52 protein-coding genes (1 of these 52 cut by a window edge) are annotated in these 57,671 nt (G+C 34.6%); 39 read left to right on the top strand and 13 right to left on the bottom strand.

The annotated features are described in order from the left end of the window. The 3 genes in view from ACNFIH_RS01895 to ACNFIH_RS01905 are tightly spaced (at most 23 nt apart) and all read left to right on the top strand, a layout consistent with a single transcriptional unit that may run on beyond the window. A protein-coding gene (locus ACNFIH_RS01895; protein ID WP_426485236.1) for an FAD-dependent oxidoreductase crosses the window boundary here: on the top strand, nucleotides 1-1,017 show its 3' portion. 564 nt of this gene lie to the left of the window's left edge; only the last 1,017 of its 1,581 coding nucleotides appear in the window; its start codon lies off the left edge, out of view; the stop codon is at nucleotides 1,015-1,017. A gap of 6 nt (nucleotides 1,018-1,023) precedes the next feature. After that, nucleotides 1,024-1,602 (top strand): flavodoxin family protein, encoded by a 579-nt coding sequence (locus ACNFIH_RS01900; RefSeq protein ID WP_426485237.1) that lies wholly within the window; start codon nucleotides 1,024-1,026, stop codon nucleotides 1,600-1,602. Nucleotides 1,603-1,625: 23 nt separating this feature from the next. Next, the gene (locus ACNFIH_RS01905; RefSeq protein WP_426485238.1) at nucleotides 1,626-2,384 is read left to right on the top strand and encodes an SDR family oxidoreductase; all 759 of its coding nucleotides are present in this window, start codon (nucleotides 1,626-1,628) and stop codon (nucleotides 2,382-2,384) included. Nucleotides 2,385-2,696: 312 nt separating this feature from the next. On the opposite strand, the gene ACNFIH_RS01910 is transcribed toward ACNFIH_RS01905, so the two are convergent. Continuing rightward, on the bottom strand, nucleotides 2,697-2,954 hold the full coding sequence (locus tag ACNFIH_RS01910) for a hypothetical protein (RefSeq protein ID WP_426485239.1): 258 nt from the start codon (nucleotides 2,952-2,954) through the stop codon (nucleotides 2,697-2,699). Between the two features lie 135 nt (nucleotides 2,955-3,089). Here ACNFIH_RS01910 and ACNFIH_RS01915 point away from each other — a divergent pair, with 135 nt between their 5' ends. The 9 genes from ACNFIH_RS01915 (at nucleotide 3,090) to ACNFIH_RS01955 (ending at nucleotide 14,569) form a co-directional block, all read left to right on the top strand. Next, nucleotides 3,090-6,332, top strand: a complete 3,243-nt coding sequence (locus tag ACNFIH_RS01915; protein ID WP_426485240.1) for a CheR family methyltransferase — start codon at nucleotides 3,090-3,092, stop codon at nucleotides 6,330-6,332. Between the two features lie 212 nt (nucleotides 6,333-6,544). After that, entirely contained in the window at nucleotides 6,545-8,689 is a 2,145-nt protein-coding gene (locus ACNFIH_RS01920) for a catalase (protein WP_426485241.1), read from the top strand. A 17-nt stretch (nucleotides 8,690-8,706) separates the two neighbouring features. Beyond that, nucleotides 8,707-9,306 carry a ferritin-like domain-containing protein gene (locus ACNFIH_RS01925; protein ID WP_426485242.1) on the top strand — a complete coding sequence of 200 codons (600 nt, stop codon included), beginning with the start codon at nucleotides 8,707-8,709 and terminating at the stop codon, nucleotides 9,304-9,306. A gap of 277 nt (nucleotides 9,307-9,583) precedes the next feature. Beyond that, the gene (locus ACNFIH_RS01930) at nucleotides 9,584-10,717 is read left to right on the top strand and encodes a glycosyltransferase (RefSeq protein ID WP_426485243.1); all 1,134 of its coding nucleotides are present in this window, start codon (nucleotides 9,584-9,586) and stop codon (nucleotides 10,715-10,717) included. Next, nucleotides 10,714-11,850 (top strand): UDP-galactopyranose mutase, encoded by a 1,137-nt coding sequence (gene glf, locus ACNFIH_RS01935; protein WP_426485244.1) that lies wholly within the window; start codon nucleotides 10,714-10,716, stop codon nucleotides 11,848-11,850. The genes ACNFIH_RS01930 and glf overlap by 4 nt, the downstream gene beginning before the upstream one ends. Beyond that, a complete protein-coding gene (locus tag ACNFIH_RS01940) occupies nucleotides 11,850-12,986 on the top strand; it encodes a hypothetical protein (RefSeq protein ID WP_426485245.1) in 1,137 nt (378 codons plus the stop codon). The genes glf and ACNFIH_RS01940 overlap by 1 nt, the downstream gene beginning before the upstream one ends. A gap of 23 nt (nucleotides 12,987-13,009) precedes the next feature. Next, complete coding sequence (locus ACNFIH_RS01945) at nucleotides 13,010-13,450, top strand: adenylyltransferase/cytidyltransferase family protein (RefSeq protein ID WP_426485246.1); 441 nt, start codon at nucleotides 13,010-13,012, stop codon at nucleotides 13,448-13,450. A gap of 2 nt (nucleotides 13,451-13,452) precedes the next feature. Next, complete coding sequence (locus ACNFIH_RS01950; protein ID WP_426485247.1) at nucleotides 13,453-14,070, top strand: SET domain-containing protein; 618 nt, start codon at nucleotides 13,453-13,455, stop codon at nucleotides 14,068-14,070. 16 nt (nucleotides 14,071-14,086) lie between these two features. Next, nucleotides 14,087-14,569, top strand: coding sequence for a CinA family protein (locus ACNFIH_RS01955; protein WP_426485248.1), 483 nt, complete (start codon nucleotides 14,087-14,089; stop codon nucleotides 14,567-14,569). A 58-nt stretch (nucleotides 14,570-14,627) separates the two neighbouring features. Here the strand turns inward: ACNFIH_RS01955 and ACNFIH_RS01960 are convergent, their stop codons facing one another. Next, nucleotides 14,628-15,227: a ferritin-like domain-containing protein gene (locus ACNFIH_RS01960; RefSeq protein ID WP_426485249.1), complete on the bottom strand. Its 600-nt coding sequence runs from the start codon at nucleotides 15,225-15,227 to the stop codon at nucleotides 14,628-14,630. 204 nt (nucleotides 15,228-15,431) lie between these two features. On the opposite strand from ACNFIH_RS01960, the gene ACNFIH_RS01965 reads away from it, so the two are divergent. The 14 genes from ACNFIH_RS01965 (at nucleotide 15,432) to ACNFIH_RS02030 (ending at nucleotide 29,510) form a co-directional block, all read left to right on the top strand. Further along, complete coding sequence (locus ACNFIH_RS01965; protein ID WP_426485250.1) at nucleotides 15,432-15,812, top strand: STAS/SEC14 domain-containing protein; 381 nt, start codon at nucleotides 15,432-15,434, stop codon at nucleotides 15,810-15,812. Between the two features lie 22 nt (nucleotides 15,813-15,834). Further along, nucleotides 15,835-16,554, top strand: coding sequence for a YqjF family protein (locus ACNFIH_RS01970; RefSeq protein ID WP_426485251.1), 720 nt, complete (start codon nucleotides 15,835-15,837; stop codon nucleotides 16,552-16,554). Nucleotides 16,555-16,660: 106 nt separating this feature from the next. Further along, entirely contained in the window at nucleotides 16,661-16,801 is a 141-nt protein-coding gene (locus ACNFIH_RS01975; protein WP_426485252.1) for a hypothetical protein, read from the top strand. 19 nt (nucleotides 16,802-16,820) lie between these two features. After that, complete coding sequence (locus ACNFIH_RS01980) at nucleotides 16,821-17,174, top strand: hypothetical protein (protein ID WP_426485253.1); 354 nt, start codon at nucleotides 16,821-16,823, stop codon at nucleotides 17,172-17,174. A gap of 511 nt (nucleotides 17,175-17,685) precedes the next feature. Continuing rightward, nucleotides 17,686-17,889, top strand: coding sequence for a hypothetical protein (locus ACNFIH_RS01985; protein ID WP_426485254.1), 204 nt, complete (start codon nucleotides 17,686-17,688; stop codon nucleotides 17,887-17,889). An 87-nt stretch (nucleotides 17,890-17,976) separates the two neighbouring features. After that, nucleotides 17,977-18,432: a hypothetical protein gene (locus ACNFIH_RS01990; protein WP_426485255.1), complete on the top strand. Its 456-nt coding sequence runs from the start codon at nucleotides 17,977-17,979 to the stop codon at nucleotides 18,430-18,432. 514 nt (nucleotides 18,433-18,946) lie between these two features. Then, nucleotides 18,947-19,708: a LytR/AlgR family response regulator transcription factor gene (locus ACNFIH_RS01995; RefSeq protein ID WP_426485256.1), complete on the top strand. Its 762-nt coding sequence runs from the start codon at nucleotides 18,947-18,949 to the stop codon at nucleotides 19,706-19,708. Between the two features lie 34 nt (nucleotides 19,709-19,742). Beyond that, complete coding sequence (locus ACNFIH_RS02000; RefSeq protein ID WP_426485257.1) at nucleotides 19,743-22,046, top strand: PAS domain-containing sensor histidine kinase; 2,304 nt, start codon at nucleotides 19,743-19,745, stop codon at nucleotides 22,044-22,046. Then, nucleotides 22,040-22,444 carry a response regulator gene (locus ACNFIH_RS02005; protein ID WP_426485258.1) on the top strand — a complete coding sequence of 135 codons (405 nt, stop codon included), beginning with the start codon at nucleotides 22,040-22,042 and terminating at the stop codon, nucleotides 22,442-22,444. The genes ACNFIH_RS02000 and ACNFIH_RS02005 overlap by 7 nt, the downstream gene beginning before the upstream one ends. A gap of 676 nt (nucleotides 22,445-23,120) precedes the next feature. Beyond that, entirely contained in the window at nucleotides 23,121-24,947 is a 1,827-nt protein-coding gene (locus ACNFIH_RS02010) for a T9SS type A sorting domain-containing protein (RefSeq protein WP_426485259.1), read from the top strand. 53 nt (nucleotides 24,948-25,000) lie between these two features. Next, nucleotides 25,001-26,491, top strand: a complete 1,491-nt coding sequence (locus tag ACNFIH_RS02015; RefSeq protein ID WP_426485260.1) for a hypothetical protein — start codon at nucleotides 25,001-25,003, stop codon at nucleotides 26,489-26,491. Nucleotides 26,492-26,848: 357 nt separating this feature from the next. Beyond that, entirely contained in the window at nucleotides 26,849-27,526 is a 678-nt protein-coding gene (locus ACNFIH_RS02020) for a YgaP-like transmembrane domain (RefSeq protein WP_426485261.1), read from the top strand. 76 nt (nucleotides 27,527-27,602) lie between these two features. Beyond that, a complete protein-coding gene (locus ACNFIH_RS02025) occupies nucleotides 27,603-28,412 on the top strand; it encodes a mechanosensitive ion channel family protein (RefSeq protein ID WP_426485262.1) in 810 nt (269 codons plus the stop codon). Nucleotides 28,413-29,330: 918 nt separating this feature from the next. Next, complete coding sequence (locus ACNFIH_RS02030) at nucleotides 29,331-29,510, top strand: hypothetical protein (RefSeq protein WP_035644081.1); 180 nt, start codon at nucleotides 29,331-29,333, stop codon at nucleotides 29,508-29,510. A gap of 580 nt (nucleotides 29,511-30,090) precedes the next feature. Here ACNFIH_RS02030 and ACNFIH_RS02035 read toward each other — a convergent pair. Continuing rightward, the gene (locus ACNFIH_RS02035; protein ID WP_133524039.1) at nucleotides 30,091-30,672 is read right to left on the bottom strand and encodes a Crp/Fnr family transcriptional regulator; all 582 of its coding nucleotides are present in this window, start codon (nucleotides 30,670-30,672) and stop codon (nucleotides 30,091-30,093) included. A 215-nt stretch (nucleotides 30,673-30,887) separates the two neighbouring features. Between ACNFIH_RS02035 and ACNFIH_RS02040 the strand changes: the two genes are divergently transcribed. After that, a complete protein-coding gene (locus ACNFIH_RS02040) occupies nucleotides 30,888-31,622 on the top strand; it encodes an SDR family oxidoreductase (protein WP_035644083.1) in 735 nt (244 codons plus the stop codon). Between the two features lie 40 nt (nucleotides 31,623-31,662). On the opposite strand, the gene ACNFIH_RS02045 is transcribed toward ACNFIH_RS02040, so the two are convergent. The 10 genes from ACNFIH_RS02045 to rpiA form a co-directional block, all read right to left on the bottom strand. Further along, a complete protein-coding gene (locus ACNFIH_RS02045; protein ID WP_371199613.1) occupies nucleotides 31,663-31,836 on the bottom strand; it encodes a DUF2867 domain-containing protein in 174 nt (57 codons plus the stop codon). 268 nt (nucleotides 31,837-32,104) lie between these two features. Then, nucleotides 32,105-33,010, bottom strand: coding sequence for a carbohydrate kinase family protein (locus ACNFIH_RS02050; RefSeq protein WP_426485263.1), 906 nt, complete (start codon nucleotides 33,008-33,010; stop codon nucleotides 32,105-32,107). A gap of 25 nt (nucleotides 33,011-33,035) precedes the next feature. After that, a complete protein-coding gene (locus ACNFIH_RS02055) occupies nucleotides 33,036-34,592 on the bottom strand; it encodes a glycoside hydrolase domain-containing protein (RefSeq protein ID WP_426485264.1) in 1,557 nt (518 codons plus the stop codon). Nucleotides 34,593-34,613: 21 nt separating this feature from the next. Then, nucleotides 34,614-36,011, bottom strand: a complete 1,398-nt coding sequence (locus ACNFIH_RS02060; RefSeq protein WP_426485265.1) for a DUF4960 domain-containing protein — start codon at nucleotides 36,009-36,011, stop codon at nucleotides 34,614-34,616. A gap of 19 nt (nucleotides 36,012-36,030) precedes the next feature. Continuing rightward, nucleotides 36,031-37,722 (bottom strand): RagB/SusD family nutrient uptake outer membrane protein, encoded by a 1,692-nt coding sequence (locus ACNFIH_RS02065; protein WP_426485266.1) that lies wholly within the window; start codon nucleotides 37,720-37,722, stop codon nucleotides 36,031-36,033. A gap of 99 nt (nucleotides 37,723-37,821) precedes the next feature. Further along, the gene (locus tag ACNFIH_RS02070; protein ID WP_426485267.1) at nucleotides 37,822-40,926 is read right to left on the bottom strand and encodes a SusC/RagA family TonB-linked outer membrane protein; all 3,105 of its coding nucleotides are present in this window, start codon (nucleotides 40,924-40,926) and stop codon (nucleotides 37,822-37,824) included. 18 nt (nucleotides 40,927-40,944) lie between these two features. Further along, nucleotides 40,945-42,552, bottom strand: coding sequence for a glycoside hydrolase family 32 protein (locus ACNFIH_RS02075; protein WP_426485268.1), 1,608 nt, complete (start codon nucleotides 42,550-42,552; stop codon nucleotides 40,945-40,947). After that, on the bottom strand, nucleotides 42,515-43,873 hold the full coding sequence (locus tag ACNFIH_RS02080) for a sugar porter family MFS transporter (RefSeq protein WP_035644095.1): 1,359 nt from the start codon (nucleotides 43,871-43,873) through the stop codon (nucleotides 42,515-42,517). Before ACNFIH_RS02080 ends, ACNFIH_RS02075 begins: the two co-directional genes overlap by 38 nt. A 230-nt stretch (nucleotides 43,874-44,103) precedes the next feature. Further along, nucleotides 44,104-46,842 (bottom strand): substrate-binding domain-containing protein, encoded by a 2,739-nt coding sequence (locus ACNFIH_RS02085; RefSeq protein ID WP_426485269.1) that lies wholly within the window; start codon nucleotides 46,840-46,842, stop codon nucleotides 44,104-44,106. Between the two features lie 337 nt (nucleotides 46,843-47,179). Beyond that, nucleotides 47,180-47,851 (bottom strand): ribose-5-phosphate isomerase RpiA, encoded by a 672-nt coding sequence (gene rpiA / locus ACNFIH_RS02090; protein WP_035644100.1) that lies wholly within the window; start codon nucleotides 47,849-47,851, stop codon nucleotides 47,180-47,182. Between the two features lie 293 nt (nucleotides 47,852-48,144). On the opposite strand from rpiA, the gene ACNFIH_RS02095 reads away from it, so the two are divergent. From ACNFIH_RS02095 to ACNFIH_RS02150, 12 genes are all read left to right on the top strand, one after another. Then, nucleotides 48,145-48,618, top strand: coding sequence for a Dps family protein (locus ACNFIH_RS02095; protein WP_426485270.1), 474 nt, complete (start codon nucleotides 48,145-48,147; stop codon nucleotides 48,616-48,618). Nucleotides 48,619-48,664: 46 nt separating this feature from the next. Continuing rightward, on the top strand, nucleotides 48,665-49,360 hold the full coding sequence (locus tag ACNFIH_RS02100; protein ID WP_133524048.1) for a LytR/AlgR family response regulator transcription factor: 696 nt from the start codon (nucleotides 48,665-48,667) through the stop codon (nucleotides 49,358-49,360). A gap of 83 nt (nucleotides 49,361-49,443) precedes the next feature. Further along, nucleotides 49,444-51,651: an ATP-binding protein gene (locus ACNFIH_RS02105; protein WP_426485271.1), complete on the top strand. Its 2,208-nt coding sequence runs from the start codon at nucleotides 49,444-49,446 to the stop codon at nucleotides 51,649-51,651. A 386-nt stretch (nucleotides 51,652-52,037) separates the two neighbouring features. Further along, nucleotides 52,038-52,604, top strand: coding sequence for a hypothetical protein (locus ACNFIH_RS02110; protein ID WP_426485272.1), 567 nt, complete (start codon nucleotides 52,038-52,040; stop codon nucleotides 52,602-52,604). Nucleotides 52,605-52,654: 50 nt separating this feature from the next. Continuing rightward, complete coding sequence (locus tag ACNFIH_RS02115) at nucleotides 52,655-53,086, top strand: lipocalin-like domain-containing protein (protein ID WP_426485273.1); 432 nt, start codon at nucleotides 52,655-52,657, stop codon at nucleotides 53,084-53,086. Nucleotides 53,087-53,097: 11 nt separating this feature from the next. Next, entirely contained in the window at nucleotides 53,098-53,616 is a 519-nt protein-coding gene (locus ACNFIH_RS02120) for an alcohol dehydrogenase catalytic domain-containing protein (protein ID WP_426485274.1), read from the top strand. Beyond that, nucleotides 53,597-54,061, top strand: coding sequence for a zinc-binding dehydrogenase (locus ACNFIH_RS02125; RefSeq protein WP_426486708.1), 465 nt, complete (start codon nucleotides 53,597-53,599; stop codon nucleotides 54,059-54,061). Before ACNFIH_RS02120 ends, ACNFIH_RS02125 begins: the two co-directional genes overlap by 20 nt. A gap of 45 nt (nucleotides 54,062-54,106) precedes the next feature. Then, entirely contained in the window at nucleotides 54,107-54,658 is a 552-nt protein-coding gene (locus tag ACNFIH_RS02130; protein ID WP_111289313.1) for an antibiotic biosynthesis monooxygenase, read from the top strand. Between the two features lie 246 nt (nucleotides 54,659-54,904). Beyond that, nucleotides 54,905-55,945, top strand: coding sequence for a cupin domain-containing protein (locus ACNFIH_RS02135; RefSeq protein WP_426485275.1), 1,041 nt, complete (start codon nucleotides 54,905-54,907; stop codon nucleotides 55,943-55,945). An 11-nt stretch (nucleotides 55,946-55,956) separates the two neighbouring features. Beyond that, the gene (locus ACNFIH_RS02140) at nucleotides 55,957-56,676 is read left to right on the top strand and encodes a YoaK family protein (RefSeq protein ID WP_426485276.1); all 720 of its coding nucleotides are present in this window, start codon (nucleotides 55,957-55,959) and stop codon (nucleotides 56,674-56,676) included. Further along, nucleotides 56,660-57,112 carry a redoxin domain-containing protein gene (locus tag ACNFIH_RS02145; protein WP_426485277.1) on the top strand — a complete coding sequence of 151 codons (453 nt, stop codon included), beginning with the start codon at nucleotides 56,660-56,662 and terminating at the stop codon, nucleotides 57,110-57,112. The genes ACNFIH_RS02140 and ACNFIH_RS02145 overlap by 17 nt, the downstream gene beginning before the upstream one ends. A 12-nt stretch (nucleotides 57,113-57,124) precedes the next feature. Next, entirely contained in the window at nucleotides 57,125-57,640 is a 516-nt protein-coding gene (locus ACNFIH_RS02150; RefSeq protein ID WP_426485278.1) for a DsbA family protein, read from the top strand. Nucleotides 57,641-57,671: the final 31 nt, after the last annotated feature.

Consider the following 57,671-nt stretch of genomic DNA (forward strand, 5'->3'; position numbering starts at 1 on the left):
CAGTTTCACATCTTGCATTATTTAAAAGGACTTGCTGAAGCTGTTATTGCTCTCGGCGGAACAATTTATACTGAGGCACATGCCGAAAACATAACGAAAGAAGGAGCTTCAGTCAATGGTTTTACTTTTAATGCAAAACATATCGTGGTGGCAACCAATACGCCAATCAATGATGTTTTGACGATGCATACCAAACAACATGCTTATCGCACTTATGTAATTGGTGCTAAAATTCCGAAAGGTTCTTTACCGTTTGCGCTTTGGTGGGATACTGGAGATGCTAAATCTAAATGGGTTTCGCAACCCTATCATTATGTTCGTTTAGAAAGTTTTGACGACCGATATGACTTATTGATTTCTGGCGGAGAGGATCATAAAACGGGGCAAGCTGATGAAGAAGGAATTTCTGAAGCAGAACGTTATGAAAGACTTGCCGTGTGGACAAAACAATATTTCCCTATAATGGATGAAATCTCATACAAATGGTCAGGACAAGTTATGGAACCTTATGATTCTTTGGGTTTTATGGGAAGAAATCCGGGAGATAAAAATATTTATATTATTACAGGAGATTCCGGAAACGGTATGACGCACGCTACGATTGGCGCGATGATCATCACAGATCAAATTACAGGCGTTAAAAACAAATGGGAAGATCTATACAGTCCGTCTCGAATTACTTTTAAAGCTTTTGGAGATTTCATAAAAGAAGCAGGAAATATGGCTTCCCAATATCTCGATTGGATTACAGCTGCAGACTTAAATAATACAGCCGATTTAAAAGCAGGTGACGGCGGCATACTTTCTGTCGGACTAAAGAAAATTGCGGTTTATAGAGATTATGATAATACGCTTCAGGCTTTTTCTGCAGTTTGTCCACATTTAGGTTGTATTGTCAAATGGAATCCAGACGAAAAAACCTTCGATTGCCCGTGTCACGGTTCAAGATTCGCAACAGACGGAACAGTGACAAATGGACCAGCTGAAAACGATTTATACAAAATTCAAGTTAAATAAACCGATATGAAAGCAATTATACTTTTGGCAACCTTAAAGAGCAAAGGCCGATCTAATACGGAAGTTTTAGTCGATTTTTTCGGAGATTATCTTACTGAACAAAAGATCGATTATGAAGTAATTCGTCTGGCCAGTCATCATATTGTTCCAGGAACTTACACGCATATGAATGAAAAAGACGACTGGCCCGAAATTTATCAAAAAATATTAGACGCTAGAATCGTTTTATTCGCGACTCCAATTTGGTGGAACAATCACTCATCTGAATTACAGCGCTGTATTGAACGTTTGGATGAGGTTTATGATCTTATTCTTGCTGGCGAAGATTCTCCGCTTGACGGAAAAATTGGAGGCGTAATCGTAACAGGCGATTCAGACGACGTTGAACATATTACCGGAAATATTGCCAACTTTTTCTGCTCAGTCGGCGTAACGGTTCCACCCTACACCTCACTTGGCGTTATTTGGGAAGGACACGCAAAAGATTCAAAAAAAACAAAAATACAATTACAGAAATATTACAAAAGAATGTATCATAAAGATGCACAGGCAATGGCTGAATCCTTAAAAAAAGCAACTAAATAAACCCAAAAAATTAAAATACATTTATGGACAATTTATCAAACTACTTTGGACAAAATATCAATCAAAAAAGAATTGTAGTAACCGGCGGTACCACCGGAATTGGAAAAGCAATAGCCAAACTTTTGGTATCGCTGGGCGGCCGTGTTTTTGTCTTTGGCAGAGACGAAAACGATCTTAATGGCGCTTTAGAAGTCATTAAGGCAAAATCGTTTTCTGGAGAAATTCTTGGCATAAGCGCAGATATTACACAAAAAGATGATATTGATTTAATCTGGAATAAAGTGGATAATGCATTTGGCGGTATTGATATTTTGGTCAATAATGCAGCTCTGCCTGCAAGAGGCATTATTGAAGGCAATTACGAAGATTGGAAATACATTTTAGAAACCAATGTTTTAGGCTATATCGCTTTCGCAAAAGAAGCCGTAAACCGAATGAAAGTGCAAAAATCAGGTCATATAATAAACATAGGCTCAATGAGTGCTGAAGTAAAAGAAAAAACAGGTGTCATTTATGTATCAACAAAAACAGCTATAAGGGGTTTCAGTACAGCACTTCGAAAAGAAATAAATCCGCTTGGAATTAAAGTTTCACATATTGAACCTGGCGCTGTTACAAGTGATATGCAGGAAGACTCAAAAGAAGTACAAAAAGAAAAAATCGTAAGTATGGAAATGCTTGAAGCAGAAGATATTGCCATGAGTGTTCTATTTTGTCTGTCGCAGCCAAAACGATGTGACGTTGTAAGCATGCAGATAAGACCACATTTGCAGATTATTTAAAGTAGACTTATTTTAATCTTAGTAAAAAAGATTGTTTCAAATTGTAATAATGGAAATTATGAAAGATTATCTATGTAATTATAGAACTATAACTTAAAAAGTAGGTTTATATTTATAAAATAAAGATATGAGTAGTTTATTTGAGCTTTCATATAATATAAAATCCTGTAATCACCTGATAAATTAGTCCAGAGAGTGTATTTACAGCATCTACAACAGCAATTAATATAGAAGGACGGTAGTAGAATCAAGAAAATAAAGTCTACTTAAAAAAATAAATAGACTTTATCCAACAGAATAAATGCCACATAATTATGGTTTAGTTCCGTTAATTGAATCTTTACGTTGCGGAGTCGCATTTCCACCAGACTTCGTAGTTTTTCCCTTCTTTTCAGTACGACTGTTGATTGTATCTTTCGTTGTAGTAGTGTTTTTCTGCGTACTAGTCTTGTGTTTACTCATCTTACTGTGAACAGTATCTGTACTTTGTTTTGTCTTAACAGGAGTTTCCTGTGCAGATGCAAATCCGAAAAACAGGATCATACAAAAGCTTGCGATTAAATTTCTCATAATTTGATTTATTAATTAATAATTTGATTTTCAAAACAATACCTTATTGCTTCAATGCAAATTTTGTTGTTTTAGAAAGCTATTTTTTACACCCGAAAACATATAAATTATAAGATTGCCATAAACCCTCTAGAAATGAATACTAATGAAAAATTAAAAAAAAACATCAATAATCCTCAATTTCCAGTTGTTGCGATAGGAACTGCAGCTACTGAAATTGATTTATTGAAAAAGGTGCTTTCTAATCTCCCTGCAGATTCTGGAATGGCTTACCTTATTTTTGAAGATCTGTCTTTTACCCAGACTAATCACCTGGCAGAAACACTTTCCACTGACATCAAAATTCCTGTAATCGAAATTGTTCATGATGTTGATATAAAACCCGATCACATTTATACTATTCCGGAAAATAATTTTTTGATCCTTGAAGACGGAATATTAAAACTTAATCCTAAAACTAGAAGCAGCAAGCTAAACAACGGTTTAGACGATTTTTTTGACGCAGCGTCACAAGCTTTTCAAAGTTACACCATTGGCTTGATACTTACTTGGAATCCTTCTGATGGATCAACTGGTCTAAAAAGACTTAAAGAAACCGGCGGTTCTACTGTTGCAGTTCTTTCTAAAAAAGGATTTGTCCAAAATACATCAACCTCAGAATATATAGACTACTTTGTATCTTCTAATGATGTTACGGATAAATTGCTGCACATTCATGACAGTAAGCTGGTAACAGACTCTTATGAAGAAAAAGAGAATCCGCCCGAAGAACAGCATTTTTTTGATGAGATTATGGAAATCCTGCTTCAAAAAACCGGCACAGATTTTCAGCATTACAAACATACAACGCTGCGCAGAAGAATAGCCAAAAGAATGGTCGTTACCAGACAGGAGACTTTGGAAAGATACGTTAGGTTACTCAAAGAAAACAGCAGTGAACAGGATTTATTATTTAATGATATATTGATCCCTGTAACCTATTTTTTCAGGGATCAGCCCTCTTTTGACCATTTGTGCCAAAATACATTTCCTTCTCTTATAGAAAGTCTGGGAACAAATTCCCTGAGAATCTGGTGTGCAGGATGCTCTACTGGCGAAGAAGCTTATTCGATTGCAATCTGTATTCATGAAAATCTTCAGGCAATGAAGAGAGATGATATCAAAGTACAGATTATTGCTTCAGATTTATCTGAAAAATGCATTTCAAAAGCGCGTTCCGGAATCTATACCATCCAAGATGTGAAAGGCATACAAGATAAGAGACTCGAAAAGTATTTTACCAAAAGAGACAACAGTTATCACGTCAATAAAGTAATCCGCGATATGTGCGTTTTTGCAGTCCACGATTTAGCCCGGGATGCTCCTTTCGCTAAAATTGATTTTATCTCCTGCCGAAATGTGCTGATCTATTTTAATACCGACTTGCAAAACCAAGTATTGGCATCATTTCATTACGCACTTCGAGAGGATGGTTTTCTTTTCTTAGGAAAATCTGAATGGACTCAACACGCACCTAACTTATTTTCAGCAGTTGATAAAACGGATAAAATATACATCAAAAAAACAACTGAGGATCTTTATCCAAAAGTGGCATTCCATGCTTACAATAAAGCAAATGATAAAACAAAATTGATATATCCAATAATTTTTCAAGAGAAAGATTATAGAAAAATAGCATCCGACATCCTGCTGGAACAGTTCTCTCCCGCTGCCGTAATTATCAACGAAGATCTCGAAATTGTGCATTTTCATGGCGATACCAGTCCGTTTTTACAGCCCGCATCTGGCAAACCCAGCTTCAATATCTTAAATATGGTTGGGAATGAACTTGGTTTTGAGCTCCAAAACTACATCTTGAAGGCCCGTAATGAGAAAAAGAATTTTTCAGGAGAATTTATAGCCGTTAAAAAACAATCATTTTTGACTTCATTTGAAGTCATTTACCTTCCGTCACATACAGAGCTTCTGCTGATTATTTTCTGCAAAAAAAATAACGATCCTATCAAAGACAAACAAGCGGGCAGCTCAAACCTGCAGCTCGAAAAGGAGCTGCAACAGCTTCGCAGCGACTTTAAGAGAGTTACAGAAGAACAACAGATTTATTTTGAGGAATTGCAGACCTCTAATGAGGAGTTGCTGAGCAGCACAGAGGAATTACAGCTTATGAATTACCAGCTGGAAAATGCAGCAATTGAGCTGCGCTCCAACAATGAAGAACTATCCTGTATTAATGCCGAACTGAAAGACCGAAGGGAAGAACTCGCTACGATGCGTAATTTTTATGAATCAATTGTAAAAACAGTTAGAGAGCCTTTATTGATTCTGGACAAGAACTTTATCATTAAAAGTGCCAATCCAGCATTCTATAATTATTTCAAAATCACAGAAGAACAGAGCGAAGGGTTTCATATTTACGATATTGGAAACGGACATTGGAACATTGCTGAATTTAAAGAATCTGTCTTAAAAAGAGTGAGCCAGAACGAAATTGTTGAGAATTTCAGAATACAATTTAACTTTGATACTCAGGGCAAAAAAACTATGCTGGTTAATGCTGCTCCAATTGTGAATTCTAACCCAGCCGGCATGATATTAATAGCACTTGAAGATATCACTGATCTGGAGCAAAGCAATGAATCCTTAAAAATAAAAAATGAGGAACTTGAGGCTTATAACAAACAATTGGAATCTTTTACTGCTGCAGCCAGCGAAAGTCTGCTCGAGCCGATCCGCAAAATATCTATGTTTGCCAAAAAAGTTCTAGATATCGAAAAATCAATATCAGAATCCGGAAGGCATAATCTAAATCGCCTGCTAAATTCGTCAATAAACTTAAACCAACTCATTAGTGATGTGATTGATTATTCGAAAATTAACTTTGGTCAAAAAGAATTCAAAAAAATTGATCTCAATGTTTTGGTAAAAAAAACCTTAAATGACCTTAAAGGCAGCATTAGTGAAAATAAAACCATTATTCACATGGATTCACTGCCATCATTAAGGATAATTCCAGCGCAAATGCAACAGGTTTTTATGCATCTGATTTCGAACTCTATCAAATATGCAAAACAAAACACTATACCCGAAATTAAGATTACAATAAAAGATGTTTCTCCAGACGAAATAATTGATTTTGGTGCTGATCCTGATATAAATTATGTAAAAATAGCAATTAGCGATAACGGAATTGGGTTTGCCAAGAATTTTGAGAATCTCATTTTTAATCCTTTCTATAAACTGCACAGCAATAATTTTCAATACGGAAGTGGATTGGGTTTAACCCTAGTGCAAAAAATCATATACAATCATAACGGTTTTATAAAGGTCTCCAGCGAACCAGATAAAGGTACAACAGTATTTATTTACCTACCTTCTTAAACTCAATTTTAAACAAAAGTCCCCAAGTTTGGGGATTTTTTGGTTATAAAAATAGCTATGGTAATTGTAGAACATTGATTTTAAATTGTATAAAAAAATCATGTCTTCAAAATTTAAATTTGAAACACTTGATAATTTACTGTCAGTAACAATCTATAAATCTGAAGGATACGACTGTATTTTATTTAAAGTTTTAACTAATAAGAAACACCATGAAAAATTTTCAAGACGAAAAACAACGCGATTTATCCATCAGTACCTCCGATGGGACAAACAAATTTTTAACCACAGATCAGGGCGTGAAAATTAACGATGATAATAATTCACTCAAGGCCGGAGATCGAGGACCATCATTATTGGAAGATTTTATTTTAAGGGAAAAAATTACACATTTCGACCATGAAAGAATACCAGAAAGAATTGTTCACGCACGGGGTTCGGGTGCACATGGTTTTTTTGAAGTAACCAACCCAATACCGGAATTGACAAAAGCAGGTTTTTTGCAGGAAAAAGGACAAATAACGCCTGTTTTCGCTCGATTTTCTACCGTAGCAGGTTCAAGAGGTTCTACTGATCTGGCAAGAGATGCGAGAGGATTTGCCGTTAAATTTTATACGCAGGAAGGGATTTACGATTTAGTAGCCAATAACATTCCTGTATTTTTTATTCAGGATGCATCAAAGTTTCCCGATTTAGTTCATGCCGTAAAACCAGAACCGCATAACGAAATTCCGCAGGCGGCATCGGCACACGATACTTTTTGGGATTTTATTTCGCTAATGCCGGAATCTATGCATATGATTATGTGGGTAATGTCAGATCGCGCTATTCCGAGAAGCTATAGAATGATGGAAGGTTTTGGTGTTCATACCTTTAGATTGGTAAATGCTCAGGAAGAATCCGTATTTGTAAAATTCCACTTTAAGCCAAAATTAGGAACGCATGCCGTTGCCTGGGACGAAGCACAGAAAATTTCTGGAAAAAATCCTGATTTTCATAGACAGGATTTATGGGAAGCCATTGAAATGGGAAATTTCCCGGAATGGGAATTGGGCGTTCAGGTTATTCCGGCCGAAGATGAGCATAAATATGATTTCGATCTTCTAGACCCTACGAAAATTGTTCCCGAAGAATTAGTTCCTGTTACCATTGTTGGAAGAATGGTTTTGAACAAAAATCCTGAAAATTTCTTTGCCGAAACAGAACAGATTGCTTTTCATCCCGGACATGTAGTTCCTGGAATTGATTTTTCTAATGATCCGCTTTTGCAGGGAAGATTATTTTCTTACACCGATACGCAATTATCGAGATTAGGAAGTCCGAATTTTCATGAAATTCCAATCAATAGAAGTGTTGCTCCTGTACACAATAACCAGCGCGACGGACATATGCGTCAGGAAATCAATAAAGGACGTGTAAGTTATTCTCCCAACTCTCTTGGCGGAGGATGCCCTTATCAGGCAAAAATTGCCGAAGGCGGATTTGTCAGTTTCAACGAACGAGTTGATTCTCACAAAGTAAGAGCCCGAAGTGAAAGTTTCACAGATCATTTTGGTCAGGCCAAATTGTTTTTTAACAGCCAGACACCAGAAGAGAAAAGCCATATTGTAAAAGCGCTGCGTTTTGAACTTGGAAAAGTTGAAACTACAGCGATCAGAGTGAGAATGCTCGGTTTATTATCGCAGGTTGATCAGGAACTTGCAGAGAAAGTGGCATTAGGACTTGGCGCGACTGTACCGCCAATTTTAGAAACGCCAATAAACAAAGGCGTATCACCAGAAACAGAAGAAGCTGGAACTCAGGAACCGCAAACAGTAGATTCTTCTATTGAATCTTCCCAAGCTTTGAGCATGGTTAATAACCCGACCAATACGCCAACAATAGAATCCAGAAAAGTAGCCATTTTAGTATCTGACGGCGTTTCGGAAGCCGCTGTAATGAATATGAAAAACGCACTCAAAAAAGAAGGTGCCAAAGGCTGTGTGATAGCACCACATTTAGGTTCTGTATTAACGGATTCTGATGGAGCAATTGCCGCAGAATTCAGTTTCTTAACGGCTTCATCTGTATTGTTTGATGCTGTATATGTGCCACACGGATTGGGACTGAATGTATTGGCAGAAAATGAAGACGCGCTCGAATACTTAAACGATGCTTATAAACATTGTAAGGTAATTGGTGCCGATGGTGAAGCTTCAGAAATAATTAACGCTGCACCATTTGCTTCAAAAATTACAAATGACGATGAAGGCGTTATTGTAACCAGCGAAATTGCCAGCGAAGCATTTGCTCAGGAATTTATAAACGCAATGGCCAAACACCGTTTTTGGCAGCGTGAACCAAACTTATACAATTAATTCAAAAAAAATATAAAATGAAAAATTCAGAAAAACAAGGTCAGACTAACGCTTCACAACCAAAAGCGAGTCAGTCAAAAGATATAAAAAACAATGCAAAAGCCAATTTTGTAGAGCCTGCATCAGATGCAGCCACAGAATTGAAAGATTTATTTATTGACAGTTTGAAAGATATATACTGGGCAGAAAATGCCTTGGTGGGCGCTTTGCCAAAAATGGCTGCAAATGCATCATCTGCCGGACTTTCGGGAACTATTTTAGAACATCTTTCTGTCACTCAAAATCAAGTTTCCAGACTGGAACAGGTTTTTGATTTATTGGGAGAAAAGGCCGAAGGAAAAAAATGTGAGGCAATGGCAGGGTTGCTAAAAGAAGGAGACAGTATTCTTTTAGAAACGACTCCAGGGGCAGTCAGAGATGCTGGGATAATTGCTGCTTCACAAAAAATTGAACATTACGAAATCGCCACTTATGGAACTTTAGTGGCTTTTGCAAAAGCAATTGGCGAAAATGATGCTGCAAAATTATTAACGCAGACACTCGCAGAAGAAAAAGAAGCTGATTGCCTGCTTAACGATGTCGCTTTGAATTTGGTAAACATTGTAGCAGCAGAATAATTTCTAGCTAATACTATTTCTTGCTATTTTTTTATTTTACCTGGAAAACACCTGCAAAAACTGCAGGTGTTTTTTATTAGAATTAACTGAATATTTTCATTTTGGAAAATTTTGCAGGCTTTTTCTTTGTTTATAAGAATCTACTGTAAATTATATAAAAGGAGAAGTTTTACCTGTAAGAATTAACCTTTTGCTACTGATACATTTGTTTCAAATAAGCAAACATTTTAAATTTTTGCTTACCACTTCAAGTATTAAAAAATCAAACAAAATCATTATGCTAAACAATTTAAAAAAGACTAAAATAAACTCAGAAAAAGCAGTAACAACAGTACATGACCAAGGAGAATATTATGACATGATTGTGTTCTGCCATTTAAGATGGCAGTTTGTATATCAGCGCCCGCAGCACATCATTAGCCGTATGGCCACAACAATGAAAGTTTTGCTAATTGAAGAGCCTTGGCACAAACCAGAAAATCAAAACTTAGGCAGCTTAATGATTGTCAATGAAAATCTCCATGTCCTGCAGCCTAATGTTACGAGCATAGAGGCAATTGCTGGAATTATTCCTTCTTATGTAAAAAACAATAATATACCAGTTGGATGGTTCTACTCTGCATCATTTTGCCCGTTGCTGGAAACCCTTGAATTTGACACGATTGTTTATGACTGTATGGATGAGTTGTCTTTGTTTAAAGGCGCTCCTGCACATTTAATCGATCAGGAAAAATATTTAATGGCCAGCGCCGATATAATTTTTACAGGCGGAAAATCTTTGTATGAATCCAAAAAACAGTTTCACAGTGATGTGTATTGCTTTCCAAGTTCTGTAGATGAAGAACATTTTGCAAAAGCACGCAACGGCATTTCCATTCCGTCGGATATTGGAGATGTTAAAGCACCAATTGTAGGTTATTATGGCGTAATCGATGAACGAATTGATCTGAATTTGTTGCGCGAAACCGCTGAGAGTCTTCCAGAGGTTTCATTTGTTATGATTGGACCTTTGGCAAAAATAGAGGATCAAGATCTTCCTAAAGCTTCTAATATTCATTATTTGGGAATGAAAACTTATGATGAACTGCCCTCTTATCTTAAAGCTTTTGACATTGCGATGATGCCTTTTGCATTAAACGATGCTACAAAATTTATCAGCCCGACTAAAACTTTAGAATATATGGCGGCAGGAAAATCAATTATTTCAACCAAAATTGTCGATGTCGTGCGAGATTACAGCGACTGCGTCAGTCTTATAGAAACTACAAGCGATTTTACAGAGGCTATTACGTCTCTGCTGAATGAATCAAGCCAGCAGACAAATACTGAATATCAAGATATCCTCAAAAATACATGTTGGGACAGTACAGCAGAAAAAATGAAAGCAATTCTTAAAACTTTTACAAAATGAAACATATAGACATTTTAATTATAGGCGCGGGGATCTCAGGAGCTGTTTTGGCAGAACGGTATGCGTCAATTGGAAAACAGGTTTTAATTATCGAAAAACGAAATCACATTGCCGGAAACTGCTATGATTATATAGATGACAACGGGATTTTGGTATCAAAATACGGTGCACATTTATTTCATACCAATGAAGAATCGGTTTGGAAATACGTAAACAGATTTTCAGACTGGTATCCGTGGGAGCATAAAGTGGTGGCACGCGTTGATGACAAAACAGTTCCAATTCCGGTAAATATTACAACTGTAAACGAATTGTACGATATTAATATCACATCTGAAGAAGAAATGACCAACTGGCTAGAAGACCACCGAATGCCTTTTAAAAATCCGGCTAACGGAGAAGAAGCCGTTTTGAACCGCGTTGGTCCTGTTTTATACGAGAAAATGTTCAAGTATTACACTAAAAAACAATGGGACAAATATCCTATCGAACTTGACGCTTCTGTTCTGGAACGAATTCCAGTGAGAACCAATTACGACGATCGTTATTTTTCTGATAAATACCAGGCACTACCAAACGGAGGCTACACACAGCTGTTCAAAAATATCTTAAATCATCCTAATATTGAAGTACTTCTCGATACTGATTATTTTGATGTAAAAGACCGATACAAAGATTATGAAAAACTGTTTTATACAGGTCCAATCGACCAATTTTTCGAATTTAAGCACAGTCTTATTGAAAAGCTGGAATACCGTTCGATCAATTTTGTAAGCGAAACAATTGATGCCGAATTTTTTCAGGAAAATTCAGTAGTAAATTATCCAGGAATGGAAGTAGATTATACGAGAATCATTGAGTATAAACATTTTGGTAATCAAATATCAGAAAAAACAACTATCGTAAAAGAATTTACGGTCGACGAGGGAGAGCCTTATTACCCGGTTCCAAATCCAAGAAATCAGGAAATATATGCCAAGTATAAGAACGAAGCAGAAAATTTACTAGATGTCCATTTTGTAGGAAGGCTTGCGAATTACAAATATTTCAATATGGATCAGGCTTTTAAAAATGCACTCGACTTGTTTGAACAGCTGGAAGAAAATAATGAACCACTAAAAACTGCTGTTTAATGGAAATTTTCAACAGCTTTTTTATGGGAGGTTTTGAGTGTGCAGACCACATCAACCGATCTGGCAAAAGAATCAATCTTTTAAAGGAAACACAGCACGATATTCGATTTCATGAAGATTATGAAGCTTTGGTTTCCATTGGAATCAAAACAGTTCGCGAGGGCGTCTGCTGGAGCGAGGCGGAAAAACTGCCTGGAGTTTATGATTTTTCAGGAGTTTTAAATCGAATGCACGCGGCAGAAAAACTTGGCATTCAGGTAATTTGGGATCTGATACATTTTGGATATCCTGATGGTATCTATCCTACCCATCCTTTATTCTGCCAGCGCTTTGAACAATTTTGCGAAGCTTTTGTCCTTTTTTATAAAGCCAATTCAAAACAAGATTTGTTTGTAGTTCCTATAAATGAAATAAGTTTTTTGTCGTGGCATTCTGGCGACGTTCGTGGTACGGTTCCTTTTGCCGTAAATTCGGGTTGGGACATTAAATACCATCTCTGCAAAGCGGCGATTATTGGTATTAAAATACTTAAGAAATTAGATCCGGGCTGTAATATTGTTTTAGTCGAACCGCTCGTTAAAATACATCCGATTAATGAACAAAATGTCTCGCAGTTAAATGAATATCAGTTTCAGGCAATGGACGTTATTGCCGGACGAATCTGTCCTGAACTTGGAGGATCTGAAGATTTTCTAGAAATCCTCGGATTTAATTATTACTGGAACTGTCAGTGGAATATCGATGACGAAACACTCGACTGGCCGGATCCAGAAAACAAAAGAACTCTTTTTTCTGAATTGCTTCAATCTGCTTACAAACGATATAACAAACCTGTAATTATTTCTGAAACAGGGCATTTTGGAATTGGTCGTAAGCAATGGCTGGAAGAAATAACAGCGGAATGTCTTAAAGCAAAAGAGAATGGCACTGATTTAAGAGGAATCTGTATTTATCCCGTTACAGACAGACCAGATTGGGATGATCTTTCGAAATACTGTGACTGCGGGATTTGGGATTTAGACGAAAATAAGAACAGAATTCCGCATCAGGAATATATTGATATTGTATTGAAGTCTCAATTTTTTTTTGAGAAAAAAAATACTTTTTTGAATCAGATAATTAATCTTTTTAAATAAATGTTTAATGAAAATTTTAGAAAATGGAACTAAAGAAAACAATAACAGGAATTACATTCAGCGCTTTTGATCTGCTTCATGCAGGTCATGTTAAAATGCTTGAAGAAGCAAAATTATACTGTGATTATCTCATTGTAGGACTGCAGACTGACCCTACCTTGGACCGTCCAGAAAAAAATAAACCTACACAATCTGTTGTGGAACGTTATATTCAACTCACAGCCTGTAAATACGTCGATGAAATTATTCCGTATGCTACAGAACAGGATTTACAGGACATTCTGCAGACATTTCCTATTGATGTCCGAATATTGGGAGATGAATATAAAGACAAAAATTTTACAGGACGTGATTACTGTGAAAACGTAGGCATTAAATTGATATACAACAAACGAAATCATCGTTTCTCCAGTAGCGGACTAAGAAAAGAAGTTTATGAACGTGAATGTTTAAAAAAAGTATAAAAATGATACATCCAGATACAGAAGTTCGGTTTATAAGCCATGAAAAAGGATATGGTGTTGTAGCCACTAAGTTTATTCCGCGTGGCACAATTACATGGGTTCAGGATGATCTGGATCAAGCTTATACCAGAGAGGAGGCCGAAAAACTGCCTCCTTTTATTAAAAAATATCTTGACACCTACTCTTTTACCAATAAAAAAGGGGAATATATTTTATGCTGGGACAACGGAAAATTCGTCAATCATAGCTTTAATCCAAGCTGTTTCAGTACTGCTTATGATTTTGAAATTGCGATTCGCGATATTCATCCCGGCGAAGAGCTAACCGACGATTACGGTTATTTGAATGTAGAAAAGCCCTTTGAAGCAATCGACGAAGGTACACACCGCAAAACCGTATATCCTGACGATATCTTGCGGTTTCATGAACAATGGGATGCACTAATAAAAGAAAATGCACCTAAAGTATTTGAGGCAGATCAGGCTTTAATCGAACTGATTCCAAAAGAAATCTGGAATGAATTTGTGCACGCTGTCCATCATCCCGAACAGATGAAATCTATTTTAGAATGCCATTATCATCATACCTCAGCTTTAAACGGAAAAATACCCATACTATAAACTTAAAATTAAAGCAATGCCATCAGAAAATACAATCAAGTGCAGTAACGCTATCAAAGTAAAAAAAATGAATATTGCCTTTGCCGAAAGTGTTACGGCCGGCAGAATGGCCGCAGAATTCGCTATGACGCCACATTCGGGGAAAATTTTACGAGGCGGCATTGTTTGTTATGAAGTTTTTGTCAAAGAACAAATTCTGCATGTGCCCCACGCTGCGATTGAGAAATATACTCCGGAATCTGCCGAAGTAACCCAAATATTAGCCCAGCAGGCATCCAAAATGTTCAATTCAAAAATTACGGTCGCTGTTACCGGATTAGCGGCGCCTGGTGGCAGTGAAACGAAAGAAAAACCAGTAGGAACTATTTTCTTTCATATCATAACTCCTTCAGATCAGATTAAACATCGGGAAATATTTAAAGGTTCTCCGGAAGAAATTGTACTTCAAGCTGTTGACAAAGTCTCTGAACTTATATTAATCAATCTCCAGAGTTTATGATCAAAAAAAAAACTGTAATCAAAATAGATTACAGTTTTTTTTGGAAAGATTTATAATCTTATTCCTCCTGATCTTCTTCTGAAGCATCAAAATTAATGGTATTATAAGCCACTTCTGTTAAAATGGTATCTGCTTCTTTTTCTTCTTCCAAAGTCTGTTGCAATAAAGCTGCGGCTTCGTCTTCCTGCAAAGTCAAAGCAAAAGCAGCTAAGGTACCGTATGATGCGATTTCGTAATGCTCGATTTTTTGCGATGCGCTTATAATTCCAGCATCTCTCACAGGTCCTTCCTGGGTTTCTTCCATAATGCTTTCGCCTTCTTTGATAAGACCTTCCATTGCGTCGCATTTTTTTGCAGCTGCTTTTTCTCCTAAAAGTTCAAAAACCTGCTCCAATCGCTGCACTTGTCCTTCAGTCACAGTTAAGTGTGCATTGATTGCTGTAATCAAGTTTTCAGATGTCGCATTTTTAGCCATTTTTGGAAGCGCTTTTGTCAAAGCTTTTTCTGCCCAGTAAATATCTTTTAAACTGTCAATAAATAATTCTCTCAATCCTTCTGCAGCATTAGATTTTGCTTTAACTGCTCTTCCTCCTTTTGACTGAGTTGTTTTTGCGGGAGCTTTTTTAGTGTCCGTCTTTTTTGTTTCTGTCGTTTTCATAATTGTTTTTTTAATAATTAACTAAGCCAAATGTAAAGCTCAAACTAATGGTATGTTTACAGAATTTCGATCTGGTTTTATAAAATTAGCAGAACGCTAAAACACTGTAAACAAGGTAGATATTCTATAAAATGTATTATTTATTTTATAAAAACACAATCAGCTAAGTGATTAGATTTAAAGCAAACATTTAAATCAAATACTATGATACAAATTGTAGAAGCTCCATCAAATGTAGCTGCCTTTAGGGCTCTTGGAGAAGTCACAGCAGAAGATTATCGAACAATACTTGTTCCAGCAGTAACCAAATTGGCTGAAAGTATAAACGAAATCAATTTTTTATTTTTAATTGATACGGAACTAAAGAATTTTACCGCATCGGCCTGGATGGAAGATGCCTTATTAGGTTTAAAGCAACTGGGGAAATGGAACCGTGCCGCGATAGTAACCGATAATCAAAAAGCTATAACTTTTACTAATGGTTTCAGCTATTTTGTTCCTGGTGAATTCCGAGGTTTTAAAAAAGACCAGTTTTATGATGCTTTGCACTGGGTACACACAGGAGAAAAATCTGCCCCAAAATAATAATTCTTTTAAATATAGGAATATGTACAAAATTGAAGAAATACTATTAAATACCCGAAACAGAGAATATCCGCTTCCAGAAAAAAAATGGAAATATTATCAAGAATGGCATAAGACATTATTCTTTCATTGGGAATTGCCCGCTTATTTCTTGCAAGATTACATTCCGAAGGGAATTGAATTGGATACTTTTCACAATATGGCATGGGTTTCCCTTGTGATATTTGAAGTAAAAAATATGAGGCTGAGAAACCTGCCGCCTTTTCCTTTTATTTCTCATTTTCCTGAAATTAATCTCAGAACCTATGTGATCAAGGATGGAAAACCCGGAATCTATATGTTTTCGATCGAGACAAATAAACTGATAGAGGTTTTATTTACCAGAATGTTTATTGGACTTCCTTATCAAAAGTCCAAAATAAAAAGATCTCCCAATAGGCTGCGCTCCCAAAATAAAACTTTAAAGCAGCATCTTGATGTAAATATTGGAAAAATTAAGCCTTTGGCAGAGAAAACCCCGTTGGATTTTTGGCTTACTGAAAGACATTCCTTATATGAAAATTGCGACGAGGAGATCTGCCGATCTGATATCCACCATAAAGAGTGGGTCCTTAAGGAACTCGATGTTACTATAAATGACATTAATTATAATGCTGGAAAATATAGCGTAAATACATTTCCGGACAAAATCCAGTATTCAGAAAAAATCGATGTTCTTTTATGGGGTAAAGAAAAAGTATAACGCTTTAAAACCTGTAAATTATACAATTACAATCGGTCTTTAATGTAAAATAATGATTTAGAGTCCCTGTACATTTGGCTTATTAACGAATTTAAAAAAATATATTATGGCAACTTCAAACAACAAAAAAAGCACTGAGAGTGCTAAGGGATCAGACAAACAAACTGATAAAAAAGAAACGGCTTCAAAAAGCAGTTCAAAATCTGCTTCGGATACAAAAAAAGAATCAGGTTCGAATAAAAAATAACCTTTAAAAAAATTGTACTATGAATTTAGAAGAAAAAGAAAATTACAATCTGGAAGATCAGAATTTTCAAAATAGAGACCGATATGAAGATCCAGATATCGATGCACCGCCCGCTGATCATTCAATATCTAATAATGCTGAACCTGATTATGGAAATGATTTAGAAAACCAGGAATTTGGCACATCAGAATTTGATAATGAAGATCTTGGCAACGAAAAATCAGATATTGATGAATTTGCTACCGATGAACTTGACAATGATGAATTGGACGATGATTTTGACGACAATGAAATTGACAACGACGAGTTGGATGACGAAGATCTAGGGAATCTAGATGACGACGAAGGAACAAATCCTGATCGAAATCTTTAAAAATGTAAAAGCCGTCTAGTTTTAGACGGCTTTTATTATTACAGCTTTTCTTTTTTCACTTTAGTTAAAACTTTATTCTTTTTTTCTGATTTCCAATATTCCACAATTGTTATAAAGAAACGTATTAAAATTTAGTAAGTCATTTTTTAACTGCAACTCGCCAAAATTTGTACAAACAAATTGCATGATTCTATTATCAGCTTCAACAAACTTAATGGGAATAATATAAAAGATAAGACTGATTGTGTAAGCATAATATTGTGTGTAACTTAATTTTGGAAAATATGCTAATCAAAAAAATAAATCAAAGTTATAAGACTCCCAATTGCAGTTTTCATGTTGGTTTTAGTTTCAACCGCAAATTATAGTTTTTTAATAAGATGTGATGATGAAGATGACAAATCCGCTAAAAAGCAGCTTCTTTACAAAAGACATATACATTGGATTCAACAAAATTTAATTGATTTTATTGAATTTCAAGTTGCAATTTCTAACTCTAAAAAAGCAAACAATGAAAAATTTAAAAATACAACAAGGTAAAAGTTATTGTGAAAAATCTCATGCGATAATTTACACGGGATATAATAACGAATTAATATTCCGAAAAGTATATCAAGGTGACTGGGGTGATTGGGATGAGGAACCTGAAAATGATTCAAAATACAATAATCCTGAACTTCAAAGTGACTACAAATCCTTTAATGCAGATGTATAAATACTTTTATATGTTAATTATATAATCTAGTTTATATAATATACCATTCCCTAAGGGTCTTTATTTAGATAAATAAAATTTGTCATCATGATTTATACTCTCATACAACTTCTAATAATATCAATAGGGGCAACAACAGTTATGACATGGTTTAGTTATACTATGTCAAAAAGTTTCAAGGAATTATATAAAGAACCTGTTCTTCTGGCATATGCTACTGAAAAAATGAAAATAAGGCCGGCAGCGCATTTTCAAAAATCTCTAGGCTGGATGCTGCACTATTTAATAGGACTCTTTTTTGTTATAGGATATTACATTCTATGGACAAAAAATATCGTGCCCATCTCAATAATTGGAACTTTGTCCTTGGGTGTTATCAGCGGTTTAATTGGTGTCCTCAGCTGGATTATTATTTTTAGGATAACACACCATCAACCACAAATTGATTTTCGAGGCTATTACATTCAATTGTTTTTTGCCCATGTCATCTTTGCTGCTGTAGCATCAGTCCTCTTCTCTATTATATACTCCTTTAATGGTTAAATAAGCATATCTTTGTCTATTAAGAGATTTAAAACAGAAAAGTTAGACGAAAGTAAAAATTACAAATATTCTCTTCTGGAGGATTTTAATCAATTAATGATCAAATAAATTATACTTTATTACAAGCCGTATTTTTATGTGTCCCTATAATGTAAAAAGGCTTTTTAAACCTTCACATATTAAATTCTATTTTATAGAAATTCTTAATCATTTTTAAGCATACGAGTAACATTCTAAAATAATTGTTTTTCAGTGACTTTTGTTGAACTGAAATTTACTATAAAATCTCCAGCAATATCAAATAGGGACAATTTTGAACACTTATACTTTTATAGGTTCATTTATTACTTTTTAATGATTCAACGGCCAAATTGTAAAAGTATTACTAAATGTTTCTGTAAATTATGTTTTAAAATATAACATTTTCCTACATAATTAAACAATTAATAATCAACAGGTTCATACCTGAGCATCAGAACTAAATTTTTGAGTTGATAAACAAAAGTAACACAATATGACTCCTATTAATGCCATAATCATATCAGAAGAAAAAGAGACTTTTCAAATCTTAAAAAAATTTGAGGAGGAAAATTCGATGATTATGGAAATAATTGGCAACGCCGATAGTCTATTAGAAGGGATGATTTTAATAAAATCAAAAAAACCAGATCTTGTCCTCTTGGATATAGTTTTCAAAGATAATTTCTTTTTTGAAATACTCGAACAATTAGAATTTAGCATTCCCAAACTTGTATTTATATCATCAAATAAGGACTATGCTGTTAAAGCCTTTAAACACGACGCCGTTGATTTTTTACTAAAACCCATTGATTTCAATGCCATAATAATGGCTATTTATAAAGTAATTAAACGAAGGGAAATGGAGCGCTCCTATCAACATCAAAAAATTAATGATATAAAACTTTCAAACACTGTTAGTCAAAAAAACGACTATGTTGCCATTGCCTCTTTAGAAAAAATAGAACTTATACCGATGTCAGAAATTATTTTTTGCAAGGCAGATGGGAAATATACTGTTTTTATTCTGTCTAACGGAACCAGCATAATGTCAAGCAGAAATTTGGGTGAATACAGTTCCATTCTTGATAGCAACTATTTTTTTAGAATACATCATTCTTATATCATCAACCTTCGTCATATTGTTAAAATTTCGAAAAAGGACGGCTATTTCTGCGAACTTTCTAATGGAATAATTTTGCCAGTTGCCAAAAGGCGTCAAGATGATTTTAATAAATTTATAAAACTGAAAGATTAAAAAACAGTATTAGTTAACCTCAATTACTAACAAAATGAATAAACCTAATATTTCAGAAAGTAACCCGGCAAAAGGAAAAAATGATAGTACTGTTTATTATTTTGAAGAATCGTTGCATGAACTTGGAAAGATATTGGATTTTTCAATGGATCTCATTTGTTCATGTGATGAAGAGGGGAATTTTATCTGGATAAATAAAGCTTCAGAACGTATTTTAGGTTATAACCCCGAAGAGTTAATTGGTAGAAAATACACTAATTTAATAGTTCATGAGGATGCTGATAATCTGAAAACTGAAAATTTTGATTTTAGAAGCGCCACGCATGTACCCATATTTGAAAAAAAATTCATACATAAAAACGGCAATATTATTTATTTGCAATGGTCTGCTGTATGGGATGACATTAAAAAATTATGTTATTGCATAGGCAGAGATGTTACTGAGAAAAAAAATAAAGAAATAGCATTTGAAATTGAGAGACTGAGATTCTTTAATATATATTCACAGGCACCTTCCTATATGGGGATTTTAAGCGGTCCAGGTCATGTTTATGAATTGGCAAATGAACTTTATTTGCAATTAATTGGCAAGAGGGATATTATTGGAAAAACAGTAAAAGAAGTCTTGCCTGAACTTGAAGTGCAGGGAATTTTTGAAATTTTAGATCATGTATATAAAACAGGTGAAAGCTTTTCAGCTAATGAAATGCCCATAAAATTTGATCGTTATAGTAACGGAAAGCTAGAAGAGGTTTATTTAAATTTTATTTTTCATGCCCGTAGGGACGCTAACGGCAATATCGACGGAATATTTGTCTTTGGCAATGATGTAACTGAACAAGTTCTTTCGCGAAAAAAAATTGAAGAAAGCGAAAAAATGTATAAAGATCTAATCCATAAATTGCCGGTTGCCACCTACTCCTGCGATGCCGAAGGTCGAATAGTACTTTATAATAAGGCAGCAGCTGCTTTATGGGGAAGAGAAGCTGAACTAGGAAAGGATTTATGGCATAATTCATGGCGTATCAACAGTAATAAAAAAGAGCAAACTTCAGCTCTAAATTTATGTTCGTTGGCTACAGCACTAAAACAAGGCGATCCAATCCTAAATAAGGAAATAATTATAGAACGCCCGAATGGAGATAAGCGAAATGTAGTGCCATACCCCGTTCCGTTCTACAATACCGACGGAGAGATAACAGGAGCTGTTATTGTGCTTTCTGATATTACAGAAATGAAATTGGCACAAAAAGAGTTGAGAAAAAATGAAAAAAAATACAGGTATCTTTTTGATAACAATCCAATGCCAATGTGGATTATAGATTTAAAATCTTTTAAATTTCTGGATGTAAATAAAATGGCCATCCTGCAATACGGATATAGCCGTGAAGAATTCCTTTCTAAGACTGCTTTGGACATACGCCCAAATGATGATAAAATTCATTTCATAAAATCAAGTGATACCTCCCAGATTAATAAATCAAATTATAATAGGGGAATATGGAATCACATAAAGAAAGATGGAACTATTGTTCCTGTTGAAATCATCGCACATGATATTATGTACGAAGGAACTGCTGCAAGATTGATTCTTTCTAATGACATATCTGATCGTATAAAAGCAGAAACAAATCTAGAAAAAAGAAACAGGGAGCTCATCAAAACCAATTCGGAACTGGATCGATTTGTATACAGTGTATCACACGATCTACGTTCTCCCCTAACTTCAATTCTTGGTCTTATCTCTTTTATTGAGACAGAAAGCAAAGAAACTGATACTCTTAAACATGCCGAACTAATTCGGATCAGTATCAACCATTTGGACGACTTCATAAAAAATATATTAAGCTATTCACGAAACAACCGAACAGGGCTTGAAATAGAACAGATTTCATTAAATGAATTGATTTTTGACGTAGTCGATTCGCTTCAAAGAATGAAGGAAGCAAAAGGAATTCGTTATGAAATTGATATAAAGGAAGAAAAACCTTTTTACACAGACAGGCTGAGAATTACAACAATTCTAAAAAATCTAATTTCCAATTCCATAAAATATCATAAGAAAGACAAAACTGATAGGTTTGTAAAAATATTTGGTTATTCAGATGATGAAAATCTCCACTTTTCAATAGCAGATAACGGGATCGGAATTGATCCGGAGTATCATCAAAAAATATTTGAAATGTTTTTCCGCCTTTCGGGTAAAGATGGCTCAGGTATTGGCTTATACATTGTAAAAGATGCCGTTGAAATATTGCAGGGCTCTATAGAAGTACAGTCAGAAAAAGGGGCTGGAACCAATTTTAATATCACTCTAAAAAATTTGAAACCATGTTAAAAGAACTAGACCCAAAATTTGAAACAGTTATGATTATTGATGATAACCTAGTAGATTTATATATTATCTCGCGTATGATTACTAAGAATAATTTTGCAAAAAATGTGCTGCATTATACGGAGGCACAAGAAGCCATGAAATATCTGCAGGAGAATCAGGACAATATTTCAAAATTACCACAAATAATTTTTGTGGACATCTATATGCCTTTAATGTCTGGATTTGAATTTCTTGAAGTTTATGATACATTGTCAACTACTTTAAAAAATTATTGCAAAACATATATTATATCATCAACAATCGATAATAATGATATAGCACGATCAAGCGGAAATAAGAATGTCGTTTCTTTTCATGTTAAACCGATTACCAAAGAATTTCTTGACCGGATTGTTTAATAATCAACAAATATATTTTCAATAAAAACAAAATCGAATCGGTATTTTATCCCAACCATTAAGTTGGAAATCTTTTTATGATTTAAAAAATACTGAATTTATTTTTAATAATACTCCGCACCACCTGAGCTCTTACAAATTTTATCAAGAAATTTAGTATCAGAATTTTGAGGCTTCAGATCGCTATTTTACCTTCCGATAGTGAGACTACATACCCTTTTTAAATTTCGTTATAATCAACGTAAGTTATAGTATTGTTTTCTATCCGTTCATAATTTTATCATTATTAATTTCATGTAATGCACGGTTATACTATATAGCTGTCAGTTATTACTTCGTCCTTTTCATTTAAAAGGCATTCCTGTTAATTTGTGTACAAGCTGTTGAAAAAACAATGGTTTGTACAATCTAAAAAATCCCTTTCGATTAACTATTTGCTTACCCTAATAATGAAAAAAGTAGTTTTCCATTTAATTTTTCTTATTCCAATATTGGCCCGATCTACAAATCCTCCTCCTCCTGGTTTACCCGATGAACCAGTTGCGGCTCCTATTGATTCAATGCTTTTTTTACTATTTATAGTAGGCGTCGTATTTGGTAGCTATATCCTTTTTAAAAAGAGATAGGCTTTAAAATTAAAACATCCTGCACTTATTATTATTAAATCAAAAGAAATATGAAAAAAACTTTACTATTGCTAACTGTCTTATTTTCTCTTGAAGGTTTTTCTCAAATACATGTTGGTGCAAATACACCCTTTTATGTCAAAAGCCAAATACTATATGTAGGTCAGAATATAAATCTGGCTTCGAACTCCAATCTTTATTTAAGAAACAATTCCCAGTTGATTCAAGGAACAACCGGGACCTCTACAAATACAGGAACCGGGACTTTATCAATTTATCAGGAAGGAACGTCTGATAACTTTGATTATAATTATTGGTGTTCTCCGGTTGGCAGTCCCTCAACATCTACAGGCAATAACAGTTTCGGAATTACATTATTGCATCAGCCTACAACATCAACGGCTTCATCTAATCCTACAATTTTACCTATTGGAAGTTACGACGGGTTAGCCAATCCTTTAACAATAGCTTCACATTGGATTTATAAACTTACAAATGCAGACAATTACTCGCAGTGGATACAGGTGGGAAGTTCCACTGCAATTGCACCGGGCGAAGGATTTACGATGAAGGGAACTAAAGGTTCTGACAGTACAGACCCAGAAGAAACCGGAATCGTAAATAACCCGGGCACAGGTGCCCAGAGATATGACTTTAGAGGAAAACCAAACGATGGAAATATTACTGTTACAGTGGGCTCAAATAATGCTGCAACACTAACAGGAAACCCATACCCTTCCGCACTGCATTTAAATGCATTCCTTTTAGATCCAGCAAACACTGCAGCTACCGGAATCGCCTATTTTTGGCAACAGGATAAAAATGTGAATTCCCATTATCTCTCAGCTTACAGAGGAGGATATGCGGCATACTCACCTATCAGTTTAGGTTCTGCTGGCATATATACCGCCGCTACATTTAGATCTTATAACAGCGACGGAACCCCAAACAGCAATCCTCCAACTGGTACAAGTCCGGTTGTAGCAAGAAAATATGTTCCAGTCGGTCAAGGTTTTTTGATAAACGGTTCTACTAACGGAGTTGTTACATTTAAAAATTCACATCGTATCTTTTATGCGGAAGACAACAATTTGTCTCAATTCGAAAAGCCAGCTAAAAAACTAACTGGCAAAACAAATAATGTTGATAATGGAGACAATTATGATGGACCACCTCCACCGCCCCCTTTAATGCCTTATTTTAAGCTAAATACTATTATAAACAATGAGTTTACAAGACAGCTTGCACTAGTTTTTGTTTCAGAAGCTACAGATGGCGTCGACTGGGGTATTGATGCAAAAAATATGGATGGAGATCTTCCGCAGGACATTTCTTTCTGGATTGACAATGGAGACTATGTAATTCAGGGACTAAATTTCAACTTATCTAAAAAAATTCCGCTTTCTGTAAAAGCAGCAGTAAGTACAAAATTTAAATTTTATATCTCTGAAACTGTAGATTTTGACAAAGAACAACCAATTTATATCTATGATGCACTTGATATGTCTTACCATGATATTAGAAAATCCCCATACGAAGCTCTAGTTGAACCCGGAAAATATACAGAAAGATTTAAAATATGTTTTACGAATGGAAAACTAGGAACAAATGATAGCGTTAAAAGTATGTTTTTTATTAGTCAGGACAATAGAAACCACGTTTTAAATGCTACAAATCCAAATAATGAGATTATGAATTCATTTGCACTTTACGATATACTTAGTAGAGTTGTGATTACAAAAAATAATTTAGGCGCCGAACAAAATTTTAGCTTTTCAACTTCAGGGTTGAGTTCTGGAATATACATCGCAACATTCGTAACAGCAAATAATGCAAAAATAACACAGAAAGTCATTATTTCCAACTCTAGTAATTAAAGCCTTCTTTATCCATTTCTTAAATAAATTTTAAATATTCAATAACTGCAATTATGATAATAAAATCTACTCTACAAAAAAATAGAATTGCAATACTATTTTTCTTCTTTATAACATTTATAACAAATGCTCAAATCGGTATCGGAACTGTTACACCAAACGCAAGCTCTGTTTTAGATATTACTTCTGTAACTCAAGGTATGCTTGCTCCCCGTATGACTACTGCTCAGCGAAATGCAATCGCAAGTCCTGCCGAAGCATTACTGGTTTATGACACCGATTTGAAAGCATTTTACTATTATAGCGCAGCAGCATGGATTGCAATTAACACGGGGGTATCAAGGCTTAATTTTAAACGCATAAAATCGACTGATAATTTAGCCACTGTCCTTGCAACTGAATTAGCCGCTGGTGGCGGAGCTAAATACGTATTGAACACCAATACACTGTATGAAATTAACGGTACAGTAGTTTTTAATTTTCCTATTGATTTAAATAACGCATATATACAGGGTCTTGATGCCAATGAAGACATCATAACTAAAACATCTGGAACTCTTTTTGACGGAAGTACAGGTGGCAGTATCAAAGGTGTTACTATTTTGACACCCAATGCAACTGTATTTAATTTAAATGCTGCCTCATCAACCTCTACTTTCTTACTTAGAGACACTATAATTGCAAATGCAGCAAGTATTGGAACGATTGCAGGTTATGGATTAGTTTTCATGAGCGTCGTTAATTTTTCAGGAAATTTAAATGGAATAACATATACTAATATTGGTCAGTTACTATTGAGCAATCAGGCATGGTTTGTCAATAATAGTGGTACGTACGAAAAATTTACAGGAACATTTACATTAATTGAAAAACAAGGAGGCTTCTCGTTCGTTGGTCCTGGAGCATATGGTTTGGATGTGTCTACAGCTGGTCTGAACATTACTGGTGATGCTGTTATAGAATCTGTTGTTTACACTGGAGCAACACCGGCAAATTATGTAAAACCTTACGCACCCGTTTCAACATATAATGGATATAATTTTAGTAATGCCTGGACAGTAAGGGCTGCTGGAATTCCTAATGAAGCTGATACAAATGCAACAGGAGATTTTTCTATGGATGCTGAAACCGGAGGTGCTATACCACTTAACTTAAGCGCTGCTACTCCAAGTAATAGTTTAAGGATATATTCAGCAACAATACCAACTGTTTCCAGCAATTTATTTCGCTTTTCAGCGGATGGAACGTACAACCGATTAAAATATGTTGGCAAAAAGAAAAGAATCTTTCAGGTATCCGGAGCGGTCAACTTTCAAGTTCCATCAGCAGGAACCTATATTGTTCATTTATACAAAAATGGTCTACCTGTACCGCAATTTAAATTTTATGGTAGAGGAAATGCTGCAAATGATATTATAACACTTCCAATTAATGCATCAATTGAACTAAATGCAAATGATTACATCGATTTTTATTTGCAAAGATATAGTGGGAATGATGGAGCAGATGTGCTTGTTTCGAATATGACAATAATAATTAAATAAAACCATTATAACCAAAACGGAAAATTTTTTGATTCTGTTTTTTTAATTACACTCCAGATAATATATTTAAGCCTATATCAAATATGGGACATTGGTGGCAAATATGAGATAAAAAAATATCAAAGTAGTAGCTAAAGGTAATATCCGATAATGATTATACACTAAGCGATATCAATAAAAATTTTTAAAATTGGTAAAAAACCGTCTGAATTCAGACGGTTTTTTTATTCCTTGAACTTAAAAGAACCGAATTGTGTAATCAAAACAAAAAATGCTGTAAGCTAAAACTACTTTAACAACTTAATTTTAATCACTTGTAAAACACAACGATTAAATAATCAAAAATATAAAAGAAGTATGAGAACTATAACATCATCAGCCAAAAGTGGTTCAAAACCACTATTAAAAACTAATGTATCAACATTGGAAAGAATATTAATGGTAACAAGCGGAGCTTATTTAGTGTATAATGCATTATCCAATAAAAACAAAAGTATTACCAAAGCAGGTGCCGGCGGAGCAATGCTATTAAGAGGGATTTCAGGCTATTGCCCAATATATGATGCAGCCGGACATTTAATGAACGATAAATCCTCAAATATTAATATCAGATTTAATACTGTAATTAATAAACCTGTGGGTGAAGTATTTGATTTTTGGCGAAATCTGGAAAATCTGCCCAAGTTTATGAGTCATCTTGATTCTATTAAAACTATTGACGCAACCACTTCAGAATGGACAGCAAAAGGACCGGCCGGAATTGGGTCAATTTCTTGGAAAGCAAAAATAGTCAAAGACAGAAAAGATAGACTTTTAAGCTGGATCTCTCTCGAAGATTCAGCAATAAGGAATGCCGGAAAAGTAGTTTTTAAATCCCATGGAAATGCTACAGAACTTGATATCACAATTTCTTATCATGCTCCTCTTGGAATTGCCGGCGAAAGCGCTGCAAAACTTTTAAATCCGTATTTTGAAAAATTAGTAAAAAATGATGTAACAGGACTTAAAAATTATCTTGAATCAAATCACTCATGATTTACTGCATAAAATATTAAAATGTCTGCAACCAAATGCTGCAGACATTTTATTTTTCAAATTAATATAAAGTACAATGGAAGAATTCATAAACGACATCATAAACCATATTCAAGGATATTATCAGAGTCTTGTGGATATTACTCCTAAATTGCTCCTTGCAGTTTTGGTAGTTTTGATATCCTGGTTTATAGCATCAAGAGTCCGAGTGTTTGCTGATAAAAAGCTGAAGCGAAAAATGCATGATCCTTTGTTGGCCACTTTTATTGCGAACTTAATAAAAGCTGTACTAATTATAGTTGGATTTCTATTTATGTTTCGTGTTATCGGGCTTACAGGTGTTGCACAAAGTGTTCTAGCTGGCGCAGGAATTTCAGCATTCATTATTGGTTTTGCCTTAAAAGATATTGGAGAAAATTTTCTGGCAGGTATTTTACTGGCTTTTAAAAGACCATTTTCAGTAGGTGATATTATTGAAAGCAACGGAGTAAAAGGAAAAGTGGTGGCTCTTAATCTTCGAGATACCCAGATAAAAAGTGACAGCAAGAATATTTATATTCCAAATGCCTTATTAATAAAAAATACCTTGATTAATTTTAATAGTGAAGGCTATCTTCTACAGGATTTTACCATTGGTTTAGAATATGGATCAGATTATAAAAAAGCACTATCCTTGATCACTGAAGTCATGAAAGCCGATAATGAAATTGTTGACAAAGGTTATTCTAATTCTGCTGTGGTTTCCGGTATTACAGGGGGCACTATTCAGATTATTGTTAGGTACTGGGTAAAAACAGACATAAAAGTGACAGATGGCAAACATCGTTCTGAAATCGTTATCAAAGTTGCAGAAATACTAAATAACAATGGTTTCATCATTAAATAATGCTTCGATTTATTTTTAACGACAAAAAACAATCTCATAATTTCTACCAATCACTTTAGAAGTTGTTTAAAATTTGGTAGGTGATAAAGAATTCGAGTCATAGAATAGATTAATGTATTCTTAGAAAATATACTGTATAAATTGAATAATCATCTTCTTGAATCTTCAATTAAAAAAATGTTTGTTTTTGTTTCGCTTTATTTTGTTCAGATTCGTACGTTTCTTTTACCTCGAACTCTTTTAAGTGTAATAACAGTGGGCTGGTAATTTCTGTATCCGGCAAGAAATAAATATTTCTTTATTTTAACTTATAGTGTCGAAAGTAAAATTTAATTTAAAAGCATGAAATATATTTCAGCATTAGAATTTGGAAAAAGTAATTTAAAAAATCTTAACAAGAAATCATTGACCCTTTAAAATTAATTATATGATCAATAAATTTTGATCTTGAATTTCTCGATGTAAAAAATTAACTTTACTTAAAGCAAAACTTATTTTTAATAATACTTCATCTTCTTATTTAAATTTGATTTTTGGCTTTTTTTTAAAATAATAAATTTGATAAAGTTCAATGATTTTAAGATTTAACCCCTACGATACATACAAACCGCTTCTAAGTAAAAAGTTAAAATAATTATCTTACAAATCAACTTGAAAATAAGCTAATTTCTTTAAATCATTCATAAAATGGTTTGTAAATTGTTCAGTAGCCGTCACTCTTAAAGAAACGTTAAAACATTAGTTTTAGCGTTTCTTTTTATGCCTTGTTCACATAATTTAACCCACTTTAACTTATAAAAACAAACGGTTTGTAAATCCAGTTAAGTTAACTCTACAGTATACAAACCATCTTTAAAACTCTGTAAACATTGATATTATAAAAAATCATTACCTTCATCTTAACATTAATTTAAGTTTATGGAAATTGAAGAAGAAAAATATAGAGGAAAAATTACAGCTAATAAAGCTCAAAAAATGCTTAGTGATGAAGGAAAGAATGTTACTCTGGAAGAAGCAGAAGAGATTTTAGAATTTCTACAAAAAATCGCATATGTTCAAGTAAGAAAATTTCTAAACGAAAAAGATGAAGATACGTAATCCCAAAATTGACTTGATATCCAAAAAAAGACTAATAGAAGATAAAATATAAACAGAGTATTAATTTGAATTTGGTGCAGAATCGGTGCATTAGTTCAAAACACTGAATAAAAGCAATTTATAAGCTTTAGATTGAATCATTACTAAAAAAAATCCTATATATCTTCGTTCTAATTCACTACGTTCTTGCTTTACATACTCGAATATTACAAATTAAAAAACAGCCAATTCGACCAAAAGTTAATTTCACTCCCAGAAATTAACTTTTCGGTTATGAACAAAATAAAATACTTTGAGATACAATTAAGATACAAATTAATAGATCATTACCAAAGGCAGAAGCGATACTTTGAGTTTTATGGCAGAATCGTGGCGCATAACTCTTCACATGACACTTAATTCCTTAAAATCAAACTCTTCTCTACCTATATTCGAATAACAGAGCGTCCCTCTTCAAAATTAAAAACAATTAAATTATTCAAAAAAAATAGGTAGACTACTATTCTTATTGAGTATTTATAGATTTGTTGTTCTAATGATGCAAAAAAATGGTTTATTTCTCTTTTATGAGGTGACTATTTTACTTAATATTCCTTCGAATTCTGCTCAGAGATTGTGGTGTTATTTCAAGATATGAAGCAATGTCACTTAGCGATACACGAGATGCAATATCAGGCTGCTGCTCCTTAAATTTTCTATATTTAGTTGTCGAATCATGTCCCAGATAACTATTCCGGATCAGAATCTTGTCTAAAAGAGTTTGTTGAATAGTTTGTGCTATAATTGATTCAATAGCAGGAATCTTTAAATAAAGTACTTCCAGTTGTTTTTTTGAAATTCTAAAAACCCGGGTATCACAAGCTGCCTGGATGCTTTCTGTAGCAATTGTCCCATTCTTGAAATTGTTTAAAATCGTGCAAAATTGATTTTCTTTTAAAAAGAAGTGGGTCACATTATTACCTTTTTCATTATGGACTAAAATTCTGAGGATACCCGAACTGATAAAGAATAATTCATCTGGTACATGCCCAGAATGAAAAAGATAATCTCCTTCCTTATGGCTGCTTTCTATTAAATATTCTGAAATTAATTCTTTTTCATTTTCTTCAAATACATGATACTGCTGCAAAAAAGAAATGAGGCTATTAGTTATGACTGGCATGTTAATCCAAATTAGTTAGGCAATCAAAATTATAACTTAATTTTGAATAATACCTGACAAAAAACCCGATTCGTTTTTACCATTTGTTAAGTGTCGTAAGTTTTATTTTCAGGAGATTTGCAATCATAATTAAATAACGGGAATTAAAGAAATATCGATAATGCCAATTGCTCTTTTTAATTATTACTAATCTCCATTTATCTAAATTTAATTTTATGAATACAAATTTAAAAACCCTTTCAGGTAAGAAAATCATTTTATTGGGTGCCAGTTCCGGCATTGGATTAGCTACTGCTATCGCTGCTTCGCAAGAGGGAGCAAAAGTTATTATAGTATCTAGTAACCAGGATCGCATCAATGATGCTCTAAGTCAGCTACCTAAAAATTCAGAAGGCTTTGCTATAGATTTAAGCAAGGAGGATAATATTGAAAGCTTCTTTACGAAAATTGGAAATTTTGACCATTTGGTTTATACAGCTGGTGAGAATCTTCAATTAAAACTTATTAGTGAAACTGATATTGATACGACAAAATCTTTTTTTGACCTGCGTTTCTGGAGTTCGGTTGCGGCGGTAAAATATGCTACGCCTTTTATAAATCAGGGTGGTTCTATTTCCCTGACTAGTGGAACCGCCAATGCACGTCCGGGAGCAGGATGGTCAGTGGCTTCGGCCATATGCGGAGCCATGGAGGCTTTTGTAAGGGCTATGGCTGTTGAATTAGCACCTATTCGGGTTAATTGTGTAGTGCCGGGTGTTTTAAAAAGTAATTTGTGGGATGCAATGTCCGAAGCCGATCGCGAGGATATGTATAGGTATTATGCAGATACTCTCCTCCTGAGAAGAGTGGGAGAAACTGAAGATGTTGCCGAAGGATTTTTATATCTGATGAAACAACAGCACGGAACAGGACAAAGCCTGGTTATCGATGGCGGGACATTGTTAATATGAAACAAAAAGCGAATTAAAAGCCGGTAATTACCGGCTTTTGTTAATAATAGCATAAAATGAAGCTTCCCATAAATTCTAATTTCAAACCGTTAAACGGCAAGACAGAATACCAGTATATTTTACCTATAAGTCCCAGTGGTTTAAAAGTAGCATCCTGATATAAGGTATTGTTGATTATTTTAAATTGCAGCCACGCTTCGCCCGAAAGTTTTATTTATGCATACAAAATCAGTTTACCTTCCTTCTTATTGGCTTATATTACTTTCCCGAAATCCAGTGCATATCCTGCATGTATTTGCTTCCAAATTTTATAATATTACGATAAAAGCCTAATATCTAAAAGATATCAGGCTTTACTTCAAAAAACAAATACTTAAATTAAGTAATTAAAAACTTAAACAAAATTCGAAAAACTTACAGTATTTAATAAAATTCGAATTTTAAAAACACATAACTCATATTCCATTTAAATTTCATAAAAGTTAAATTTTAATTTTTAACATCATTTTTTCAATTCTGGAAAACGAAATTTCAGGATTAGCTCCAGGAGATTCAGCCACTAATGCACCAACTGCACAAGCAAAATCAATTGAATACTGAGGGGCTTTTCCACTTAATAATGAAGCTATCAAAGCCGCCAGAAATGAATCTCCGGCACCTACGGTGTCAGCAACTTCAACAGGATATCCCTCATTTTCATAAAGTTGGCCTTCCCACATCAGCAAAGCTCCGTGTTTTCCCCTCGTTACACACATTCCCTTTACTTCGCTTTTTTCAGCTATAAAATTCATATTGTCTTTCAGACTTGTAAACGGCGAGGACATAGCAGCAGTAATTTCTAATAATTCCTCATCATTAAACTTTATAAAATCAGCTGATTGCATGAGGCGTTCCAGCATTTCATACGAATAGTGCGGTTTTCTTAAATTCACATCAAAAACCTTATAGACTTTTTTTTGCAGCATTTCCTCTAATGCCTGTCTTGAAACGTCATCTCGGCAAACTAAACTGCCATAAATTAAAACATCCGCATTAGCAACTGAATTCCTCGCCAAATCATTCAATTCAATTTTATCCCATGCAGACGGGTAACTGATTTCATAACTTGCCGATCCGCGCTCATTTAAGGTTACGTTGACCAAACCAGTCGGAAAATCTTCTGAAACTACAATCGTATCGGTTTCAAGCCCCATTTTTTTTACCTGACTTTTTATCTCTTTTCCGTCTTCATCATTTCCAACACAGCTTATCATAGTCACTTCACAACCAAGCGATTTCATACGAAGTGCTACATTCAATGGTGCTCCTCCAATCTTTTTCTCATTAGCAAAAACATCCCAAAGCACTTCTCCGTATGCCACCACCTTAAGGTTTTTTCCGTTATTCATTCTAAAATTATTTTATTATTAATTTCTATTCAGGTTGGGTTATCTGAAGATTTGAGATTGTGCTCGTTTGTCCTTCAGCAATTAATCCCCATTTGTTTTTATCTCTTCCGTAAATACGGTTTGTCAGAGCTGTTTTCCCATCGATATACACTACCACAACACTTCCTTCGGCAATTATTTCTACATCATATTTTATATTAGTCTTGAATGCAAATGGCAAGCGTGTTACTTCCTGCAAAGCCGAATTATAACCGCTTATTTTACTATTAGCAATATCAAAAACAACTTTATAATAACTTCCAGTATCATTGGTATGAAAAACAAATCCACTTGTTCCTGAAGCTTTGGTTAAAGTAACTTCTGCTTTTATTTTGACTTTCTTTCCAATGCTTTTAAAAATAACCGATGCTTTTTCTGCTTCTCCAGATAAAGAATAAGTTCCATTGTTAGCAGTTGCATTCGCTGAAATTGCATCTACTTCTGCAGTAGTATTTTTTTTCGAAAATAAATCTTTCACCGATTTGGGAGATTGAGTTCCCAAAGTTCCGTCAGAATTCTGAACCAATTCATGAATGACCATATTTCCTGCCCAATCTTTATTTCCTAAATCATTATCAGGCGTTTTTCTGGCATTCCATCCAAAAACATATCTTTTATTTCCGTCAGAAGCTGTTTTTCCTGCATAAAAATATTCTCCATCAATCCTGTCATTTTCCGGTTTTGTCCACGGACCGTTGATAGATGGCGCCAATCGATAATGCGTTCCTTTGTTGTTGCTCCAATTCTCAGAAAAAATTAAATACCAATTACTTCCCATTTTGAAAATATCCGCACATTCCATCATTAGATAATTATCCTCGGTAGTTGTAGTATATAACGGAGCTTCAACATTCCATTTTCCTGATGCAGGATCAGCGCTTGTAAAATGTAACAAAACGGCTTTTCTTCCAGGTTCTGTTTGTGTACTCACTAACATTGAATATTTTTTCAATTCATCATTATAAAACACATGCGGATCTCTGAAATCATAGTTGTAATATCCCGCCGGAGCTGTAATTTTAAAAGATGGAACTTTTGTCCATTTTTTCAAATCGCTGCTGGTTGCACATAACACACTTTCTCTTGCATTCGACTGTGCAAAAGCCGGATTTTCATTGTGCCCTGTATAATAAAAATAATAAAGATTGCCCACTTTGACAACTGACCCGGTGCCAATGGCAAAATCCGGTTCAAGCGTTGTGCCATAAGGAATTGTTTGACCTTCATAAGTAAAATGGGCCAAATCTGTGCTCTGATATTCATGAATATCATGAAATCCTTTTCCCGCAGGTTTATTCTGCGCATCATGCAGAAAGTAAATGTGAAATTTTCCGTTATCGAAAAAAGGCATAATATCTCCGGTATAACCAGCACTGTAATATGGGTCGTTTGCACCCATCCATTGCGCGGGCGGAACAGGAAAAACACTTGTTATTTCAGAATTGCCTCCTGAAATCGAACCTCCTATATAATTTTCATCCTGACTGCACGAAGCCAGTGAAAAGAAGACAAAGGCGATTGTGATTATATTTCTATATTTCATTTTTATTAAATTCAAAGTGATTTATTTTGCCGCTAAATAATTGATACTATTTTGTGTCAGCAATTTAATGTTTGTAATAAACTCATTTGCCTGACTTGGCACTCCACTGCTGTTGGTTTCATTGTACCAATCGTAAGCTCCCATAGAAATTACAATTACATTTTTATTCGTACTTGTATTTGGGAATTCTGCAATTGTAACTCTTCCGTTCAATTCATTATCCCAGGCTTCACTTGCCAGATTGGTTCCTCCTGTTTGGTTTCTCCAACCTTCTCCATTATTGTATCCACCCCATTCTGGTAAAAACCACCATGCTGTATGATTTAATCTGAAAGTTCCGCTTTGCAATAAATTGGCTTTTCCGGATTCAAAAGTGGTTAGGCCTTGAAATATTGGGTGGCCTTCATGACCAACAAATGACATTCCCCATGAATTACCGTCTACAAATCCATTTGGAGGAAAATCACCAAAAACATTATTTGGTCCTTTTCCTGAAGGAACAATTCCTAAAGCATCAACATATTGCGAAGCAAAAGAAGTCAAAAGCAGGTTTCCTCCATTTGTTCTGAAATTTTTCAATGCATTTGTAACCGCAGGATTATAAGCTACAGAAGGTAAATTTGTAGCCGAATCAAAGTGCCACCAAATCACATCGATATCGCTTAAATCAGCACCGCTTTGTACACTTTCAAACGAAATATATTTAGCCCCCGGAAAATTATCAAACAGCCAGTTTGAAGCCGTAACTTCATCCATGTTTGTAATTCCCGATCTTGTAGCCGCAGTTCCTAAAAATGCAACTGTTAATCCTGTAACCGGAACTCCTACATTTGCTGTATAGTTAACGCTTTTGCCATTCGATGTTATTACAAAAGTGACTGCATTTGTAAAATCAATTGTTGCGCCCGAAGCAGGTGAAATTGTAACACCCGTTGTAACTTCGATTACGGGTTTAAGCGCTCTTAAATCAGTATCTTCAGTCAAAGTCATATTAATCGTTTTATTAATATCGTTTACAGTAGCTGCAACACCATTTATCTTAAAACTCTTAATCGGACTTAAAACAGTTGTGGTTACTGTATAATCTTTATATAAATTTCCATTAATTACTCTGAATTTAACCGGATTTGTAAAATTCATTGCTGAATTTAATTCTGGATTGGACGTTGCTCCTTCTTCAAAAACAACTTCCGGCTTTATAGCTGTTATATCTGATCCGTAAGGCATTACAACAGTAATTTTTCCTGTTGTCTGATCAATGCTTCCTGAAACTCCGTTTAGTTTGAAGGAAAGTACATCTGAAGGCGAACTCACGTCAAATCCGCCAGTTTCAAAATTATTTTCGCAGGCAGTAATTATAAAAATCATTGCCAGTATTATAGATACTTTGGTCCAATATTTATTTAAAGCTTTTTTCATATTGCTGATTCTTTAAGGATTAATAACCTGGATTTTGTTTGTACAATCCCTGACTGAAATTAATTTGTTTCAACGGAATTGGGCAATATTCTTCTTTATGCGCATCAAAAAAAGCATCCTGATAATAGGTACGTTTTGTTTTTTCTTTTGCATAAAAGTCATTCATAACCTGATCTGTAATTCCCCAGCGAACAAGGTCAAAAAATCGGCTTCCTTCCATAGCCAATTCTAAACGACGTTCCCAGCGTAAAGCTTTACGGGCAAAATCCTGGGTCCAATTGCAATTTACGCCATCTACATAGGTATTGATTTTGAAGTTTTTCACGTAAGGCAGTCTTCCTGTGCTTTGCGCTGCCCTTTCTCTGATTTGATTAATTAACGGCAAAGCTTCAGATTGTCTTCCTAATTCAATCAAGGCTTCGGCACGCATTAAAATCACATCAGCATAACGAATCTGAATTCTGTTTTTTGAATTTCCGTAAAAAGGATCAATATTTACAACACAACTGCAATTTGGGGCAACATTTTCCTTTAAAGAAGCAAAATAGCCATAGGTTCCCGGAGATCTTACCCAAGCTTCAACATACAGAAATTCAGGGTCATATTTATAAGGCAGACCTGGCATCGCAACCGTATGATACAATCTCGGATCAACAGTATTGGCGTCTATATTTTTATAATCAAAATCTTCATTGTTGTAAGTATCAAACTCTGGTAAACCATTTGCTCCAGTTTTAAAAGCATTTACTAAATTCTGACTTGGCTTATGAAAATCACAACAGCCTAAACCTTGTGGCGTTGAAAGAACGTCTGAGAAATTCAATCTTCCGTAAAGCGTTCCGTCATTATCAGAAAATTGGATTGAGAAAATAGATTCCGGCCCGTTTTCGTAAGTTCCAGGCAGGAAGTTGTTTGCAAAATCAGGTTCTAAAGAAGCTTTTCCAACTACTTTATCTGTTGCCGCGATCACTTCCTGTAGATGCTGCTGGTTTATACCTGTAACTTTGAATGTTTCATCCTGTGTGTACGCCTGATACAATCTTGTTTTTGCCAAATAAGCATAAGCCGCTTTTTTAGTGGCACGCCCCACCTGTGGCTGTGTATCTGGCAAATTATCTGCTGCAGCCTGAAAATCTTCAGCAATTTTATTCCAAAGTTCTTCGTTTGAAAGTGCTTTGTTTGAAATCGTTTTATAATCTTCTACCGGAATATCTTCTGTGATATAAGGTACATTTCTAAACATGATTTTCAGCATAAAATAAAAATGCCCTCTCAAGAAACGCATTTCAGCCATTCTCGTTTTCTTCAACGGATAATCTGCTTCTGAGATTTGTTCTAAAGCTTTCAACGCTTTATTGGCTCTTGAAACACCAACATAACTGATATACCAGAAACTATCCAATTCTCCAAAATCCGGACGAATGTTATTTGAAACTTCAAAAAAGTGAAAATCCTGAATGTCATTTGTACCGCTTCCGCCTTTATAAGCATCATCTGAACGAACATTACCAAAAGGCCACAAACTGTACGGAGAATCATAATGATCATTTCCTAACTGTGCATAAGCTGCATTCATAAATCCTTCAACCGACTGCGGTGTAACAATATCTTCTTCTGACAACACACCACGCGGATCATTTTCTAAAAAATCGGAACAGGAAGCAAAGAAACCCATCACTGCAAATCCTGCTATATATAGTATTTTTTTCATATTAATATAATATTTGTCTTTTATTGGAATATGGAATCGCCATTCTTTCTTATCATTTCCCATTTCGAATTATGGCGATTTCATTTTTTTAATCTTTTGTTATAAAGTAAAATTAAGACCAGCCGTAAAAGTTGTCGGCTGAGGATATCCAAAACCAGCATTTTCCGGATCAACTCCTGTGAAGCTTTTAGCATCAATAATCAACAAATTCTGTCCGCTGATGTAAAGTCTAAAACTTTCCATATTCAATTTCTTCAGTAATTCTTTAGGAAAACTATATCCAAACTGCAAAACTCTAAGTTTAAGATAATTTCCATTTTCTACGTAATAAGTTGAAAATCTAGACTCTGCATTTCTATCAACAGTTGTCAGCGCAGGGATTGTAGAATTTGGATTGTCTAAGGACCATGCATTCAGCAAACGAGTTCCTTTGTTTGATCCCACATCATCAACGCTCCAGAAATCAGTCTGATATTTGGTGTTATTGATAACATCCACGTCGCTTGCACCTTCCCAGAAAGTAGTGAAATCAAAGTTTCTATAAGCTAAGTTTAAATTAATTCCATACAACAATCCCGGATTTGGATTTCCGATCCATGTGCGGTCTTTATCTGTAATTGTCCCGTCTCCATTTAAGTCTTTGTAACGAATTCTTCCAAGTCCTTTTCCTTCCTGATTTGCCGAATTATCAACCTGATCCTGGCTAGTAAACAACCCGTCAGTAACATAACCGTACATCGAATTAATTGGTCGTCCTAAAATATTATCATTCAGTCCGTCGCCACCGTAATTATTTTTTACTTCATCCGGCAGTTTTGTAATCTTATTTTTGTTTGCCGAAATGTTTCCGGAAATATCATATTTCAGTCCAAATGAAGTTTCGTCATGATAGCCTAGAGAAAACTCCCAACCTTTATTTTCCATAGAAGCTCCGTTTACCCATCGGTTTCCGCCTTCTCCAATAACTCCTAAATAAGGTGGCAATACCAAAATATCATCTGTTTTCTTGATATAATAATCTACAGATCCGCTTAATTTTTGTTTGAATAAACCAAAGTCCAAACCAATGTTGGTCTGCGTAGTGGTTTCCCATTTCAAATCATCATTTCCTGATTGTGTTGCAATAAAACCAGATGGAAGTAATCCGTTTCCGTTTCCTGCAATATCATAAGCTGTTCCGTAAGACGTTGCCCAAGTTGGACTTCCGCCTGCGTAACTTGCCAGATAAAGCGAGTAAACTGCCGTATTGCTGATTTCTTGATTTCCGGTTTGTCCCCAGCCTGCTCTTAATTTCAAGTCTGAAAAAACAGGAGCACTATTTTTAATGAAGTTTTCATTGCTGATTCTCCACCCCGCTGAAACTGCCGGAAATGTCCCGAATTGATTGTTTTTTCCAAAACGAGAAGAACCATCACGACGAATTGTTGCCGAAACCAAATAGCGATTATCAAACTCGTAATCTGCTTTTCCAAAATAAGAAAGCAAAGAATATACAGTCGAAGTTCCGCTGGTAAAAGATTCTCCAGTTCCTGCATCTGGATACATATAATCCGGCGTTTCGATCAAAAAGTCATTTTTACGTAACGTGTTTGTATCATAAGTATCTTTATACATCTCCGTTCCCGCCATCAAATTAAGATTGCTTTTTCCAAAATTTAAGCTGTAAATTGCTGTATTCGTCCAAGTCCATTTGTCGCTGATTGACTGATCGATTGTAACAGACGTTTGATCGTTTTGCAGATAACCTGATTTGTAGCTTCTTTGCAGCGTACGTTTTTTGTAAAAACCATAATCCATTCCGAAACTGGTTTTGATGTGCAGATTTTTAATGATTTCCAAATCCGCGTAAGCGTTACCAAAAAGACGTAAATAATCGTATTTGTTATCTTTATTATATTCTAAAAGACGAACCGGATTTTGTCTGTCGTTCATACCACCAACTGGCCCTCCCCAGCCTATTCCGTCTACAGTGTGCACCGGAATAATTGGTAGAGCTCTAAGTGCAGGATCTAAAACGCCCGGATCTGTTACTTCGTTCGTACGGTTTAAACTGAAGTTTTCTCCGATAACTAATTTGCCATCAAAATATTTATAAGAACTGTTCATTCTCGCAGAAATTCTTTCGAAATCTGTTGTTTTTACAACACCTTCATTTCCATAATAACCTAACGAGAAAACATAATTTCCTTTATCAGAAGCATTCGATACAGACAAATCATAAGAATTGGCAACTCCAGTTTGAGAAATCGCATCGTACCAATCTGTATTTGAAGCTTTAATGGTTTGTTGCGCATCAAGATATTCCGGAACCAAAACTTTGTTCAATTGCGGTTTGTTGTTATTAACCGACCAGTCAAATTGATAACGCAAATTATTATTATTCGGATTTATGCCATCATTAATATTTGCCTGCCAAAGTGCCTGTCCAAACTGGTTTGCGTTTAGGACATCTAACTTTCTTGAATAATCAGAAAAGGAAGCATAGGTACTGAAATTGATTCTCATTTTACCTTCTTTACCTTTTTTGGTTGTAATGATGATTACTCCGTTTGAAGCTCGGGAACCATAAATACTCGCTGAAGAAGCATCTTTCAGAACCTGAATCGTTTCAATATCATTAGGATTTAATTCATGCATTCCAGATTTTGTCGGCATTCCGTCAATAACGTAAAGCGGATCTGTGTTGTTCAAAGTTCCAACACCACGAATTACCACTTTTGTATTTCCTCCGCTCGGCGAACCATCTGAAGATACTTTTACTCCGGCAATTCTTCCCTGCAAAGCTTTGATTGGGTTTGGCTCCGGCTGCTTCATGACTTCCTTCATGTTCACAACGGCAACTGCTCCGGTGATATCCGTTTTCTTTTGTTTGGAGTATCCTGTTACTACAACTTCATTTAGCTGGTTGTTGTCTACTTTTAAAGTTACATTGATCGTTTTTTGGCCTTTAACAGGAATAGATTGTGGAGCATATCCTATAAAGGAAACTACAAGAACCGCATCTGAATTTATATTGCCGAACGAAAAATTGCCATCAAAATCTGTTACTGTACTGGTATTTGTACCTGAAATAAGTACGGTTGCTCCTGGAAGCGGCATTCCGTCATCTGCAGAAAATACCGTTCCCTTTACTCCATTTTCCTGAGCCGTCATAAGTAGCACCGGAAAGAAGAAAAATAGAAAATAAATAATTTTACTTTTCATGAGGTTAGTGGTTTTTAGTTAGTTTATATTTAATTGGTTAATTACGAGGTTATTCAATTCAATTTCCTCCTTTGAAGAAACTGATAGAGATGTAAATGGCTGGTTTGTGAAAAAGATTTCTGTTATAACTTTTTCGCCATTGTTGTAAAATATTTCAATAGAGGTTTTATCTAAAATAATTTTAAAAACACCTTCTTTTTGATTCCCGTTTAAAGCTGCTTTTGTGATCGTTGCTGCAAACTTTTCAGAGAAATCATTTTTTCCAGACTTCGAACGATCTACAAATAAATAATGATCTGAATTATTGATTCCGAAAGTCAAAGACTCACCTTTTTCATTTGAAAGCGTAAAAGTGTACGTGTCTTGTTTTATGTTTTTCAGCTTAAAATCAATAATTGCCTTAGTTAAATCAATTTTCCCTGATCCGGAAATCGAAAGATTGCCTTTTCCTTTTAGGTTTTTCTTTTTTATAGATTTAGAAACATATTTATTGATTTCTTTTACCGGATTACTGATCAGACTATAAGCATTTCCTTTTTTTATCAACTGAATTTCGCGGGCAATTGTAGTGCTGCTTCTCCATGCAAATGTTGGAACATCTTGCGCGTACTCCCAATTAGACATCCAGCCGATAAATAATCGACGTCCGTCAGCACTTGGAACATTATTCCAAGTTACACCAGCATAATTGTCTTTCCCATAATCTATCCAAACAGCCTTTTCCTGTTCTACTCTTTTGGCAAAATTTGGGTCTAATGTAAAAGTAGTTCCATCAAAATCTCCAATAAAATATTGCGTTCCGGAACCTCCATTTACACCTCCTGGATTTAAGCTCTGAATTAAAACCCATTTGGTTTCATTTGACCCTTGTACTTTTATTTCAAAAAAATCTGGACATTCCCAAACACCTCCATGTGCCCCAATATTTTTTCCGAAATCAGATAAATATTCCCAGTTTTTTAAGTCTTTGGATTTATAAAATTGAGAACGGTCCTGTGCTGCTAAAACCATAATCCATTGCTTATTCGTTTCATCCCAAGTTACTTTCGGGTCACGAAAATCTCGAATTCCAGGGTTTTTTATGACAGGATTTCCTTCCTCAAATTTCTGCCATGTAAAACCATTGTCATTCGAAAAAGCAATGTCCTGCTGCTCGACATCAATTTTATTTTCTTTTTCTTTTGTCATATCATGCAGCGTATAAATTGCTACAATTGGAGCCGTTTTCCCCGTTCCTAAACCAGAAGTATTGTTTGAATCTACAACAGCACTTCCTGAAAAAATATATCTATTCTTATCCGGGTAAATCGCGATAGGCAACTCTTCCCATTTAATGAGATCTTTACTAACGGCATGTCCCCAATGCATCGGTCCCCATTTATTTCCATCAGGAAAATGCTGGTAGAATAAATGATATTTTCCATCTGCATAGAACATTCCGTTAGGATCGTTCATCCAGCCTTTTTTTGGTGTAAAATGAAAATTAGGGCGGTACATTTGCTCCTCTGAAGATGCTGATACTGAAACAGCAGTTATTTGCGCCACAGCCGAATACGGTTTAAGTCCCCCTACTGAGAGGAGTATCGCACTATAAAATGCCAGCGGTAGATGTTTCTTTGATTTCATTTTTTTTGATATTTTTTTTGGTTAGATTTTCACTTAATACTTCTAAAGAAACTCCTTTGGTTTCTGGCATCAGAAAAATTACGAACAGTAATTGCAGCACCATCATCAATGTAAAAATTAAGAATACTACTTCCGGGCCAATTTCTGAAAATAACATCGGAATTAAAGATGGGATAATTGCTGCCAAAACCCAATGTACTGAACTCCCAAATGCCTGTCCAGAAGCCCGAATGTGATTTGGAAAAATTTCGGAAATAAAAACCCAGATAACTGCCCCTTGGCCAATGGCGTGAGAAGCAATAAATAAGAAAAGGAAAATAGGTACAGATAAGCCTCCCCAATTGAAATAAAAGGCAGCCGAAACCAATCCTAAAGAAATAATATATCCCACAGAACCAATGTACATTAACAACTTTCTTCCTAATTTGTCAATTAATGCTACGCCGATTAAAGTGAATATAAGATTCGTAATTCCGATTCCGATGCTACTTAATAAAGCCGTATTTTGTCCTAAACCTGCTTCTTCAAAAATTCTTGGCGCATAATATAAAAAGGCATTGATTCCCGAAAATTGGTTAAAGAATGCAATTAAAAAAGCCAATACTAACGGAAAACGGTATTTCTTCATGAAGATATTTTCATGTTTTGTAACACCATTTTCTCTGGAATCATCCATGATGTCTTTTAGGTCAGCAGACGGATCAATTTGAAACAGAACTTTACGAGCCTCTTCATCTCGGTTTTTAGATAATAACCATCTTGGGCTCTCTGGAATTGTAAGTATAAAAAGAATGTAAATAAAAGAAGGAATAGCCTGCACTCCTATCATCCAACGCCAGGCATTTTCTCCAATATCTTTTAAAAAGTAGTTGGAGATAAATGCAATTAAAATTCCAAGTACAATATTAAACTGATACAGCGCTACTAAACGTCCGCGTTTGTCAGCCGGAGCAATTTCGGAAACATAGGCCGGCGCTGCAATAGTTGAAGCCCCAACACCCAAGCCTCCAATAAATCTGAAAGCAGCAAATACAAATGGATCATTTGCAAAAGCAGCACCAATAGCAGAAAGAAAGTATAAAATTCCTATCCAGAACAGTGTTTTTTTACGACCTATTTTATTGGTTGGAATTCCACCAAAAATGGCACCTACAACTGTTCCCCAAAGTGCCATTGCCATAACAACAGATCCATGAAAAGCATCAGATGAATGCCAAAGAAGCTGTAGCTGTTTATCAGCTCCAGAAATAACTACGGTATCAAAACCGAATAGAAAACCTGCCAGTGCAGCAGTAACAGACCAAATCAATATCTTGTTCATTGTAGATGTATTAAAAACTTGTTGCTAAGATATCCGCAAAAAAAACAACTTATTTTTAATGATGTTACAATTTAATTCTATAAATACTGACAGTTTGATATTTAAATAACAAAAGCCTTATTTACAAGGCTTTAGATAATTTAAAATTTATTTACGAAAACCTTGTAGTTTCGATTTTGTTACATTAGGTTTAAAATTGATACCTAAATTGCATCAATTTTAAACCAATATTAATTGGAAGATTTGTATTCCTTTGGTGAAATTCCAAATTTATTCTTAAAAGCTGTAGAAAAATAGTTGGGAGAAGAGAAACCAAGTGAGTACGCAATTTCAGAAATATTCATATTATTTGACTTTAAAAGCTCTGCCGCCTTCTCCAATTTTACATTATTGATATGGTCACTTATATTAATTCCTATAATTGCTTTTACTTTTCGATACAACTGAACTCTCGAAACTCCGAGTTTATCGGCTAAATCTTCAACAGAGAATTTGGGATTTTCGACGTTTTTCTTAATGATGTCATTCATTTTGGTAATAAAGGATTGTTCCTGATTGCCAAATTTCGACTCAGGTTCAACACGATATATATTATTAGTATAGTAATAACGAAGTTTCTCTCTGTTGAAAAGCAGACTTGATATAGATTGTTTTAAAATAGACAGGCTAAAAGGCTTCGTTAGATACTGATCTACTCCACTTTGCAAGCCTTTTAAAACTGATTCTTTATTACTTTGCGCTGTTAAAATAATAATAGGAATATGTGATGAACGCAAATCTTTTTTCAATTCTTTACTGATTTCGTAACCGTCTTTGTCTACCAAATTAATGTCACAAATGATAATATCAGGAACAATTTCCATTGCTTTTTCAATAGCATCGCTTCCGTCAGAAGTATAAATGACATATTCATAAGATAATTTAGCTTTTAAAAATGAAACCAAATCTATATTGTCTTCTATAACCAAAAGTGTATGTTTTTCAGATTCAGAAATTACATTTTTCTCATTCAAATCAGATTCTATATCAAGATTATCTGTAATTAAACTTGGTGTTTCATTTAGTTTTTCAGCTTTATTTATAATTTCAGAAGGCTGTAAATGGCTTACTCCTTTCAATAAGGTAATTAAGAATTCGCTTCCCTGTTTTGATTTCAATTCTATCGTTCCCTGATGTAAGAGCACAAACTCTTTTGAGAGATGAAGTCCAATTCCCGAACTGTTTTTATTATTATTTGAAGCCCTGAAAAAAGGATTAAAAACATTCGATAATTCATTTTCGGGTATTCCGATTCCAGAATCTTTAAAACTGATTTTAACTGTATTATCTTGATTGTCGATAATTGAAATGCTGATTTTTCCGTTATCGGGTGTAAATTTAAAGGCATTAGAAAGCAAATTGAAATACACTTTATCCATCAATCCTCTATCGATAAACAATTCCAAGTTTTTATTTTTGCAAGTAAGCTGAAAATCAATATTTCTTCGGGCAGCTTCGCCTTTAAAATTAGCCATGACTTCATTTGTGAAATCGTAAATTTTTGTATTGGAAGCTCTAAGTGCAAATTTTTGTTCTTCAATCTTCCTGAAATCCAACAATTGATTTATTAATCTGAGCAATCGATTTGAGTTTTTATGAATTAGTTTTACTTCGTCAATCAGTGCTGTACCTTTAATTTTTTCATTTTCAATCAACGACTCTACATAACTCATAATAAGCGTTATGGGTGTTTTAAATTCATGCGAAAGTCCAGTAAAGAAATTCAATTTTGCTTCGTTGCTTCTTTGAGCAATTTGAGCCATTTCCTGAATTTCATTATTCTGATCAATTACGGTTTGATTAATTCTTTCAAGCTGTTTTTTCTTTCTTGAAATAGAAATAGTTGAATAAATACTATAAATCGTCAAACTCAAAATAATCACTAAGAAAAAACTCAGCAACCGAACCAAGTTATTCTGCGAAGCATATTCTCTTTCCTGAACCTTTATCGCTCCCTGTTGTGACTCAATAACTGTTTGCTGTTGATCGACTTTATCCATTTGATTTTCGATAATTTCAGCATTATTCTTATCTATTACAATTGTATTTAGAATATTATTTTTTGCAATTGCTTCTTTATTGTACATTTTTAAAGCCAATTTCAACGCTTCATTTCCTCCTGTCGGATATAGTATTGTACCGTCTAAAACTCCGCTTTTTACCAATTCTATCCCCCCATTTACTGTATTGAGTCCGTCAACACCAATAAATTTGATTTTCTTTTCTAAACCAACAGTTTTGGCAGTTTCCCAGGCACTTAAAGCCATACGATCATTATGAGCAAAAATATATTCGATGTCATGATTTTGTAAAAGAATTGCTTTTAAAGGCACTTTGACTGACTCTTTTTCCCAATCGCCATTTATAGTGTTTTCGATCTTAAAACGCTTATTTTCTTTGATAATCTGATCAAATCCAAGACTACGTTCATATGCTGGTGAAGAACCGTTTGCTCCTGTTATTTCAATGATTTTGCCAGAACCTTTACTGTGAGAGATAATATATCGGGCAGCAATTCTGCCAATTTCGATATTATCAGCTCCAAGATAAGCAGTATAGCTTTCTCCCTCAATTTTTCGATCTACAACAAGAACAGGAATTCCTGCCTTTATTGATTTTTCTACAACTGCAGTCAAAGGTTTAGATTGAATTGGAGAGACAATAATAACATCAACTTTATTAGATATGAATCTTTCAATATCTTCTATCTGTTTCTCGATATTATTATTGGCGTCTTTTATAGTTAAATCTACCTCAGGCCGCAATGAAGCTTCAATCTTCATTGAGCTGTTCATTTGTTTACGCCAATCATCTGTAGTCATAGCCTGAGAAAATCCAACTTTTATTTTATCGCTCAGTTTTTGTTTGCAGGAAATTAAAGTTAATGATGCTAAAAAAAGCAGCAAAATATATTTTACAGTTTGATACATGAAATTATAAGTTTATGTAAATGAAAGTGACTTTCGAAAATACCTTCTTAAACCAGTAACTTGCCAAAATAATTAGGAAGGATTATTTTGTTATGACAAGTAAGAAGTGTGTATATGATTGTAAAGATAAAATTAAACTTTTAAGTTTTAACAATGACACCTCATAATTTTCTCATTATTATAATCAACAAATTTTCTTTGCCAACATTTCAGTAAAGTTCAATGTAAAATCGTGGTAACAGGGTTTTGGAGTTCCCTCCAAAAGTGGCACAGAAATCTAAGGCGGTTTTGTAAAAAAGAAGCTCACATAAAAACTATTAAATTGAATAATTCCGCTTTAATCAAAAATTATGGTTGAATCTCCTTTTCCCATGATAACTTTACTTGTCAGACCGATAAATATTCCATGTCCAACAATTCCATTAATATCATTTAACTTTTTAGATAAAGAAGCAGGATCAGAAATGATGCCAAAATCAGCATCTATAATATTGTTTGCCTGATCTGTTTTAAATGGTCTATCTCCTTCCATCCTAATTTTTCCAATACCATTTAATATTTTAATTTGACTTAAAATATAATTTGAAGCAAATGGAATTACTTCAATTGGGACTTTGAATTTTCCTATTTGTTTTACTTCTTTTGATGAATCCGCTATTATAATTTCTTGTTTTGTTAATGAGGCTACAATTTTTTCTCTAAGCAATGCACCCCCACCGCCTTTGATTAAAATTAAGTCAGAGGTAAATTCATCTGCTCCATCAATTGTAATATCTATTGAATTTATCAAATTAATATCAATCAAAGGAATATTTAAAGCCTCAGCAAGTTCTTTAGTTTTATTAGAAGTTGGTACCGCTTTTATTTTTAGGCCATTGCTGACAAGTTTTGCAATTTCTCTTATTGCATAAACAGAGCTTGAACCTGTACCTAATCCCACAATCATATTATCAGTTAGTAATTTAACTGCTTCTTTTGCCGCAAACTCTTTTTCTTGTTCTAAATTCATGGTTTATAAAATTTGTGAATCTTCAATTAAAAGTAGTAGTAAATTCTATTACAAATTTATTTTTTTAATAAATTCTGTTCTTATCCAATACACTAATATTAATTTATGTTTCCAATTTGTCATTAAAAAATACTGGAGTTTTTTAACCTAAAAACTACTTAAAAGGACACCTTCTTCATTTCAACGATTCATTTTGCCTGTTTACCTAAAATCATACTTTTTAAAGAAGTTTTCTAAAGACCTTTACATAAGAAAACAAAGCATTACTGCTTATAACTTAAAAACTTGAAATTATGAAAGCAAGCATTGGTATTACAGAAAAAAACACAAACGCTGTTTCTAATGAATTAGCAAAACTGTTAGCAGATGAATTTGTACTTTACACCAAAACCAGAAATGCACACTGGAATGTTACAGGCGATAATTTTCATGCGAATCACATCTTCTTTGAAAATCAGTACAAACAACTAGATGAAATCATTGACAGCGTTGCTGAACGTATGCGCAAAATTGGCCACTACGCACCAGCAACCTTAAAGTCCTATCTTGAATTGACGCATCTTACAGAATACAGTGAAAGAACAAACGATGGTTTAGGATTTATGAAAGATCTATTGCAAGACCATGAAAGCATCATTGAATTTATTCGTGGCAACATTACTCCTTTTGCCGATGATTACAAAGATTATGGTTCAAGCGATTTTATTACTGGTTTAATAGAAATTCATGAAGAAATGGCATGGATGATACGCTCTTACTTTAGATAAAATAACAAGGAATAAGTATATTTGTCTAAACCAAAAACCAAATACCATGAAAGCGTTAATTGTTGATGACAATGATATTGCAAGAACTACTTTATCTCATTTGGCAAAACAAATTCCGAATCTTACTGTTGTAAATGAATATTCTAACGCCATTGAAGCGTATCATCATTTACAGGAAAATCAGGTAGATTTAATTTTTTTGGATATTGAAATGCCTGAGATGACAGGAATTGAGCTGACAAAAAATCTCGCAGGGAAAGATATCATCATCATTTTTACCTCTTCTAAAAAAGAATATGCGCTGGAGGCATTTGAATTGAATATCGCAGATTATATTCTAAAACCAGTTACTCCTGCCCGATTTTTACAGGCAGTAAGTAAAGCGCAGTCTATAATTGAAAGCCGAAAAGAAAATGTGCAATTTGGCAAAGAAGAATTCTTATTCGTCAGAGATTCGAATATTACAAGACGCTTAAAACTGGATGATATCTTTTATGCAGAAGCAATGGGAGATTATGTAAAGTTTTACACCAAAGAAAAAATGTTTGCCATTCACGGCAAAATGAAAACTGCCGAAGAACGTCTGCCAAAAGATGATTTCATTAGAGTACATCGTTCTTATATTGTTTCTATTGGTAAAATTGACACTTTACAAGATGGCGGTATTATGATTAACAAAAAATTTATTCCTGTTGCAGATGCTTACAGAAAAGCACTTAACACTAGGATGAATGTATTCTAAATGTCATTTTATTTTTTCTGCTGCGTAAACTAGATTCCTATCTTATTGAATTAAGATAGTACAATTTCATATACACTTATTTTATGATAAATACGTCTACCGTAATGGGTAACAAACGCTTTAGTTATTTTATAATTAGCAGTTTTATTTTATGCAGTATATTATTGATTGCTGTACAAATTAATTCGGCTCAAAATACTAAAGAACTCATACGTAATAATAATACCCTTTTAAACGAATTGCGTTCCAGCAATCATTTAAGAGAAATTGACCGCGATATTTTGGGTGTCGAAAGCAGAATTCGAGCTTCGATCGCTACTAATGACACTACACATTTAGAAGGAATCGATCAAAAGATCAGGCAGATTAGAAATTTTCTCGATTCCCTTTCTGTGGATAATGCCGATCCTGAAGAGGAAAAGTTAATACAAAGACTCGGAGTTTTGGCTCAGGATAAAATGGTCACAAAAGGAAAACTCCTGCATCGTTTTGATTCTTTAGGAAATATGGATGATGATAGCTCAATTGCTAATCCTAGAGCCAGAATAATTTCTAATGAGATTACCGATATTACAGCAAAGATTTACCATAAGCGTCAATTGCGCATGGTAGAGTTGCGAAATCTAAGTGTGGAAATGGGTCAAAGAGCAAAACTTTACGACATCTCCTTATTAGTTTTACTAGTTTTGAGTGGTGCCGTTATAGGGTATCATATTATGCGCCAATTTAGAAGACAACATTTTCTGATTAAAGAATTGGATATTGCAGAAAAAAAAGCATCGATCGCCGCTCAGACCAAAGAAAATTTTCTGGCTAATATGAGTCATGAAATCAGAACGCCGCTTAGTGGTATTTTAGGTTTCACCAATTTATTACAAAAAAGGCCTTTGGATGAAACTTCCGCAGAATTTGTGAATTCTATTCAGCGTTCGGGCGAAAATTTAATGACCATTATTAATGACATACTCGATTTATCTAAAATTGAGGCTGGAATGATGCGTATTACGCCTGGAATATTCAGCATCAACGGATTATTGGATTCGGTTGAAACGCTTTTTTCAGAACGTGTAAAAGAAAAAAAATTAACCATCTCCAGTAAAGTCGATACTTCGATCCCTGATACTTTAATTGGTGATGCCACGAGATTAACTCAAATATTGGTAAACCTCATTGGAAATGCCATAAAATTTACCCATCAGGGATCTGTAAGCATTGAGGTCTATAACAAACTACAACATGAAGACAAGGTCATTGTAGGCTTTAAAATTACGGACACGGGAATTGGAATTGATAAAGAAAAACTAAATGAAGTCTTTGAAAGATTCAATCAAGGTGAAGACTCTACCACTCGAAATTACGGTGGAACTGGCCTAGGATTATCAATAGTAAAAAAACTGATTTTATTGCAAAACGGTGATATTGAAGTAAAAAGTGAACAAGGAAAAGGAACAACCTTTAGCTTTTATATTCCGTATGATATTGCTAAAGAACAGCTCAATTCTAAACCTATTGCCAATATTAACCACTTTAAAGATATCTCAAATACCGCTTTGAGAGTTTTAGTTGTAGATGACAACGCGATCAATCAAAGTTTAATGAAACATTTGCTCTCTCAATGGAATGTTGATTTTGAAATGGCTTCCAACGGTTTGGAAGCAGTCGAATATCTAAGGAAAAAAGATTGTGATCTTGTATTAATGGATTTACAGATGCCTCAAATGGATGGATATACGGCTGTGCAGCAAATTAGAGAAATCTTAAAACTGGATATTCCCATAATTGCCATGACAGCACATGCCCTGCCTGGCGAAAGAGAAAGATGTTTGAGCCGAGGAATGAACGAATACATTTCAAAACCTATAAAAGAGGAAGAACTTTTTAAACTGATTGCTGCTTTTGGACTGAAAGAATCAAATTCGGAAGAAACAAACATTATACAATCTGATCCTGTTTTTCAACATATTGATCTTTCGTATATGCAATCGGTAAGCGGTGGTAATAAAGCGTTTGAACAAACTGTGACCAAACAGTTTATTGACAATGTCCCACTAGATTTAGAACAGCTTATCACGGCTTATCAAAATCAAGATTTTAAAATGGTGAAACTTAGAGCACATGACTTGCAATCAAGTGCTGCTATAATGGGACTATTGCCTCTTTTAGAAGAAAAACTTGATATTCTTGAATTGGCTACAGAACAAAATGCAACTTTACAGCAAATTTTAAATGATGTCGAAAAGATTTTGAACTCGTCTCTCTTAGAAGCTAAAGTTTTTTTAGAATCACTGTGAAATAAATAAGACAAGAGCTCGTTTTAAATTCAAGAAAAACCATCTTACTATATATTATTCAATTGAAAGACTGTCTGTAAAAGGCGGTCTTTTTTTTGTTCTTTGCGTTCCCACTGGTTATGTTGTCTCAGATTGAGATTACTTGTTGTGAAATAATTCTGCTTTAATTATAAAACGTGATTTTCTTTGTGTTCCAGTGGTTGAAACCACTGGTTATGTTTTCTCAGATTGTGATAATTTTATTGCCTTCATTCCAAACTTCAAAACAACAAACGATTGATTTCGCTCTTTAAACGAGTGTTTTTGCCCATTCGATGAATAGTGGAATGCTACACGAATGTAAGGCGGTAAATTTACTTCAGTTAAACATTTAAAACCAAGAAATCATGGAAATCATGGAAATCATCCAAACCAAAGAAAACGCATTATCACATTCAGCAGTAACTGCAGTTATTAATGCTCCTATTGAAAAAGTAAATATTGCAGACTGGCTTTTAAACCTTCCTGATGCAGAATACCAACGTTGTTCTACTCAGCATATTGGTGCGGGAATTACCAGCACCTATGAAGGAGAACCCATGTCTATTAACGTAGAAACAATTGGCGACGCTTTAATGGTGCAGCATTATGTGGCAACAGTTCATCGTCCAGATTATTGCCGTATGTTGTCTATCTCAGATTCTATTACTAAAAACGGACGTACTAAAGTTCAGGTTTTATGGGAACTTAAAGTAACCAAAATTGATGAAAATACTTGCCTTTACACCAATGAGATTCATGCAACTGCAACACCAGAAATGTTTGAATACTTAAAAGAACACGGAGTAGATCTAGCTGGCGCTGCTGCTTCAAGACAAGCTGCTTCTGATGCACACAATCATGAAGAAACTCCAAATTTTGCTAAAAGTATAGAAAACAAAGCATTAACTGGAAAATACAATCAGCCTTTTTAATAGTATAGAAATCGAGCGCACCAATGTGCGCTCTTATTATTTTGAGTATTATGAAAAATAATTTGTTTGAAATACTAATCGGTTCTTGGACATTAGTTGAATTGATTGAAGTACCTTTAGGGGACGGAAAAATTACAAATCCGATGGGAACCAAACCAAAAGGCATTATTATTTATAACAGCGACGGCTATATGTCGGCACAAATAATGAATACTGATTTTGAACATTCTGACACCAAAGACAGTACCTCTTATCTCGCCTATTCTGGTCCCTTCAAAACTGATGATGAAAAACAAATAGTCAGCCATACCATGTCTGTTTCACTTTTTGAAAATTGGAGAAATGAGACACAAAACAGAAAAGTTCTTTTTAAAGATGGATTGCTTCATTTAGAAACAGAGAAACCATTTATAAGCAATTCACGTTGGGTCATTCATAAACTCACTTGGAAAAGAACAGAACAATTAAACAAAAACCATTAATCGCAAACCAAATGAAAGCAATAGTTATAACTCAATTTGGAGCTCCAGATGTACTTAAACTGCAGGAATATCCAACTCCAGAAGTAAGCGGAGACAAAGTATTAATAGAAGTTAAAGCAGCAGGTTTAAACCGCTCTGATATCTTCCAGCGTGAAGGGAATTATCCTGCACCAGCTGGAATTTCATCTGAAATTCCAGGTTTGGAAGTTTCAGGAATTGTAGTCGAATGCGGACCAGATGTTACCGATTTAAAAATTGGTGATAAAGTCTGTGCTATTCTCGCTGGCAGTGGTTATGCAGAATATGTAAGCGTTCGGGAAGGTCAATGCATGCCAATTCCAGCTGGACTGACTTTTGCTGAAGCTGCAAGTTTGCCTGAAACGGTTTTTACCGTATGGTCAAATGTTTTTCAGAGAGGAAACCTAAAATCTGGAGAAACTCTTTTGATTCACGGCGGTAATAGTTGGCACTACAGGAATTCAAATTGCTCATTCTCTAGGCATTCGTGTAATTGTAACAGTAGGATCTGATGAAAAAGGTCAAAAATGTCTCGATCTTGGCGCTGCTTCTTATATCAATTACAAAACCCAAGATTTTGAAACCGTTTTACAGGAAGAAGGAGTCGATGTCATTTTAGATATGATTGGCGGTAATTACCTGAGTAAAAATGTCAATATCCTAAAACCCGAAGGCAGATTAGTTCATATTAATGCCGTAAGCGGCAGCCATGTAGATCTTGACATTTGGAAAGTAATGATAAAACGTTTAACAATTACTGGAAGCACCTTAAGAAGTCGAGACTATGATTTTAAAAAACAGCTAGCCAAAGAAGTGCAGAAAAACGTTTGGCCATTAATCGAGTCAAAACAATTCAAACCGATTATTTTTAAAACCTTTCCTTTCACCGAAGCTCCTGATGCACATCGATTATTAGAAGATGGCAGTCATACGGGCAAAATTATTTTAGTTCGATAATTAGTCCGAATAAACCTTAAACCTCAACCAAAAATAAATAGTAATATGGAAAATCAAGGCGCATCTGTTGTTATTACGCACCATATTTTGGATGGAAAAGAACAGGAATATGAAAAATGGCTGGATGAAATTGTTCCCATTACCAAACACTCCAATGGTTTTATCGATTTGCAGATCGTACGGCCAATTCCGCATTTAACGTTTGTTTACACGGTTATCATTCGATTTGACACTATTGAAAACCTTAAATACTGGATGGAATCGGAAGACCGCAAAATGCTCATTAAAAAAGCGAATCCATTATTCAGAAAAAATGACAACTACCAGATAAAATCAGGTTTGGATTTTCTTTTTAATGCAGAAAACGAAGGAAACAAAGTTCCTGTTCGCTGGAAACAATTTCTTGTAACATGGTCTGCTATTTATCCATTGTCCCTTTTAATTCCTTTATTGGCACTCCCCTTTTTGAGATTTTTGAAAGTACCGTCAAATCATTATTTTGATGGATTAATAATTTCGGGCATCATAGTCTTTTTAATGGTATTTGTTGTAATGCCTAATTATACCAAACTGATTAAAAAATGGCTTTATAAATAATTAAAACTTACCTCATTATAAAATCAAAAATCACTGTAGTTTGCAGTGATTTTTTTTGGTTTAAACTCTAAAAAAAACAAATCCTCTATAATCAGAAAGCTTCAACTTATTCCTAAAGTTTCTCTTACTAAATTCATCGACTCATTTTGCCCTTTTAACGAATTCAAACTATACTCAGCATATATCTTCAATAGCTTTACAATAGAATTAAAAACCAATACAATTAATCATCAAAAAGCTATTATTATGACTACCAAATTATTAAGCTTCAAATACGAACTAGAAAAAAAAGAACCACGCACTAATGACGGCGGTACAACAAGAGGAGCTTCTGTTAAAGATTTTCCAGCTTCTATTGGTATTGCAGGAGTTTCCATGCGACTACAGCCAGGAAGTATGCGCGAATTACACTGGCACGCAAATGCAGCAGAATGGGCTTATGTTATTTCAGGAACGGTTCGCACCACGATTATTCATCCAAATGGCAAAAGCTACACTGATAATTTTGAACCGGGCGATGTTTGGTATTTTCCAAAAGGATATGGGCATTCAATCCAAGCAACCGGAACAGAAGAATGCCATTTTATTTTAATCTTTGATAATGGTAATTTTTCCGAAGATCACACTTTCAGCGTTACCGATTTTGTATCCTGCATGCCTCCAGAAATTGTTGCTCAAAACTTAGGAATTACTTTGGAAGAAGTGGCCGCATTACCTCAAAAAGAAGCCTATTTTGCAGCCGGGATTGTTCCTGACGAATTATCATTTACTGCCGCTTCCCGACCTGAAGAATCAGATATTGAATTGACCAATTTACACCGTTATCCCTTGCATTCTCAACAACCTAGAATAATTCCAGGTGGCGGTTTGCAAAGATTGGTAACAAGCAAAGAATTTCCTATCAGCACCACAATGGCGGGATCTATTATAGAATTACAGCCAGGCGCTTTAAGAGAAATGCATTGGCATCCCAATGCTGATGAATGGCAATATTATATTTCTGGTCAAGCCGAAATGTCTGTTTTCTTAGCAGAAAGCACAGTAGTTACCGAACAATTCAACGCTGGAGATGTCGGTTATGTACCAATAGGTGCTGGACATTACATTAAAAATACTGGAAATACAGTTTGTAAAATCTTAATTGGATTTAATAGTGGCACCTATCAATCTATTGATTTAAGCGAATGGCTTGCAGGAAATCCGAAAGATGTGGTGGTAACCAATTTTGGTTTGGAAGAAGGCGAAATAGAAAAATTTCCTAAAAGCAAACTGTTTATTCAACCGTAATTATAAGTATTGTGGATGTCCAAACACAGTTCATAGATTCGTCTGAACAAACTAGATCGCAGGAGAAACTTGCCATATTTTTAGCCTTTATTGCAGGCTTTCTTGATGCTGCTGGTTTCCTAAAATGGAAAGTATATGTCTCTTTTATAAGCGGAAACAGCACACAATTGGGAATTGCATTATCCAGTGGCAAACTCAATGTACTTCTTTCGTCTTTAACGGTAATTGGCTCTTTCTTCTTCGGAATATATGCTGGAACCTGCATTTCGTTGTGGAGAGAATCCAAAATTCAGACACTGCCATTTTATATCGTTTCAGGCATATTAATTGTCTATACAATGGCATCCAATTATTATACTATAAACAACGGATTGTCGATACCTATCATTCTTTTTTCAACTGGTGTTATGAACACTATTGTAACGTCTGTTGGAAGTCAAAAAATAAATACCGATTTCGTGACGGGAACTTTGAATAGTCTGGCTAGAAATACAGCCATGTTAAGTCTCTCTCGCAATAAAAACAGTCGGAAGTTTTATAAACTCAATGCTCTTCGGCTTTTACTATTATGGATTGGCTTTTTGCTAGGTGCATCTGTCGTACCAATTATACTTCCTTTATTCAAAAATTGGACGCTTATTTTGCCTGCTGCATTACTACTTGCTTGCGCATTGTTACTGCCGATTACTTACTTTAACCTTAAAAATAAATCTTATGCTGAAGAAAAATGACGTTGCACCAGATTTTACCTTATTTGCAACACCCGATCAAAAAATCACTTTATCAGAATTTAAAGGAAAAAACGTGATTTTAGCTTTTTATCCTGCCGACTGGAGTCCAGTTTGCAGCGACCAAATGGCACTTTACAACGAAATGCAGAAATACTTCAAGAAATATGATGCTACAATTTTCGGTATTTCTGTAGATAGTAAATGGTGTCACATGGCCTTTTCTCAATCTAGAAATCTGCATTTTCCTTTACTGGCTGATTTCGAACCAAAAGGAGACACTTCAAAAAAATATGGCGTATACAATGAGAAAGAAGGCGAATGCAATCGTGCCCTCTTTGTAATTGACAAAGAAGGAATTATACAATGGAGTTATCTCTCGCCAATGGCTATAAACCCAGGAGCAGATGGAATTCTTGAAGCTTTAGAAAAACTATAAAACCAATTAATTATGTCACTAAAACCAGCGGTCAGTAAAACTGATCATATACAAGGAAAAAAAGATGCTGATATAGTAATCGTCGAATACGGAGATTATCAATGTCCCTATTGCGGTGCAGCTTATCCTATTCTTAAAGAAATGATGACGAAATACGGCAAACAGATAAAATTTATTTTTAGAAATTTTCCGTTATCAGAAATGCACCAATACGCCCGTCCTGCAGCAATTGTGGCAGAAGCCGCTGCATTGCAGGGAAAGTTCTGGGAAATGCATGATGCTATCTACGAAAACCAAAGGCTTCTAAACGAACCTTTTTTATTAGAATTAGTAGAAAAATTGGAGCTAGACCCACATCAATTCAATGTCGATATCAAAAAATCTGAACTTGCCACAAAAGTAGATTCCGATTTTGAAAGTGGCATTTTAAGCGGTGTAAATGGCACACCTTCTTTTTTTGTCAATGGTAGAAAATTTAACGCAGGCGCAGAAGATCTCTTGCAACTGATGAGTGAAATCGTGAAATAAATAGTTCAAAAATTAAATCTAAAAATCGAAT

The organism is Flavobacterium sp. 2, from assembly GCF_049949195.1.
Lineage (GTDB): Bacteria > Bacteroidota > Bacteroidia > Flavobacteriales > Flavobacteriaceae > Flavobacterium.

Coding starts and splice junctions, on each gene's coding strand:
- ACNFIH_RS02040 (WP_035644083.1), top strand. CDS start 30,888: ATGAATACAAATTTAAAAACCCTTTCAGGTAAGAAAATCATTTTATTG.
- ACNFIH_RS02000 (WP_426485257.1), top strand. CDS start 19,743: ATGAATAAACCTAATATTTCAGAAAGTAACCCGGCAAAAGGAAAAAAT.
- ACNFIH_RS02035 (WP_133524039.1), bottom strand. CDS start 30,672: ATGCCAGTCATAACTAATAGCCTCATTTCTTTTTTGCAGCAGTATCAT.
- ACNFIH_RS01970 (WP_426485251.1), top strand. CDS start 15,835: ATGTACAAAATTGAAGAAATACTATTAAATACCCGAAACAGAGAATAT.
- ACNFIH_RS02110 (WP_426485272.1), top strand. CDS start 52,038: ATGGAAATCATGGAAATCATCCAAACCAAAGAAAACGCATTATCACAT.
- ACNFIH_RS02065 (WP_426485266.1), bottom strand. CDS start 37,722: ATGAAAAAAATACTATATATAGCAGGATTTGCAGTGATGGGTTTCTTT.
- ACNFIH_RS02135 (WP_426485275.1), top strand. CDS start 54,905: ATGACTACCAAATTATTAAGCTTCAAATACGAACTAGAAAAAAAAGAA.
- ACNFIH_RS02085 (WP_426485269.1), bottom strand. CDS start 46,842: ATGTATCAAACTGTAAAATATATTTTGCTGCTTTTTTTAGCATCATTA.
- ACNFIH_RS02075 (WP_426485268.1), bottom strand. CDS start 42,552: ATGAAATCAAAGAAACATCTACCGCTGGCATTTTATAGTGCGATACTC.
- ACNFIH_RS01985 (WP_426485254.1), top strand. CDS start 17,686: ATGAAAAATTTAAAAATACAACAAGGTAAAAGTTATTGTGAAAAATCT.
- ACNFIH_RS02070 (WP_426485267.1), bottom strand. CDS start 40,926: ATGAAAAGTAAAATTATTTATTTTCTATTTTTCTTCTTTCCGGTGCTA.
- ACNFIH_RS02080 (WP_035644095.1), bottom strand. CDS start 43,873: ATGAACAAGATATTGATTTGGTCTGTTACTGCTGCACTGGCAGGTTTT.
- ACNFIH_RS01975 (WP_426485252.1), top strand. CDS start 16,661: ATGGCAACTTCAAACAACAAAAAAAGCACTGAGAGTGCTAAGGGATCA.
- ACNFIH_RS02030 (WP_035644081.1), top strand. CDS start 29,331: ATGGAAATTGAAGAAGAAAAATATAGAGGAAAAATTACAGCTAATAAA.
- ACNFIH_RS02055 (WP_426485264.1), bottom strand. CDS start 34,592: ATGAAATATAGAAATATAATCACAATCGCCTTTGTCTTCTTTTCACTG.
- ACNFIH_RS02015 (WP_426485260.1), top strand. CDS start 25,001: ATGATAATAAAATCTACTCTACAAAAAAATAGAATTGCAATACTATTT.
- ACNFIH_RS01960 (WP_426485249.1), bottom strand. CDS start 15,227: ATGAAAACGACAGAAACAAAAAAGACGGACACTAAAAAAGCTCCCGCA.
- ACNFIH_RS01945 (WP_426485246.1), top strand. CDS start 13,010: ATGGAACTAAAGAAAACAATAACAGGAATTACATTCAGCGCTTTTGAT.
- ACNFIH_RS01940 (WP_426485245.1), top strand. CDS start 11,850: ATGGAAATTTTCAACAGCTTTTTTATGGGAGGTTTTGAGTGTGCAGAC.
- ACNFIH_RS01955 (WP_426485248.1), top strand. CDS start 14,087: ATGCCATCAGAAAATACAATCAAGTGCAGTAACGCTATCAAAGTAAAA.
- ACNFIH_RS02145 (WP_426485277.1), top strand. CDS start 56,660: ATGCTGAAGAAAAATGACGTTGCACCAGATTTTACCTTATTTGCAACA.
- ACNFIH_RS02060 (WP_426485265.1), bottom strand. CDS start 36,011: ATGAAAAAAGCTTTAAATAAATATTGGACCAAAGTATCTATAATACTG.
- glf (WP_426485244.1), top strand. CDS start 10,714: ATGAAACATATAGACATTTTAATTATAGGCGCGGGGATCTCAGGAGCT.
- ACNFIH_RS01920 (WP_426485241.1), top strand. CDS start 6,545: ATGAAAAATTTTCAAGACGAAAAACAACGCGATTTATCCATCAGTACC.
- ACNFIH_RS02050 (WP_426485263.1), bottom strand. CDS start 33,010: ATGAATAACGGAAAAAACCTTAAGGTGGTGGCATACGGAGAAGTGCTT.
- ACNFIH_RS01910 (WP_426485239.1), bottom strand. CDS start 2,954: ATGAGAAATTTAATCGCAAGCTTTTGTATGATCCTGTTTTTCGGATTT.
- ACNFIH_RS02095 (WP_426485270.1), top strand. CDS start 48,145: ATGAAAGCAAGCATTGGTATTACAGAAAAAAACACAAACGCTGTTTCT.
- ACNFIH_RS01965 (WP_426485250.1), top strand. CDS start 15,432: ATGATACAAATTGTAGAAGCTCCATCAAATGTAGCTGCCTTTAGGGCT.
- ACNFIH_RS01925 (WP_426485242.1), top strand. CDS start 8,707: ATGAAAAATTCAGAAAAACAAGGTCAGACTAACGCTTCACAACCAAAA.
- ACNFIH_RS02115 (WP_426485273.1), top strand. CDS start 52,655: ATGAAAAATAATTTGTTTGAAATACTAATCGGTTCTTGGACATTAGTT.
- ACNFIH_RS02100 (WP_133524048.1), top strand. CDS start 48,665: ATGAAAGCGTTAATTGTTGATGACAATGATATTGCAAGAACTACTTTA.
- ACNFIH_RS02105 (WP_426485271.1), top strand. CDS start 49,444: ATGATAAATACGTCTACCGTAATGGGTAACAAACGCTTTAGTTATTTT.
- ACNFIH_RS02130 (WP_111289313.1), top strand. CDS start 54,107: ATGGAAAATCAAGGCGCATCTGTTGTTATTACGCACCATATTTTGGAT.
- ACNFIH_RS01915 (WP_426485240.1), top strand. CDS start 3,090: ATGAATACTAATGAAAAATTAAAAAAAAACATCAATAATCCTCAATTT.
- ACNFIH_RS01950 (WP_426485247.1), top strand. CDS start 13,453: ATGATACATCCAGATACAGAAGTTCGGTTTATAAGCCATGAAAAAGGA.
- ACNFIH_RS02020 (WP_426485261.1), top strand. CDS start 26,849: ATGAGAACTATAACATCATCAGCCAAAAGTGGTTCAAAACCACTATTA.
- ACNFIH_RS02150 (WP_426485278.1), top strand. CDS start 57,125: ATGTCACTAAAACCAGCGGTCAGTAAAACTGATCATATACAAGGAAAA.
- ACNFIH_RS02120 (WP_426485274.1), top strand. CDS start 53,098: ATGAAAGCAATAGTTATAACTCAATTTGGAGCTCCAGATGTACTTAAA.
- rpiA (WP_035644100.1), bottom strand. CDS start 47,851: ATGAATTTAGAACAAGAAAAAGAGTTTGCGGCAAAAGAAGCAGTTAAA.
- ACNFIH_RS01905 (WP_426485238.1), top strand. CDS start 1,626: ATGGACAATTTATCAAACTACTTTGGACAAAATATCAATCAAAAAAGA.
- ACNFIH_RS01980 (WP_426485253.1), top strand. CDS start 16,821: ATGAATTTAGAAGAAAAAGAAAATTACAATCTGGAAGATCAGAATTTT.
- ACNFIH_RS01900 (WP_426485237.1), top strand. CDS start 1,024: ATGAAAGCAATTATACTTTTGGCAACCTTAAAGAGCAAAGGCCGATCT.
- ACNFIH_RS02025 (WP_426485262.1), top strand. CDS start 27,603: ATGGAAGAATTCATAAACGACATCATAAACCATATTCAAGGATATTAT.
- ACNFIH_RS01930 (WP_426485243.1), top strand. CDS start 9,584: ATGCTAAACAATTTAAAAAAGACTAAAATAAACTCAGAAAAAGCAGTA.
- ACNFIH_RS01990 (WP_426485255.1), top strand. CDS start 17,977: ATGATTTATACTCTCATACAACTTCTAATAATATCAATAGGGGCAACA.
- ACNFIH_RS02010 (WP_426485259.1), top strand. CDS start 23,121: ATGAAAAAAACTTTACTATTGCTAACTGTCTTATTTTCTCTTGAAGGT.
- ACNFIH_RS01995 (WP_426485256.1), top strand. CDS start 18,947: ATGACTCCTATTAATGCCATAATCATATCAGAAGAAAAAGAGACTTTT.
- ACNFIH_RS02005 (WP_426485258.1), top strand. CDS start 22,040: ATGTTAAAAGAACTAGACCCAAAATTTGAAACAGTTATGATTATTGAT.